This window comes from Pseudomonas sp. KU43P, from assembly GCF_033095865.1.
GTDB lineage: Bacteria > Pseudomonadota > Gammaproteobacteria > Pseudomonadales > Pseudomonadaceae > Aquipseudomonas.
Map to the genome: position 1 here is coordinate 4,809,689 of NZ_AP019365.1, position 56,455 is coordinate 4,866,143.

Consider the following 56,455-nt stretch of genomic DNA (forward strand, 5'->3'; position numbering starts at 1 on the left):
TCATCAAGGCGCTATCGTCACCCAACAGCTGCGGGTTGTCCTTCAGGTGCGCGAGCAGCGCCTTGAGGTCCTTGAGGTCGAGCAGCAACAGCCCATCACGGTCAGCCACCTTGAACGCCGCATACAGCGCCGCCTGCTGGCTGTCGGTCAGCTCGAGCAGGTTGCCAAGCAACAACGGGCCCATTTCACTGAGCGTGGTACGCAGCGGGTGGCCCGATTGCCCGGCAATGTCCCACAAGGTCACCGGGTAGGCTCGCGGCTGATGACCAAGCCAAGGCATCCCGGCGATCCGCTCGGCCACCTTGCCCTGCGGCGCACCCGCTGCACCGAGGCCGCAGAGGTCACCTTTGACATCGGCCGCGAACACCGCCACGCCAGCATCACTGAACACTTCCGCCAGGTGCTGCAAGGTCACGGTCTTGCCGGTACCGGTGGCGCCCGCCACCAACCCATGGCGATTGGCCAGGCGCATGGCTTGCTTGACCGGCTGGCCATCCGTGCCAGCGCCTATGACTATGGTCGAAGAATCCGGCATCTTTTTGATCCTCTTCTCAAGCTTTACCGCGTAGTGGCCGATACCTCGGGGTGATATTCGCCATTGAAGACAGGAACAACCCAAAGGACTTCCGGGATGTTGCACTGTTTTACTGCTGTATCCGTGCGAACGCCCGATAAAAACCTTAGCGGAACCGATTACGCCATGAACAAAAGCCTTCGTTTCAGCCACAAAATTCTTTTGGCGGCATCACTGATCGTGATACTCGCCTTCAGCCTGTTCACCCTCTACAACGATTACCTCCAGCGTAATGCGATCCGTGAAAATCTGGAGAATTATCTGGCTGAAATGGGCGAGTCCACTTCGACCAACATCCGCAACCTGTTCGAAGGCCGCATCAAGCTGGTCGAGAACCTGGCGCAGAACATTGCCCAGCAACCCGAGAATGCCGAAACGCTGATGGGCCAGAATGCCCTGATCTCGAGTTTCCTGACTGTCTATCTGGGCAAGGTGGACGGCGGTTTCAGCGTGCGCCCCGACTCGAAGATGCCTGATGGCTACGACCCGCGCACCCGCCCCTGGTACAAGGACGGCATGAACGCTCAGGGCGTGACGCTTACCGAACCCTACATGGACATGACCACCAACAAGATGGTCATCGGCATCCTCAGCAAAGTGTCCTCCAGTGTCGGCGTGGTGGGTGGTGACCTGGCCCTCGACGGCCTGGTGCAGATCATCAACTCGCTGAACTTCGGCGGCATGGGCTACGCGTTCCTGGTCAACGACCAGGGCAAGATCCTGGTTCACCCGGACCAGCAGATGGTCATGAAGTCGCTGGCAGATCTGTTCCCGCAGCACACGCCGAAATTGTCCGGCGAGCTGACCGAAGTGCAAGCGGACGGACAGACCCGTCTGCTGACCTTCACCCCGATCAAAGGCCTGCCTTCGGCCAACTGGTACATCGGCCTGTCGGTGGACAAGGACAAGGCCTTCGCCATGCTCAGCACCTTCCGCACCTCGGCGGTGATCGCCACGGTGGTGGCGGTGGTGATCATCATCGGCCTGCTGGGCCTGCTGATCCGCGTGCTGATGCAACCGCTGCTGACCATGACCCGCGCCATGGAAGACATCGCCGAAGGCGAAGGCGACCTGACCAAGCGCCTGAGCATCCACAACCACGACGAATTCGGCATTCTCGGCACTGCTTTCAACCGCTTCGTCGAACGTATCCACAGCTCGATCCGTGAAGTGTCTTCGGCCACCGAGCAGGTCAACGAAGTCGCACTGCGGGTGATCAGCGCCTCCAACTCGTCGATGACCAACTCCGACGAGCAGTCCAACCGCACCAACAGTGTTGCCGCCGCCATCAACGAGCTGGGCGCCGCCGCTCAGGAAATCGCCGGCAACGCCGCTCAAGCTTCGCAACACGCCAGCTCGGCGCGCCTGCTGGCCGAAGAAGGCCAACAGGTGGTGGAACGCAACATCGCGGCGATGAACCGCCTGTCCGACCTGATCGTCACCTCCAGCGCGCACATCGAGACGCTGAACGGCAAGACCGTGAACATCGGTCAGATTCTCGAAGTGATCACCAGCATCTCCCAGCAGACCAACCTGCTGGCACTGAATGCCGCGATCGAAGCGGCACGTGCCGGCGAAGCTGGCCGCGGCTTCGCCGTGGTGGCCGATGAAGTGCGCAACCTGGCCCATCGCACTCAGGAATCGGCGCAGCAGGTTCAGAGCATGATCGAAGAGCTGCAGGTCGGCGCCCGCGAGTCGGTCGAGACCATGGGCCAGAGCCAGCGCCACAGCCAGGACAGCGTGCAGATCGCCAACCAGGCTGGTGAACGCCTGGACAGCGTCACCGTACGCATCGGCGAGATCGACGGCATGAACCAGTCGGTGGCCACCGCCACCGAAGAACAGACCGCCGTGGTCGAATCGATCAACATGGATATCAACGAGATCAACATGCTCAACCAGGAAGGGGTCGAAAACCTGCAGGCCACCCTGCGCGCGTGCTCGGACCTTGAGCAGCAGGCCTCCCGCCTGAAGCACCTGGTAGGCAGCTTCCGTATCTGACCTGAAGCACCGCGTCGCCTTCTTCGCCGGCAAGCCCACTCCCACATGACCTGCGGGAGCCGGCTTGCCGGCGATAGCTGCAACCCCGCCGCCGCTCAACCCGATCGAACAAACTATCCTTCAGGAAGGTCAACCTTTAGGCGCGTCATCGCCGGCTCATTACCGCCGGATGACAGACCCGAAGACGATCCCGGAGGGATGCTGATCGTGCACATCGCTGACATCACCATGTTCTATGCCCCGGCCAGCGGCGGCGTACGGACTTATCTTGATGCCAAACATCATCGCCTCGACGCCCTCCAGGGCGTGCGCCACAGCCTGTTGATCCCCGGCGCCAGTGCCCGCCACACCAATGGCGTGTATGAAGTACCGGCTCCCCCCCTGCCCTTCGGCAATGGCTACCGCTTTCCGGTACGCCTGGGCCCCTGGTGCAATGTATTACGCAGCCTCAAGCCCGACCTGATCGAAGTCGGCGACCCCTACTTGACTGCCTGGGCGGCACTCGAAGCACGCCGCCAGCTCGACGTACCAGTGATCGGTTTTTACCACTCCGACTTGCCACTACTGGTCAGCAACCGCATGGGCAACTGGTTCACGCCCAATGTCGAGGCCTATGTCAGCAAGCTCTATGGCAATTTCGACAGGGTGCTTGCGCCCAGCCAGGTGATGGCCGACAAGTTGCGTCGCCTGGGCGTGCGTGACGTACATGTGCAACGCCTCGGCGTCGACCTGGCCACTTTCAACCCCACACGCCGAGACCCACAGTTGCGGGCCCAGCTTGGCATACCCGATACCAGCCGACTGCTGGTGTTCGCCGGCCGCGGCTCGCGGGAAAAGAACCTGCCCGTGCTGCTTGAATGCATGCAGCACCTGGGACGCCCCTATCACTTGTTGCTGGTCGGTTCGAACATGCCGGCCAGCGTGCCGGACAATGTCAGCGTGATCGACCACTTCTGCCCGCTGGAAGAAGTCGCGCGGCTGGTGGCCAGCGCCGACCTGCTGGTACACGCCGGCGACCAGGAAACCTTCGGCCTGGTCATTCTCGAAGCCATGGCCAGCGCTACACCCGTAGTGGCAGTCAGGGCCGGCGCCTTCAGCGAGATCATCAACGAACAGTGCGGCCGTCTGTGCCGTGCCAACGATGGCCAGGCCATGGCCATGGCAGTGCGCGAAGCGTTCGAAGCCGGCGTGCGCAAGCTCGGCGCCCAGGCCCGACAACATGTCGAGCAGCACTACTCGTGGGACAACGTCGTGACCGGCCTGCTCCAGCATTACCAGGCGGTGCTAGGCCATCAGCCGCTGGTGCGCGCCCATGGCTGAGGCCGGAGGCGAGTCGCGCAGCGTGATGCTGGTGCTGCACGACATCGCGCCGGAAACCTGGCCGGACTACCAGCCGTTCGTCCAGGCGGTCGACGAGATAGGCAATGTGCCGATGACCTGGCTGGTGGTGCCTGACTTTCATCACCGAAACCCCCTGGCCCGCTCACCTACCTTCTGCCGCTTGCTAGAAAGGCGCCTGGCGCGAGGTGACGAACTTGCCCTGCACGGTTTCTACCACGCCGACGACGGCCCCTCGCCCCGCAGCCTGGGCGAGTACTTCATGCGCCGCCTGTATACCCACGAGGGTGAGTTCTATGGCCTCGACAAGGCCCAAGCGCTGCAGCGCCTGGAAGATGGGCTGGCCCTGTTCGACCGCCAGGGCTGGCCGGTGGCCGGTTTCGTCGCCCCGGCCTGGCTGATGAGCCAGGGCACGCGCCAGGCCCTGCGCCAACTGCCGCTGCGCTACACCAGCACTCCACAGCACTTGTATCGCCTGCCCGACTTCACGGCCTTCGAAGCGCCCGGCCTGGTCTGGAGCGCACGCAGCGCCTGGCGGCGAGGGGTTTCGCAAGTGGTCTGCAACTGGCAACAGCGGCGCTGGCACGAGGCCCAGACCTTGCGCCTGGGCCTGCACCCGGTGGACATGCGCCACCGCTCGTCACGCAACTATTGGCTGGCCACGCTGGAGAACCTGTTGCTCCAGGGCCGGGAACCGTTGACCAAGTCGGCCTGGCTGGAGCGCCAGGTGCTCGCATGAATCGCCTGGCCTGGCTAGGACTGGCACTGCTCTGCGCCCTACTGGTGCCGGCCCTGCTCGGCGGCACAGAACTGCTGCCCAGGCTCCAGGCGTTCGACCCCGGCCTGATGTTCACATTGTTGGGCATGATTCTACTGTGCTGGATGATCAACGCTATGCGCCTGCGCCTGTTGCTAGGCCAGCAAGGGGCCCGGCTGGGGCACATGCGCAGCCTGGGCGTGGTCATGGCTACCGAATTCGCCATCTGCACCACCCCCGGCGGCAGCGGCGGGCCGTTGACGCTGATGGCCTTGCTCGCGCGCGACCGGATCGGCCCTGCGCGCAGTGGTGCGGTGTTCGCCATGGATCAACTGAACGACTTGCTGTTCTTTTTCTGCGCGATGCTGGCCATCGCCGGCTATGCGCTGTTCCATAGCCTGGGGCGTAGCCAGGAGAGCCTGTTGCTGGGCAGCGCCTTGCTGCTGTGCACGGCCCTGGCGGGTGTTTTGGCGCTGCTGCGATATCGGCGTGCATTGATGCGCTTCAACGGCCGTCTGTTGCAGCGCCTGGGCATGGCACCACGACGCAAACGGCGCTGGGCGCGCAAGCTGTTGCACTTCATTGCAGCCCTGGCCCAGACGTGGCGGCTGCCCAAGCGTACCCTGGCACTGGTATTCACCCTGACCTGTGCGCACTGGAGCCTGCGCTACAGCGTGCTGTACCTGGTATTGAAGGGGCTGGGCGTAGAGCTCTCGTGGGTGCCGAGCTTTCTCGTGCAGATGCTGTCGCTGAGCGCCGGACAATTCAGCCTGATGCCAGGCGGAGCTGGGGCCGCGGAACTGACGTCAGCAAGCCTGCTGGCGCCGATGGTCGGCAGCTCGACAGCCGCGGCGGCAATCCTGATCTGGCGTGCGGTTACTTACTATTTTTATCTGCTGGCGGGCGGGCCGGTGTTCGTTTGCCTGCTGGCACGTCCGCTGCTTGAACGTTGGCGGGGTCAGGCGGGTTGAGCTGGCGCCAGAGTTCGGCGGCTTCGGGGAAGTCGGTGCCGTCTTCGTCGCTCAGTGCCTCGGGGTCGTAGCGGGCGAGGCAGCCTTCACCAAGGGTGGGGGGAGGTGTGGCAGCGGGCCTGTTGCGGGAATTTGCCATGGGAACTCCTTGAGGGCGCCATGCGCCTCAATCGCCGGCAAGCCGGCGATCAGGCTGCGAAGCGGCCCTATGCTCGAATCAGTCGAACACCACGGTCTTGTTGCCGTGCACCAGTACCCGGTCTTCCAGGTGATAACGCAGGCCACGGGCCAGCACCATCTTTTCGACATCGCGGCCGAAGCGGACCATGTCCTCGATGCTGTCGGCGTGGCTCACGCGTACCACGTCCTGTTCGATGATCGGGCCGGCATCCAGCTCTTCGGTCACGTAGTGGCAGGTAGCGCCGATCAGTTTCACACCGCGCAAGGCAGCTTGGTGATACGGCTTGGCACCGACGAAGGACGGCAGGAAGCTGTGGTGGATGTTGATGACCTTCTCGGCGTAATCCTGGCACAGCTGCGGCGGCAGGATCTGCATGTAACGCGCCAGCACCACCACGTCAGCCGCATGCTCCTGGACCAGGCGCGACACTTCGGCGAACGCCGGCGCCTTGTCTTTTGGGTCGACCGGTACATGGAAGAACGGAATGCCATGCCACTCGACCATGCTGCGCAGGTCGTTGTGGTTGGAAATCACGCACGGAATCTCGCAATCCAGTTCGTCGGTGTGCCAACGGTGCAGCAAGTCGGCCAGGCAGTGCGATTCACGGCTAGCCATCAGCACCACGCGCTTCTTTTGCGCCGAATCGGTAATCCGCCAAGTCATGGAGAACTCCTCGGCGATAGGTGCAAAGGCTTCGCGGAAGGCCTCGATACCGAACGGCAACGATTCGGCACGGATTTCATGGCGCATGAAGAACCAACCACTCTGCTCATCGGAGTGGTGACTGGCTTCGTTGATCCAGCCGTTGTACAAGGCCAGGAAATTACTGACTTTCGCCACGATGCCAACACGGTCGGGGCAGGCGATCACCAGACGATAGGTGCGCATGAATAAGACTCCAGAACTTCGCAAAGGCGCTCATTCTAGCGGCCCGGCCCAAAAAACGCAGTAAGCATTGCACCATGAGTAGCCTGGCTCAGGTGATGCTTGCTGCTGTGTCGGGCCCCGTGTGCCTTCGGGACATTCATGCTCAATGCGCCGGGCTTATGTAAAATTTTCTTAATCTTGAGATAATTTGTCACAGGGTAATTAACAGTTCATTGCTGTATTAATATGTTTACTTGAGTGTATCGCCTGTCTATTATTGCCCCACACATTTCTGAACACGCATTAAGGAACACTCCATGTCCCTGATCAACGAGTACCGCGCTACCGAAGAAGCCATCAAGGAACTTCAGGCCCGCCTGGCCAACCTGTCGCAGGATGACAAGCTGAAGAAAGAACTGGAGTTCGAAGGCAAACTGCGTACGCTGATGGGTGAATACTCCAAGTCGCTGCGCGACGTCATCGCCCTGCTCGACCCAGAGTCGAAACTGAGCAAAGCCCCACGTGGTGCAGTCAAGACTACCGGCACCAAGCGTGCGCGCAAGGTCAAGCAATACAAGAACCCGCACAACGGTGAAGTGATCGAAACCAAAGGCGGCAACCACAAGACCCTGAAAGAGTGGAAAGCCAAGTGGGGTGGTGATGTGGTTGAAGGCTGGGCAACCCTGCTGGACTGATTGTCCGCACTCGCCCTGCTTGTTGAAACGAAAAAACGCCGGCGCACTGCCGGCGTTTTTCGTTTTTGCATTCAAAGACTGATAGCGAATTGCTCTGACAACGCTCGGGCATGCACTTGCCAGGCTTCCAATACCCGGCGCCCTGTTTCGTCAGCACCGGCCCAGGCGCTCTGCCGGGCTTGTTCGAAGTCGCCCAGGGTATTCGGTGCACCCCACACTGGATCACTCAGGCGCTGCTGGCAGAACGCATACCAGCGCTGGCGCTCTTCGCTGTTCAACGTCTCGGGGAAGTTGCGCGCCCGATAGCGGAACAACAACTCGGGCATGCGCGGGTCATCGAACATCCAATGGCCGTGCCCCAACTGTGCCGGGTCCAGCGTACGAACTTGCTCGCACAGACGACGATCACGGTCTCCCAGAAAGCCGTCATACAACTGCTGTTCGGGGTCTTCACTCGGGGTGAAATCTTCCTTGCCGTAAATATCCGCCAGCTTGTCTTGCCACACCGGTTGTTGATTGGCCAGCGCTTCCCCACGCGCTTGCAAGAGTGGCAAATCGATACCGAGGCGTTGCTGGTCCATCGGGCGCAATACCGAGAGAGGTGCCACTACCGGGCAACGATTGATCTGCACCAACTTGAGCGGTATCGGTAATTCCCCATCCGCCAATTCGTCATGACGCGTATACAAGCGTTGGCGAAGTACCTCGGCACTTTCCCTTAATAACGGTAGGGTTTCCTGATGCAGGTCGCACACAATCAGTGCATTGCGATTTCGAGGATGCCAGGCCAAGGGCAAGACCACGCCCAGATAATTACGCGCCGCCGAGAAGCGCCCGGAAATATGCACCAGGGGTTGCAACAAACGAATCTGCTCCATCACTTTATGTTTGCTACGCAACTGGAACAGCCATTCGTACAGTTTGGGTTGTTTTTGCCGTATCAGGCGCGCCAGGGCGATGGTTGCCCGCACGTCGGAAAGTGCTTCGTGGGCATGCCCGTGGTCGATGCCATTGGCCTTGCTGAGCAACTCCAGGCGCAGGCTGGTGCGCCCGTCCTGTTGCGGCCACTCGATACCTTCCGGGCGCAGCGCATAGGCGGTGCGCACTACATCGATCAGGTCCCAGCGGCTGTTACCGCCCTGCCATTCGCGGGCATAAGGGTCGAAGAAGTTGCGATAGAGGCTGTAACGGGTCACTTCATCGTCGAAGCGCAGGGTGTTGTAGCCGGCGCTGCAGGTTCCTGGGCGTGCCAGCTGTTCATGGACGCGAGTCATGAATTCGGCTTCACTCAAGCCCTGGTTTGCCAGCTGCTGTGGGGTGATGCCGGTCACCAGACAGGCTGCCGGGTGCGGCAGGATGTCGTCGGAGGGGCGGCAATAAAGATTGATGGGGGCTTCGATCTCGTTGAGCTCGAGATCGGTGCGCACGCCAGCGACCTGCAGCGGCCGGTCGCAGCGCGGGTTGATGCCTGTGGTTTCGTAGTCGTGCCAGAAGATGCTGGAAGTCACGGGATCGTCCTGAATCAAGGTCGACCCGATTCTAGCGGACCTCGACTCAGACGGAAGCGTTGGCTGGGCGGAAACTGAAATAGTCGCGCAGCGAGCGAACGAAATCATCGTACTCGCGCGGTGCCTGCAGCAGCATGAAGCCTGAATCGTAGTGGCCTGGTGTCTGGTCTTCGCGACACCACAGGCAACTGGCCGTCAGGTTGATGAACTGGAAGCCGCCGCCGGCGAGCGGCACGCGCAATTGCAGCTCGTAATCCGGCCCGACCAGAACTGGGAGTTGGCTGATCAGCATCAACCCGTCTTCAGAGGCATTACCCAGCTGCCCGATCGGCTGATCGGTGAAGCGATTGAACACCCTCAGCGCGCAGGGGAGTTGATGGCGTTCTATATGGCGCTTGTTGAAGATGGTCACAAGTGCAGTCCGTACCCAATGCCAGGAATGCAAGGTACTGGCGGTTGTTGTAACAACTAAGTTACAGGTTAACGCAGCTGGCCGTGCAAATCTCGTGAATTTATCGACACCTTGGTGTTAACGCCAAGGAGAGGTATTCACTGGGCTAGCCACTGCCGTCTGTCCGCTGCGGTAATGCCCCAGCTTCTCCAGGGTTTGCAGGCGTGCCCTGGCGCGGTAGGCATACTCGTTGTTCGGATACTGCTGGATCAGGTACTCATAGGTTTGCGCGGCGTCGACATACAGTTGCTGGCGTTCCAGGCATTGGCCGCGCAGCAACGATACTTCCGGATGGATGAACGGCCGTGCACGGCTGGTGCGGTCCACCTGGGACAATTCCAACATGACCTTCTGGCAATCGCCCCGGTCATAGGCGCGGTACGCGTTGTTCAAGTGGTGGTCCATGGACCAGCGGGTGCAGCCGACGGTGCTGGCCGCCGCCAGAGCTAAAACGATCAGGGCTCGCATGGGGGATCTCCTTTATTAGGCAGTGTATCGGCCCTCCGGAACATTTCTTCAGCTTCCAGCTGCAAGGCACAAGCTGCAAGCGATACCGCTACGCGCACACGCTTGCAATTTACCGCGTGTACCTTGCAGCTGACCTATCTGCGCGCCTTGCAGGTAGTGCAACGGAACAATGACTACAGCGCGATTCAGGAGTAGCCTTTCGCTGCGCTTCACTATAGGAGTCTGTGCATGACCATCCGCCGTACCAAAATCGTCGCCACCCTTGGCCCCGCCAGCAACTCGCCGGAAGTGATCGAACAGCTGATCCTCGCCGGCCTGGACGTGGCACGCCTGAACTTTTCCCACGGCACTCCGGACGAGCACAAGGCGCGCGCCCGCCTGATCCGTGACATCGCCGCCAAGAACGGCCGCCATGTCGCGCTGCTGGGTGACCTGCAGGGTCCGAAGATCCGCATCGCCAAATTCAGCAACAAGCGCATCGAACTGAAGATCGGTGACAAGTTCACCTTCTCCACCGCCCATCCGCTGACCGAAGGCAATCAGGACATCGTCGGTATCGACTATCCGGACCTGGTCAAGGACTGCGGCGTCGGTGACGAACTGCTGCTCGACGATGGCCGCGTGGTCATGCGCGTCGAAACCGCCACCGCAGATGCCCTGCACTGCGTGGTGATCGTCGGCGGCCCACTGTCCGACCACAAAGGCATCAACCGCAAAGGTGGCGGCCTGACCGCTCCGGCCCTGACCGAGAAAGACAAGGCTGACATCAAGCTGGCCGCGGAAATGGACCTGGACTACCTGGCCGTCTCCTTCCCGCGTGATGCCAAGGACATGGAATACGCCCGCAAACTGCGCGACGAGTCTGGCGGCAGCGCCTGGCTGGTGGCCAAGATCGAGCGCGCCGAAGCCGTTGCCGACGACGAAACCCTCGACGGCCTGATCGCCGCCTCCGATGCCGTCATGGTTGCCCGTGGCGACCTGGGCGTGGAAATCGGCGACGCCGAGCTGATCGGCATCCAGAAGAAGATCATCCAGCACGCCCGCCGCAACAACAAGGCGGTGATCGTGGCGACCCAGATGATGGAGTCGATGATCCAGAACCCGATGCCGACCCGCGCCGAAGTGTCCGACGTGGCCAACGCCGTGCTCGACAACACCGATGCGGTCATGCTGTCGGCCGAAAGTGCCGCCGGTGCCTACCCGATCGAGGCTGTCCAGGCCATGGCGCGGATCTGCCAGGGAGCCGAGAAGCATCCGACCAACCAGAAATCCAGCCACCGTCTGCATACCACCTTCGAGCGTTGCGACGAAAGCATCGCCCTGGCGGCCATGTACACCGCCAACCACTTCCCCGGCGTCAAGGCGATCATCGCCCTCACCGAAAGTGGCTACACCCCGCTGATCATGTCGCGCCTGCGTTCGCACGTGCCGATCTACGCGCTGACCCCGCACCGCGCCACTCAGGCCCGTACCTCGATGTTCCGCGGTGTCTACCCGATCGCCTTCGACCCGGCCTCGCTGCCGGCCGACAAGGTGAGCCAGGCAGCGGTCGACGAGCTGCTCAAGCGTGGTCTGGTGGAACAGGGTGACTGGGTGATCCTGACCAAAGGCGACAGCTACCACACCATCGGTGGCACCAACGGCATGAAGATTCTGCATGTCGGTGATCCGCTGGTTGGTTGATTCACGAAAAAGGGCCGATTAGCGGCCCTTTTTTTGTCAACCTGACATTTCTGCCAGTTGTGAGATGCACTGGCTGAGCAGAGCCTACACGGGCCCTATTGGCTCAGGAGGCTCGTCATGGCAAACCCTATCGCAAATTCGCTGATCGATCCCGAATACACAGCGAAGATACCGGAAAATATCGGCACAATCGAAACATCCCTGGACACTGACGAGGGCCGCATCTGCGTCGGTAGTGCTTATGTCGACGAAATCCCTCACTACGCCCTCTTCCGCCTCAAGAAAAATGGCGATCTGGATACCTCCTTCGGCACTGGAGGCATCACGACCGGCAGCTTTGGACTCAAGCAATCGCTGGCCTACAGCATCACGCAACTGGATGACGGCGCGCTATTGATCATCGGCCTCACCTCGGATCAATCCTATTTCTTCGATGGTGTTCCAGCGCTGGCTCGCTTCGACAAAAACGGTACCCTGGACACACGCTTCGGCGAGGATGGGCATCGGGTCATCAAGCGTCCTGCAACGCTGAGTCAGGCGCGGCATAGAGCTTTTTCGACGCCCCCTGCCATGCAATGTCATGTGCGTTCAATCGGCAATGACATTTTGGTACTGGGCAACTTCTTCGAACTTGATACCGTGCTGATGAAGTTCGATCGCGACGGCAACCTCGACCCAGGCTTCAATGGCACAGGTTACAAGGAGCTCAAGCGCGGGGATGACAACTGGCTTCATGGTTTGAACCTCCACGCGAGTGATCAGGGCATTTTGGTATGCGCGAGAGCCTACAACGCCAATAGCTTGCCAGTCGGCGGCTGCGTGGTATCGCTTAGTCCAGCAGGCGAATACAACAGTGGCTTTGGAACCGGTGGCTTCGCCGACTTCCCCGACACCCTGAAAACCCTGGAGAATTTTCTGGTGTTACCGGCCGCAAACCGCATCATCGGCTGCGGCATGGGTGATAAGCGAGGGGGCATGATGGTCGCGTTGAATGATCAAGGCGCCATTGATGAATCGTTCCGCGCACCGCTGCTGGAACGCTACTACAGCCTCGCCTGGAATCAGCTCGTCGCGTACTCCCCCGAGCATGCTGACAGCCCGATACTGGCAGCAGGCATATGGACCCGAGGGCCAGACGCACCGATGCTGATTGGCCGTTTCCATGCCAATGGAGAACTCGACGTGTCCTTCGCAGACGAAGGCACCGGGTACATTCTGATAGACGGCACGACCGCTGCCAGGCGCTGCGAGATCCTCGAAAACGGCCTCGAAAAGGGCAAGACCATGGTGCATGTCATGAGTACCAATCCCAACCTTCCCCGTGGCTCCCTGATCCGATGCCTTACGCAGTTGCGATGCGCTGCCGCTCACGCATGAGCACTGAACACATCGGCAAACAACTGGTTCCTCGGCAGCCCGACAATGTACAACCGGCGAGCGAATCGCTCGACCGTGTCGGGGGCCCCACAGACCAGCGCCAACGTTTGCCGGGACTGCAACTGCAACGCCGACAGTGACTGCTCGACGTCTGCGCTGTCGATCATGTCGATGCTGAGCGCTGGAAAGGCCTGCGCCAGTTCAGCAAGGTCGATGGCCAGGTAGTGGTCACGCGCTACGTGCAGGACACGGATCGGCCCGCGATGCTGCTGGCGCAACGCCTCGCGCAAAATGCCCCACAAGGGCGCAAGGCCGGTACCTGCCGCCAGCAGCCAGAGCGGCCGCTCCTGCCAGTCCTGGTCATAATGCAACGCCCCGCCGCGGAGTTCACCCAGGCGCAAAGTGTCGCCCACCTGCAATCCCCTCGCCTTGTCGCAGAAGGCGCCGGGCCGCCGGCAGTCGATGTGGAATTCCAGGAAGTCGTCCTCACCCGGCAGGCTGGCCAGGGAATAAGGCCGCGCGACCGTACCGTTCCACAGCACCAAATGCTGACCGGCCTGGTAACGCAGCGCGCGCTCGGGGCGCAGGCGCAGGCGCAGCACATCGCCGTACCCGTCCAGCCCACACACCTGAGCGGCAATACCGTCCTGCAGCGGGTCGAACACCGCCACGCGCAGGTCACTCACCACCCGGCACTGGCAAGCCAGACGCCAGCCCTGGGCATGCTTTTCCAACGCCAGCGCTTCAGGCAAGGCATCTGCCGGCTGCCCGTCCAGGCAATGCACCAGGCAGGCATGGCAACTGCCGGCACGGCAACTGTAAGGCACGTTAAGCCCGGCCTCGTTCAGGGCATCGAGCAGGTTGCTGCCGGTGGGCACCGTCCAGCGGCGCTCGCCCACGCAAAGTTCGGGCATGGTCGGTGTTTCTCCAGATATCTCCGGCTCACTGTAAGCCAAGCGCTCGACGGCAGCAAAAAGGATGCCCACCGGATGCCGACCATGGTCCAGACCGGCCGCAGGTGTGCCCGGCACGGATGCGCGCTATACTGCCGCGCCTTTTTCCGTCGGCCTGACCTGCCGGCGCCTTGCAAGGCGCTTCGACACGCTGGTCGGCACTGTCGAGCGTCTTTTTGAATGTTCCCGTCTTTAAGAGGAGCGCGCTGCATGACCGTGATCAAGCAAGACGACCTGATTCAGAGCGTCGCCGACGCCCTGCAATTCATCTCGTACTACCACCCCGTCGATTTCATCCAGGCGATGCACGAGGCCTACCTGCGTGAAGAGTCGCCTGCTGCACGCGATTCGATCGCCCAGATCCTGATCAACTCGCGCATGTGCGCCACCGGCCACCGCCCGATCTGCCAGGACACCGGTATCGTCACCGTGTTCATCCGTGTGGGCATGGACGTGCGCTGGGACGGCGCCACCATGAGCGTCGACGACATGATCAACGAGGGTGTGCGTCGCGCCTACAACCTGCCTGAAAACGTCCTGCGCGCTTCGATCCTGGCCGACCCGGCCGGTGCCCGCAAGAACACCAAGGACAACACCCCGGCCGTCATTCATTACTCGATCGTCCCTGGCGACAAGGTCGAGGTCGATGTCGCGGCCAAGGGCGGCGGTTCCGAGAACAAGTCGAAGATGGCCATGCTCAACCCGTCCGACTCGATCGTCGACTGGGTGTTGAAGACCGTGCCGACCATGGGCGCTGGCTGGTGCCCGCCTGGCATGCTCGGCATCGGCATCGGCGGTACCGCCGAGAAAGCCGCGGTCATGGCCAAGGAAGTGTTGATGGAATCCATCGACATTCACGAACTGAAAGCCCGTGGCCCGCAGAACCGCCTCGAAGAGATCCGCCTGGAGCTGTTCGACAAGGTCAACCAGCTGGGCATTGGCGCCCAGGGCCTGGGCGGCCTGACCACCGTGCTCGACGTCAAGATCATGGACTACCCGACCCACGCCGCCTCGCTGCCGGTGTGCATGATCCCGAACTGCGCCGCCACCCGCCACGCACACTTCGTGCTCGATGGTAACGGCCCGGCCGAGCTGGAAGCGCCGTCGCTGGACGCCTACCCGGAAATCGTCTGGGAAGCCGGCCCGAGCGCCCGCCGCGTCAACCTCGACGACATCACCCCGGAAGAAGTCGCCAGCTGGAAGCCGGGCGAGACCATCCTGCTCAACGGTAAGATGCTCACTGGCCGCGACGCTGCGCACAAGCGCATGGTCGAGATGCTCAACCGCGGCGAGGAGCTGCCGGTCGACCTCAAAGGCCGCTTCATCTACTACGTCGGCCCGGTCGACCCAGTCGGTGACGAAGTGGTAGGCCCAGCCGGCCCGACCACCGCCACCCGCATGGACAAGTTCACCCGCCAGATCCTCGAGCAGACCGGCCTGCTGGGCATGATCGGCAAGTCCGAGCGTGGCCCGACCGCCATCGAGGCGATCAAGGACAACAAGGCCGTGTACCTGATGGCCGTCGGCGGCGCTGCCTACCTGGTAGCCCAGGCGATCCGCAAGTCCAAGGTCCTGGCCTTCGCCGAACTGGGCATGGAAGCGATCTACGAGTTCGAAGTGAAGGACATGCCGGTCACCGTCGCGGTCGACAGCAACGGTGAGTCGGTGCACATCACTGGCCCTGCCCTGTGGCAGAGCAAGATTGCCGAGAGCCTGGCAGTCGAAGTGAAGTGATTTGAATGGGGGCCGCTCTGCGGCCCATCGCCGGCAAGCCGGCTCCCACAGGAACAGCATCTGTAGGCGCCGGCTTGCCGGCGATGGGCTGCAACGCAGCCCCCCTTCACACAATCCGCACGAATTGCTCCGGCCAATCGCGCCGCGTAAACACCTGCCCCTCCTCCCTCACCCGCCGTACCTGCGCCAAATCCACTTCACACACCAGCCAACGGCTCCTCGAAGGGCTCAACGCCTCACTTTCGGCCACCACCCCGTCCCCCGGCATCCCATGATCCGGCGGCACGAACAGCCCTGCCCGCCCCACATTCTCATCCAGCGCTGGCGACCAGGCGGCGAGCCCGACCGTGGGACTCTGCAACACCGCAATCTGGTTCTCCAGCGCCCGTGCCTGGGCGCCGATGCGCACCCGATGGTAGCCCGCTTCGGTATCGGTACAGCTCGGCGCCAGGATCAGGTCAGCGCCGCCTTCGGCCAAACAGCGCGCCAGCATCGGAAACTCGTTGTCGTAGCAGATCAGGATGCCCAAGCGCCCTAGGTCCGTGTCGAACACCTGCAGCCCCTGGCCCGCCGTGATGCCCCACTGCTCCCGCTCGAAGCGGGTCATCATCAGTTTGTCCTGGTGCCCCAACTTGCCAGAGGGCCCGAACAGCCAGGCCCGGTTGCGATAATGGCCGTCACTGTCGAGTACCGGCAGGCTGCCCGGTTGCAGGTAGATGCCCCAGCTTCGGGCAATACCCTCGCAAAGCGCCAGCCAAGGTTCGATCAAGGGCTGGATGCCGGCAATCGAAGCCTTCAGGTCGCCACGCTGCTCGGCCGGTAGCTGGCCGCTGAGCACCAGACCCGCGTACTCCGGCAGCAACAGTAGCTGGGCCCCAGCCTCGGCGGCCTCGGCACACAAGCCCTGCAAATGCTTGGCATAGGCCTCCCAGGTTTCATGCAGCTCGATGGCGTACTGGCAGGCGGCAAGGCGAATCAAATCGGCAGCTCCTTGACCCAGAACGACATGATCTTTTCCGAAATCTCCTGCTCATCCAGGTCGCGCCAGGCGTAGTGGGTGCGCAGGGAGGGTTCATGCAGGAAGCCACGGTTGCGCCAGAAACCGTGCAACGGTTTGTAGTCCGCAGGCCGCCTCGGGTGCACTCCGGGGCGCTCCACCGCACAGAATGCGCAGTAGTCGAACTCGGCAAGCTTGTGGGCATAGGACTCGCGCTCGATGAAGAAGCGCACGCCCAGGCCCTGACCGCGGTATTGCGGCAGCACCAGCGACTCGCCGAAGTAGTAGACGCTGGCAGGGTCGCGCCCCAGGGCCAGGAACGGCTGCTGAAATTCAGGCGCCACGTCCACCAGCGGCACGCCCGTGGAAGCGCCGACCACCTGGCCGTCGTCCAGGGCCAAGACCACCAGGCTGCGCCCGGAACGGACATAGCTGGCCAGGTAGTTGGCTTCGTATTCGAGGGTGCCGTCGTAGAGGTATGGGAACTCGCGGAACACGGTCAGGCGCAGGCGAGCGAGGTCATCGATGTAAGGCGCGATAGCGGCGCCGTGCAAAAGGCGTATTTCCATGCTTGGCGGTCGTTTTGTCGATGTGGATGACGCGCTCGGCTAAGCCGGGCTTGAGGGGAAACCCTATCATCCGAGCCAACGCACCGCCTTTTCCCAACACGACAGGTACTGTTCCATGACCGCTACCGAACTGGCAAATGCCTCATGTGGGAGCCGGCTTGCCGGCGATAGGGCCCGTACAGAGCCTCCCATTTGTCTGACCCGGCCTCATCGCCGGCAAGCCGGCTCCTACAGGGGCTGGCTTTGTCCGCGCAGCGGCCCAGTCAGGAAATACGTGTCCCCAGCACTTTCAGAAACGCCGCCAACCACGCCGGATGCGCAGGCCACGCCGGCGCCGTCACCAGGTTGCCATCCACATGCGCCTGGTCCACGGCAATGTCGATGAACTTGCCACCCGCCAGCCGCACTTCCGGCGCACAAGCCGGATAGGCACTGCACTCGCGCCCCTCCAGTACACCGGCCGCCGCCAGCAATTGCGCACCGTGGCACACTGCGGCAATCGGCTTGCCCGCGTGGTCGAAGGCCTTGACCAGGTCCAGTACCTTCTCGTCCAGACGCAGGTACTCCGGGGCACGGCCGCCCGGAATCAGCAGCGCGTCGTAGCTTTCGGCACGCACCCGGACGAAGTCATAGTTCAAGGCAAAGTTGTGTCCGGGCTTTTCGCTGTAGGTCTGCTCACCCTCGAAATCATGGATCGCCGTGCGCACGGTCTGCCCCGCGACCTTCTCCGGGCACACCGCATGCACGGTGTGACCAACCATGGTCAGCGCCTGGAACGGCACCATCGCTTCGTAATCCTCGACGTAGTCGCCCACCAGCATGAGAATCTTCTTCGCGGTCATTGCAGTCACCCTTGGATTACCTGTGAACAGTCACTGCACGATAGTCGCTGTCAGTCACGTCGGTCGAGCAAATTGACCACCAACCGGTCCATCCAACCCCACACCCGCTGCTTGACCCGGCGCCAGAGCGGACGCGCATTCCAGTGGTCGAGGTCGACCACCTCGCTCAAGGCGAAATCGCGCTCGAAACTGGCCTGCACGGCGGCCGTCAGCGGCGGGTCGAGTGCCTCGACGTTGGCTTCAAGGTTGAAGCGCAGGTTCCAGTGGTCGAAGTTGCACGAGCCGATGCTGACCCAGTCATCGATCAGCACCATCTTCAAATGCAGGAAACACGGCTGGTATTCGTAGATGCGTACCCCAGCACGCAGTAGCCGTGGGTAGTAGCGGTGTCCGGCATAGCGCACGGAAGGGTGGTCGGTGCGTGGGCCGGTCAGTAGCAGGCGCACATCGACCCCTTTGCTGGCGGCCCGACGCAGTGAACGGCGCACGCTCCAGGTCGGCAGGAAGTACGGCGTGGCCAGCCACACACGCTGCTTGCCGCTGTTCAGCGCACGCACCAGCGAATGCAGGATGTCCTGATGTTGACGGGCGTCGGCATAGGCCACACGGCCCATGCCCTGCCCTTGCGCCGGCACCTTCGGCAGGCGCGGCAGGCCGAAGCCTTCGGCGGGGCGCCAGGCAGTACGCCGATTGTTGGCATGCCACTGGCGGTCGAACAGCAATTGCCAGTCGGTTACCACCGTGCCTTGCATCTGCACCATCACCTCATGCCACTCGCTGGTCGCCTCGCCGGGGGTCCAGAACTCGTCGGTGACGCCCGTGCCGCCCACCACCGCCCAACGTTCGTCCACCAGCAGCAACTTGCGATGGTCGCGGTAGAGGTTGCGAAATCCACGCTTCCAACGCAGCCGGTTGTACCAGCGCAGGAAAACCCCGGCATCCAGCAGGCGCTGGCGCAGCGCCGTGGTAAAGGCCAGCGAGCCATAGTCGTCGAACAGGCAACGCACCCGCACACCGCGCCGCGCCGCCTGCACCAGCACTTCGACCACCGCCTCGGCGCAGGCCCCGGCCTCGACCAGGTACAGCTCCAGGTCGACCTGCAACTCAGCCCGCGCAATCGCCTGGAGCATGCGCGGAAAGAACTCGGGGCCGTCGATCAACAGCTCGAACTGATTGCCATCGCGCCAGGGGAAGACCGGCCCCGGCATGTCAGCGAGCGTTGAAAATCAGCACCGCATTGACCGGTACCGTAGGGTTGATGGACTTGAGTTTGGCGAACTTGCGCAGGGTTTCCAGCCCGGGCAGCAGGCCGAAGTCGCTGGCATTGAGGATCAGCGGCTCCAGGGTCACCACCTGGAAGCGTCGCTCATCGAGGCGGGTAGCCAGCAGCAGCACGTTGTAGCTGTGGGACTGGCCATGCAGACTGACGGTAAGTGGCAAGCGCAGCTCGATCTGCGCACCGTCTGCCAGGTCGTTGATGGGGCGCAGGTCGATCTGCGCCTTCACCGTGGCTTCAGCGAAGCGTTCGACTTCGAACAGGTCGTCGCGCATGCGCTCATCGCGCAGCGGGATGCCGCTGCTGACCGAGTCCATCTCGATGCGCAGTGCCGCCGCCCCCTTGCGGTCCACCGTGCCATGCAAAACCAGGAAGCGATGCACTTCGGCAGTGTCGCCGTTCTTGCCGCTGATGAACGATAACCGTGAGGATTCACCATCGAGATGCCAGTTGGCATGGGCGGGCAGGCACAAAGCCAGCAACAGGACGGGCAAAAGACGGGGCAGCTTGAACATGACAGATCTCGTGAAACTTGACCGCCAACCTTAACCGCCCACCGTCATGGCAGCAAGCGGCAACCCTCCTGAGCGCCCTGCCAGGCCGCCCGGCTATCCTGGCCCAGCCCGGCGGCGCTGACACTGCGCAGCTGGCTGTTTTCCTCCAGTTCGCTCAAGGGTAGCCACTGTTTCACGTAAGCGCGGCAATACGCCTGCTCGAAACCCATGACGAAGCGGCACGAGCAGTATTCCTTGGCCGAGTAGGCCGACAGGATACCGGGGAAGTCCACCAGCGCCTGGCGCTCCAGCCAGGCCCAGCCGAGCAGCACGACGACCATCAGCAACCCCAGGCGCTTCATGTGCCCTCCCCGGGCAGTGCCGCCAGCACCCGCTTGAGCAACTCGTTATGGCTGTAGCTGCCATCGCGATCATCACCGTAGCGCACGATCACCAGCTTGTGTGTGGGCACTATGTAAAGGGCCTGGCCCCAGTGGCCGAGGGCTGCGTAGGTGTCCGGCGGCACGTCGGGCCAAGGCCGTGCCTGGCCTGCGAGGGGCTGGTTCAGCCACCAGTGACCGCCAGGGTTGGCTTCGCCGGGGAGTGCCTGGGCCGGAGTGAACAAGGTGCGGTTGAATGCTATCCAGCTAGCGGGCAGCAACTGACGCAACTTCCAACGCCCTTCGCGCTGCATCAACAGGCCGATGCGCGCCAGGTCGCGGGCGCTGAGATAAAGATAGGACGAACCGACCAGGCTCCCCGCACCATCGCGCTCCCAGACGGCGCTGTCGATGCCGAGCGGGGCGAACAACGCTTGCCAGGGGTAATCGGCGTAGGCCCCAGCGTCGAGCATGCCGCGCAAGGCGGCAGCCAGCAGGTTGCTGTCGCCGCTCGAGTAGAGGAAACGTTGGCCGGGTTTGTCGACGGCGCTGCGCGCGGCGGCATAGGCCGCCATATCGTTGCGCCCTCGCGTGTAGAGCATGGCCACCACCGAAGACTTCAGCGGCGCGTATTCGTAGTCCTCCTGCCATTGCAGCCCACTGGCCCAGTGCAGCAGGTCGGCCATGCGCACTTCGGGGTGGGCCTGCATGGGGGCGTAGTAGCGCGATACCGGGTCCTGCAACTGAAAGCGGCCCTCGCCCTGGACGACGCCCAATACGGTGGCCAGTACGCTCTTGCTGACCGACCAGGTCAGGTGAGCGGTCTTGGCAGTGGTGGGTGTGCTGTAGCGCTCATGGATGATGCGGCCGTCGCGGATGATCAACAGGGCGTCCGTGCGGATGCCGCTGCGGTCGCCGGGGTTGCGTTGCGCGAAGGCGTAGGAGTCGACGGCTTGCCAGTCGCTGACGGTGGCGTCGATCAGCCAGTCAGGGTCGGGCCAGTCTTGCGCACAGACGGGCAGGATGGTCATGCCAATGATGGCCAAGAGGGTCTTGAGCATGGGGGCCTTTGGAGCCGCTGCGCAGCCCCAGGTATCAAAGGGTGAGGGTGTCAGAAATTTTGTGTTCGGGCATAACATGAGTAAGAGGTGCATGTATGCCAACCAAAAAGAAACCCCTGCGTGACCTGCCCAAAATCCCCAAAGAGCTGCTGGAGCAGTTCGGTGAGGGCCTGATGACCGCAGAAGCTATCGAGGATGCCTCTGCGGCGTTCAAAAAGGCCTTGATCGAGCGTGCTCTGCATGCCGAGCTTGGTCACCACCTGGGTTATCCGCCGGGCGCGCAGCGCCCAGAGGATGAAACCAACCAGCGTAACGGCAAGAGTGGCAAGACGGTTTTGACCGGCGATGGCCCGCTGCGGCTGGAAATTCCTCGTGATCGAGACGGCAGTTTTGCGCCCATTCTGATCCCTAAGCACGAACGGCGGTACACCGGTTTCGATGACAAGATCATCGCCATGTACGCCCGTGGCATGACGGTCAGAGAGATCCGAGCGTTTCTGTCCGAGCAGTATGGAACCGACGTTTCGCCCGATTTCATCAGCTCTGTGACAGACGAGGTCATGGAAGAGATTGGCGCGTGGCAACAGCGGCCATTGGAGCCGATGTACCCGGTCATTTTCTTTGATGCGCTGCGGGTGAAAATTCGCGAAGAAGGCCTGGTGCGCAACAAGGCCATTTACCTGGCTTTGGGCGTTCTACCCGACGGGACGCGCGATATCTTAGGCATCTGGATCGAGAACACCGAGGGTGCGAAGTTCTGGATGAAGGTTTTTAACGATCTCAAGACGCGTGGTGTCGAGGATGTGCTGATTGCCGTGACCGATGGCCTCAAAGGCATGCCAGAGGCTCTCAGCGCCGTGTTTCCAGAAACGACGCTGCAGACGTGCATCGTGCACCTGATCCGCAACAGCCTCGACTACGTGGCTTGGGACAAGCGCCGGGCACTGGCCAAGGCGTTGAAACCGATTTACCAGGCCATCAATGCAGAAGCGGCTGAGCAGGCATTGGATGAGTTTGAAAACGGACCCTGGGGCAAACAGTATCCAACGGTCGTGGCAGCCTGGAGACGCGCCTGGGATCGAGTGATTCCCTTCTTTGTCTTCCCACCTGCCATCCGCAAAGTGATCTACACCACCAACGCTATTGAGAGCATCAACGCCCAGCTACGCAAAATCATTAAAACTCGGGGGCATTTCCCGAACGATGAAGCAGCCACCAAGCTGATCTGGCTGGGGCTGCGGAACATCACGGCAAACTGGGGCTCGGCGGCGCATGATTGGAAAAGTGCGATGAATCAATTCGCGATTCTGTACGGGGATCGGTTCATCAGGCCGACGTGGTGAAAATCGGGCCTGCCTAACGGCAGGCCATTACCGGCCCGAACACAAAAAAACTGACAGTCCCCAAAGGGTCACCCACCCTCTCAGGCTTTCATGACAATCCTGCAGCCGCCCACGCCTTATCCAGGCGTTTTTCCCGCGCCGCAGCGGCCAGTGCCAGCACGCCCTGGTCCCGCTGCCACAGTTGCGACCACTGCGACGGCCCCGCCAACAGCGCCTGTTCAATCGCCCAGCGCAGCTCCTGGAACTGCGCAAACAAGCCACCCAGAAGCAGATGGCAACCGACACTGTCAGCACATTGCCGGCTACCTTCGGCACAGCCTGCCAACAGCCCCAGCAGGCGCAGGCGCAGATCCTGTGGCCAGCCGCACTCCTGGCCGACACCGTAAAGCCAGGCTGTCAAAGCGGCCAGCACGTACAAATCCTCCAGCGAACGAAAAGGTTTGACGTAGGCATCCCACCCATCGCCCGCCAGCAATTCGCAGCCGGCTTGCTGCAAAAGCAGCCGCCCATGGCCTACTTCAGGCATCAGCGGCAGAGTCGGCAGGGCCTCCAGCGTCACCCCCGGCTCGCCGGGGTAGACCACCGCCAGGTTCAGCCGCGGCCCCTCGCCCGGCCCTTCGCTGCGCGCTGCCACCAGCAGCCATTCGGCATCCAGCCCGGCGGTGACGAAATCCTTGTTGCCGGTAAGACGCAAGCCGTCCAGGCGCGTGTTCATGTCCGCCGGGCGCACGCTGCGCCGCTCGGTGGCGCACAGCGCGCCCAGGCTGGCCGGGGCGCTAGGCCACAGCACACGCAGTGCCGCCTGGTAACCGATGAGAAAAGCCAGCCCGGGCGTGCCCATGGCACGGCCACCCAGTACCGCCAGTTCGAACGGCGACACCGGGCCCAGGTGTTCGAGCTGTGCGCTGTAAGTCTCACCCAAGGTACCGGCCAACGGCTGGCGCAGGGGGTCGTTGAGTCGTTGCAACCAGGTCATCACATGCTCCTCGTGGGGCTTCTGGGCTGTCACGCAAGCATCACCAAAGGTTCACAGCCGTGACACCGCGCCTACCTAGTCTGACTTTGCACAACAAAGCCGACCGGCCGCAACCCTTCATGGCTGGCTTATGGAGACTCGCAATGACTCGGATCGCTCGCCCTGGCGACAACAGCACTGAACGCCGTCTGCAAGCCGAACGCCTGGTGGGTGCCACTGCCCTGCAGGAAGCACAGGCGCTGCGCTACAAGGTATTCAGCGCAGAATTCAAGGCCAAGCTCAAAGGTGCCGATCAGGGCCTGGACATGGACGACTACGACGTACATTGCCGCCACATCGGCGTACGCGACCTGAGCACCGGCGAACTGGTGGCCACCACCCGCCTGCTCGACCATCAGGCAGCCAGCAGCCTGGGGCGCTTCTACAGCGAAGAAGAATTCAGCCTGCACGGGCTGTTGCAGTTGCAGGGCCCGATCCTGGAACTGGGGCGCACTTGCGTCGATCCGGACTACCGCAACGGCGGCACCATCGCGGTGCTGTGGGGGGAGCTGGCCGAAGTGCTCAACGAGGGCCGCTACAGCTACCTGATGGGCTGCGCCAGCATCCCGATGCAGGACGGCGGCGTGCAAGCCCAGGCCATCATGCAACGCCTGCGCGACCGCTACCTGTGCACTGAACACCTGCGCGCCGAACCGAAAAAGCCACTGCCCACCCTGGCCTTGCCAAACAACGTCATCGCCGAAATGCCGCCGCTGCTCAAGGCCTACATGCGCCTGGGCGCGAAGATCTGCGGCGAGCCATGCTGGGATGAGGATTTCCAGGTGGCCGATGTGTTCATCCTGCTCAAGCGTGACGACCTCTGCCCGCGCTACGCCCGCCACTTCAAGGCAGCAGTCTGATGCCCAGGCTGCGGGTGATTGCCCGCCTCTCGCGGCTGCTGCTGGTGCTGTGGTTCGGCATGCTGATGGCCAGTGCCATTGCCGTGGGTGAGCGCCTGGGGTTCAAGGCGCCGCTCGAACGCCGCCAGCGCTGGGCCTGCCTGTTCATGAAGCGCCTGGTCGCCGCCCTGCCCTTCGACGTGCGCGTGATTGGCGAGCTGCCGCAACGACCGATGCTGTGGGTCAGCAACCATGTCTCGTGGACTGACATTCCCCTGCTCGGCATGCTGCTGCCTCTGTCGTTCCTGTCCAAGGCTGAGGTTCGCCATTGGCCGCTTGCCGGCTGGCTGGCGGAAAAGGCCGGCACACTGTTCATACGCCGGGGTGGTGGCGACAGCCAGCGCTTGCGCGAACAGATCGGTGAACAGCTGGGCCATGGCCGCCCACTGCTGATTTTCCCGGAAGGCACCACCACCGACGGGCGTCAGCTGCGCACCTTCCACGGCCGCTTGCTGGCGGGTGCGATTGACCGGGGCATGGCCGTGCAACCGGTGGCTATTCAGTATCTGCGTAACGGTGAGACGGACCCGATTGCGCCGTTCATTGGTGACGATGACCTGGTTTCGCACCTGATGCGGCTGTTTGCCGAGCCTCGGGGTGAAGTGTGCATTCACCTGCTTCAGCCAGTCGGCAGTGTCGGGAAGGAGCGTGCGGCGCTGGCGTTTCAGGCGCAGCAGGCCATTCATGTGGCCTTGTACGGGGTTGAGGAAGTCGAGGTGGCGCCGCGCAAGCAGGCACGGGCTGCATGATTGGTCTTGCCTGTACTGGCCTCATCGCCGGCAAGCCGGCTCCCACAGGATCACCACAGCTTTGCAGACAGGTGGCACATCTGTGGGAGCCGGCTTGCCGGCGATGCGGCACAAAGGATCAGCGCTCGGCCATCCGCCCCGCCGCCGCAAATGCCTGCAATTGCGGATAAAACTCGCGGAAATCCGCCAGCAACGGCTCGTACAACCGCTCCAGCTCGCCCATCACCCCCGTCAGGCCCTCCGGCCGCGACAAGCGCCGGGCAATCCCTTTGAACACCTGCTCCAGGGTGTCGAAATCGCCATACGCCCCCAACCAGTCATCCGCCGCCATGAACGGTGCAATCCGTGCCAGCCGCCCAGGCAACTCGGGCTCCGCCAGCAACACCCGGTAGAAATCATCCGTGAACTGCGCCAGCGGCTGTTCGGCGTAATCCCCCCAGTGTCGCGCCAGGCAATGGTCGAAGAACACATCCAGCACGATCCCGGCAAAGCGCCGCCGCTCGCGGGGAAAACGCGCGAGCGCTGCCAATACCAACGGGTGCTGGTCGGTGTAGCTGTCGATATGCCGGTGCAGGCGTATCGCCGCCTCCAACGCAGGCGGAAAACGCCCTTCCAGCGAGCCTTTGACGAAGTCGCCATAGAGGCTGCCAAGTAGCTGTTGCGGCGCAGGGCCGCCCAGGTGCAGGTGTGCGAGGTAGTTCATGCCCGCAGTTTAGCACTGGCATTTGCCATATCGTTATAACGCGATATAGCGATTCGTGCTCAGCTAAGCGCTAATCCATATTTCAATATCGCGATGTATCGATTTATATTTCGTCTCATCGCGATATACCGGTACATCACCCGTGACGACCATGCCCCTTGATCTCGACGAAATCATCAAAGCCCTGGCCCACCCGGTCCGGCGCGAAATACTCCACTGGCTGAAGGACCCGGACGCGCAATTCCCTGACCAGCACCACAGCACTGAACACGGTGTCTGTGCCGGGCAGATCGATCAGCGCTGCGGCCTGTCGCAGTCGACCGTCTCCGCCCACCTGGCCACCTTGCAACGGGCAGGTCTGATCAGCAGCCAGAAGATCGGCCAATGGCACTTCTTCAAACGCAACGAAACCACCATTCAGGCGTTCCTCGAACAACTGCGCCAAGCACTCTGACAAGGCAGGTAACTTTCATGACCACGCTTTTCGATCCGATCACGCTGGGCGACGTGCAATTGCCCAACCGCATCATCATGGCGCCGCTGACCCGCTGCCGCGCCGACGAAGGCCGGGTGCCCAACGCCCTGATGGCCGAGTACTACGTTCAGCGCGCCAGCGCCGGCCTGATCCTCAGCGAAGCCACTTCGGTTTCGCCGATGGGCGTCGGCTACCCGGACACCCCCGGCATCTGGAACGACCAGCAGGTGCGCGGCTGGAACAATGTCACCAAGGCCGTGCACGGTGCTGGCGGGCGCATCTTCCTGCAGTTGTGGCACGTGGGCCGTATCTCCCACCCCAGCTACCTGAATGGCGAGCTCCCGGTTGCGCCCAGTGCGATCCAGCCCAAGGGCCATGTCAGCTTGGTGCGCCCGATCACCGAATACCCCACTCCGCGTGCGCTGGAAACCGAAGAGATCGCCGACATCGTCGAGGCCTACCGCAGCGGCGCCGAAAACGCCAAGGCAGCAGGCTTCGATGGTGTGGAAATCCATGGTGCCAACGGCTACCTGCTCGACCAGTTCTTGCAGAGCAGCACCAACCAGCGCACCGACCGCTACGGTGGCTCGCTGGAGAACCGCGCGCGGCTGCTGCTGGAAGTGACCGACGTGGCCATCGAGGTGTGGGGTGCGGGGCGCGTGGGTGTGCATCTGGCGCCGCGAGCCGACTCGCATGACATGGGTGATGCCGACCGTGCGCAAACCTTCACTTACGTGGCGCAGGAACTGGGCAAGCGTGGCATCGCCTTCATCTGCTCGCGGGAGAAGGAAGCGGATGACAGCATCGGCCCGCTGATCAAGGAAGCGTTCGGCGGCCCGTATATCGTCAACGAGCGGTTCGACAAGGCCAGTGCCAATGCCGCGTTGGCCAATGGTCGGGCGGATGCGGTGGCGTTCGGCGTGCCGTTCATTGCCAACCCTGATCTGCCAGCGCGCTTGGCGGCCGATGCGCCGTTGAACCAGGCGCATCCGGAGACGTTCTATGCAAAGGGGCCGGTGGGGTATATCGATTATCCGCGCCTGTAAGTGAGATAGCTGGGGCCGCCTTGCGGCCCAATCGCCGGCAAGCCGGCTCCCACAGACTGGTGATGTAGCTGTGGGAGACGTTCTATGCAAAGGGGCCGGTGGGGTATATCGATTATCCGCGCCTGTAAATGAGATAGCTGGGGCCGCCTTGCGGCCCAATCGCCGGCAAGCCGGCTCCCACAGACTGGTGATGTACCTGTGGGAGCCGGCTTGCCGGCGATAGCGGCTCAGGGAATATCAAGGCCGAGCATTGATCTGCTGCTGCAAATTCTGAATTTGGCTCTGAAGGGTATTGATGCTGCGGGTTGTCTGCCCACGAAACGCATCGAACTCCTGCACCGAAGCACCACCCGAAGCCGCTGCCGGTCGGTTGTCGGCCTGGCTCTTCAATACCAGCACATCCTGCTCCAGGCTCTCGATCGCTGCCTTCTGGTTACCCTGTTTCTTCAGCGCCGCCACTTCATCGTTCAGGCTCTTGAGCTGACCATCCAGCTTGCCGCCGTCCACCTGCCCCGATTTCAGCGCTGCCAGCTCGCCATTAACCGCCTTCAACTGTGCCTGTAGCTGCGTCTGAAGTTCGGTCACTACCTTTTGTTGTTCACGGGTATCGGCCAGCACCTGCTCCAGGCGCTTGCCCAGGTCGCCCGCCTGCCCGGCCACGCCCTGCTGCTGCTTGCCCTGCTCGGCCAGGCTGGCCTGCAGTTGGCGGATCTGCAGCTTCAACGCCTCACTGCCGGTATTGACCGTGGACTCACTGGCATCGACCTTGCCGCTGATGGCCTGCAAACGCCCGGCAGCTTCTTCACTGATGCGTGCAAAGCTTTCCTGGGTAGCCACCAGTTGTTGCTCCATCAGCGAAATCTGCTGGAAACTCCACCAGCCCAGGCCCGCCAGTGCGATGAACGATGCGCCCAGCAGCGCCCAGAGGGGGCCTGTGCTGACTGGCTTCGCGGCTTTCTGACGGCTGCGCGAAACGTGCGCCGGCAGCAGTTCGTCGTCATCAGGAGTACCGGCCCGCAGAGTGGGCACGTCATCGAAATCGTCGTGGGCATCGTTACGCATAGGTGGGGTCAACCGCAGTAGTAGCAAAGAGGCATTAGTATAAACCGCTCGCGCGGCGCTCAGATGACCATCATCAGTCGGCCAGGTTCACTGGCCAAGCGGCTGGTGCTTCCACCAGGCGCAGAATTCATCCAGCGCCGTCCACAGGCTGACCTTGGGCTGGTAGTCCAGATACTGCCGGGCACGGCTGATGTCCAGGGTGAAATCGCGGCTCATCACCTGCATCCCCAGGCGCGACAAGGTTGGCTGCGGGCGCCCGGGCCAGAGCATGCACGCCCCCTCGTTCAGTGCCGCCAGGCTGTAGGCCAGGCCGTAGGAACGGTAACGGGTAACCTGCGGCAGGTGCATTTGCCGCATGACGTAGTTCACCACATCCCACAACGGCAGAGGGTGACCGTTGCTGATGTTGTAGGCCTGACCCAGGGCACGGTCGTCGGCGAACAGCGCACTGAGCAGCGCTTCGTTGAGGTTGTGCACGCTGGTGAAGTCGACCTTGTTCAGACCATTGCCGATGATCGCCACACGGCCCTTGCGCTGCATCTGCATCAAGCGTGGGAAGAGGCTCGCATCCCCTGCCCCGGTGACGAAGCGCGGGCGCAGCGCCAGCACTTCCAGGCCGAACTCCTGGGCACCGAACACTTTCTGCTCGGCCAGGTGCTTGGTCAGCGCATAGTGGCCATGGAAGCGGCGCGGAACCTGGTCTTCCCGGACATCCAGGCGCGACCGGCCGTTGAAGTAGATCGACGGCGAAGACAAGTGCACCAGGCGGCGCACATGTTCCTTCAGGCACCCCTCGACGATGTTTTCGGTAACTACCACGTTGCCCTGATGGAAGTCCTGATAGCGCCCCCAACTGCCCACCGCGCCTGCGCAATGCACCACCGCCTCGACGCCCTGGCACAGGCGCCGGGCCAGCTCGGCATCGCCCAGGTCGCCGGGGATGAACTGCGCGCCGCGCTTGACCAGGTGCTCCACACCCTCGGCACGCCGGCCGCTGACCCGCACGTCCAGGCCCTGCTCCAGGGCAAAGCGCGCAAAGCGCCCACCGATGAAGCCGCTCGCGCCAGTGACCAGAATTCGCATGTATGACTCCGCCTTGATTTCAGATGCAACAGACGCCAGCCGCGGCTACAAGGGCACCAGCCAGTGCCGTGCCGTATGCCGCAAATGCTCGGTCAGTTGCGCGAGCAATTGCCCGCCATTGCGCCAATGATGCCAGTACAAAGGCACGTCGATGGGAGTATCGGCGCAGATTTCCACCAGTTTCCCGTTGGCCAATTGCTCGCGGGCCTGCAACTCGGGCACCAGGCCCCAGCCCAGGCCGGCCTCGGTCATGCGCAGGAAGCCTTCGGAAGATGGGCACAGGTGGTGCAGGAAGCCGTCCTGAATCCCCAGCGAAGCCAGGTAACGATGCTGCAGGAAATCGTCCGGGCCATAGACGATGGCCGGCGTACGGGCCAGGCGCTGTACCTCGAACCCCCGTGGGAAATACCGCGCCATGAACCCTGGGCTGGCCAGCGCCCGGTAGCGCATGGCCCCCAACGGCAGGCTACGTGCCCCCGCCACCGGTCGCTCGCTGCCGCACAGGCACGCCGCCACGTCACCTGCGCGCATTCGCTTGAGGCCAACCTCCTGGTCTTCCACAACCAAGTCGGTCAACAACTGATGCTCGGCGCAGAATGCGCCCACCGCGCCGGCCCACCAGGTCGCCAGGCTATCGGCGTTGAGGGCGATGCGCAGGCGCTCGGGCATGCCCTCCTCATCCAAGGCCGGGACCTGGCGTTGCAGGTCACGCTCGAGCAGGCGCACCTGCTGCACATGGTTGAGCAACTGGCGGCCCACCTCGGTCGGGCTCGGCGGCGCGGCGCGCACCAGCACCGGCTGGCCGACCCGTGCTTCGAGCAGTTTGATACGTTGGGAGATGGCCGATTGCGACAGCCCCAGCACCTGCGCGGCGCGCTCGAACCCGCCTTGCTCGATCACCGCCGCGAGGGCGGCCAGCAGCTTGTAGTCGAACATCGATTTTCCTAATGACGGATCAGCGTTATTTGTTTTTCTTATACATCCTCAATCCGCACAATGGCCACATCTTCTTTGGAGTACCTGCCATGTGGCAAAGCTATTTGAACGGCATGTTGGTGGCCTTCGGCCTGATCATGGCCATCGGTGCGCAGAACGCCTTCGTTCTCGCCCAGAGCCTTCGGCGTGAACATCACCTGCCGGTGGCGTTATTGTGCATCGTCTGTGACGCCATACTGGTGGCGGCCGGGGTATTCGGCCTGGCCACGGTGCTGGCGCACAACCCGACGCTGCTGGCCATCGCTCGCTGGGGCGGCGCGGTGTTCCTGATCTGGTATGGCGCCAAGGCGTTGCGCAGCGCCTGTTCGAAACAGAGCCTGCAACACCAGGAAGGCCAAGGCATGCGCTCGCGCCGCGCAGTGCTGCTCAGTGCCCTGGCAGTGACGCTGCTCAACCCCCATGTGTACCTGGACACCGTGCTGCTAATTGGCTCGCTGGGCGCCCAGCAGACCGTGCCCGGCGCCTATGTGGCCGGTGCCGCCAGTGCCTCGGCACTGTGGTTCACCACCCTGGCAGTTGGCGCGGCGTGGCTGGCGCCCTGGCTGGCCCGTCCCACTACCTGGCGCATGCTCGACCTGATGGTGGCGGTAATGATGTTCGCCGTGGCGGCCCAGTTGATCTTTACCTGACCTCTAGGCCTCATCGCCGGCAAGTCGGCTCCCACAGACAACGGCGCTGGCTGTACCTGTGGCAGCCGGCTTGCCGGCGATGAGGCTCGCGCAGGCGCCAGCCCGCCACCGCCGGTCGGCGTTCGCCAACCGCTCTGGAACCTCTATTCCCTATCTTTGTTGCGTGGTTATGCGCCGGGGCTGGTGCTATGATCCAGCCCTTGCGTCGCAAAGAGTACAAACTCGCCGACGCACTTAGGGCCGCCCGTGATCGGCCTTGCGCAAACCGCGAACTAGACCTGAATCAGGAGATCCACCATGGCTTTTGAATTGCCGCCGCTGCCATACGCCCACGATGCTCTGCAGCCGCACATCTCCAAGGAAACCCTGGAGTATCACCACGACAAGCACCACAACACCTATGTCGTGAACCTGAACAACCTGGTCCCAGGCACCGAATTCGAAGGCAAGACCCTGGAAGAGATCGTCAAGACCTCTTCGGGCGGCATCTTCAACAACGCCGCTCAAGTCTGGAACCATACCTTCTACTGGAACTGCCTGGCGCCAAACGCCGGTGGCCAACCGACCGGTGCCCTGGCTGAAGCCATCAACGCCGCTTTCGGTTCCTTCGACAAGTTCAAGGAAGAGTTCACCAAGACTTCGGTGGGCACCTTCGGTTCCGGCTGGGGCTGGCTGGTTAAGAAAGCTGACGGTTCCCTGGCCCTGGCCAGCACCATCGGCGCCGGCTGCCCGCTGACCAGCGGCGACACCCCGCTGCTGACCTGCGACGTCTGGGAACACGCCTACTACATCGACTACCGCAACCTGCGTCCGAAGTACGTCGAGGCGTTCTGGAACCTGGTCAACTGGAAGTTCGTTGCCGAGCAGTTCGAAGGCAAGACCTTCACGGCCTGATTCTTTCAGCCTTGATCCAGAAACCCGGCCTTGTGCCGGGTTTTTTTATGGGGATTCAGAGCTTGGCCGAGTGCAACGGACGGCGTTCCGTCTCGAGATCATCGCAACGCTCAAACCATGCCCAAATCTCTTGCTCCCCCCGCATAGCGCGCTAACATCAATCGTCTGGACAATCGCTACAGCGTTCTCAAGTTGCAGGGTGAGGCAACCGATACACTGCTCAGGAGAGCCGCACCGGCCGATAGTGTATTGCCAACGCCGGTGGCAAAATGATGCCACGGACATGGATTAAGGAAACCCCATTGAAGCTGGAATTGCGCAACAGCTTGTCGGTCAAGTTGCTCAGGGTCGTGCTCCTTTCGGCGCTGGCGGTCGGTGTCGTGCTCAGTTGCGCGCAGATCGTCTACGACACCTACAAGACCCGCCAGGCCGTCAACAATGACGCCCAGCGCATCCTCGACATGTTCCGAGATCCCTCGACCCAGGCGGTGTACAGCCTCGATAGGGAAATGGGCATGCAAGTGATGGAAGGCCTGTTCCAGGACGAATCGGTACGCCAGGCCTCCATCGGCCATCCCAACGAAACCATGCTTGCCGAAAAATCACGCCCGCTGCAGGACATGTCCATGCGCTGGCTTACCGACCTGATTCTGGGTCAAGAACGCACCTACACCACCCAGTTGGTCGGCCGCGGCCCTTACAGCGAGTATTACGGCGACTTGAGCATCACCCTCGACACCGCCTCCTACGGTGAAGACTTCCTGGTCAACGCCATCATCATCTTCGTGTCCGGCGTGCTGCGTGCCCTGGCCATGGGCCTGGTGCTTTACCTGGTCTACCACTGGCTGCTGACCAAACCCCTGTCGAAGATCATCGAACACCTCACCCAGATCAACCCCGACCGGCCCAGCCAGCACCAGATCCCGCTGCTCAAGGGGCACGAGAAGAATGAACTGGGCATATGGGTCAACACCGCCAACCAGTTGCTGGCCTCGATCGAACGTAACACCCACTTGCGCCACGAGGCCGAGAACAGCCTGCAGCGCATGGCCCAGTACGACTTCCTCACCGGGCTGCCCAACCGCCAGCAATTACAGGAGCAGCTCGACAAGATCCTCGCCGACGGTGCCCGCTTGCAGCACCGTGTGGCCGTGTTGTGCGTGGGGCTGGACGACTTCAAGGGTATCAACGAGCAGTTCAGCTACCAGGTGGGCGACCAGCTTCTGCTCGCCCTGGCCGACCGCTTGCGCGCTCACAGCGGCCGCCTGGGTGCCCTGGCGCGCCTGGGCGGCGACCAGTTCGCCCTGGTCCAGGCCAACATCGAGCAGCCCTACGAAGCAGCAGAGCTGGCCCAGAGCATCCTTGACGACCTTGAAGCGCCATTCGGCCTCGACCACCAGCAGATACGCCTGCGCGCCACCATCGGCATCACCTTGTTCCCGGAGGATGGTGACAGCACCGAGAAGCTGCTGCAGAAGGCCGAGCAGACCATGACCTTGGCCAAGGCCCGTTCGCGCAACCGCTACCAGTTCTACATTGCCAGTGTCGACAGCGAAATGCGCCGGCGCCGCGAGCTGGAAAAAGACCTGCGCGAAGCCTTGCCGCGCAACCAGTTCTACCTCGTATACCAACCGCAGATCAGCTACCGCGACCACCGCGTGGTCGGTGTCGAAGCCTTGCTGCGCTGGCAGCACCCGGAGCTGGGCATGGTCCCGCCCGACCAGTTCATCCCGCTGGCCGAGCAGAATGGCAGCATCATCAGCATCGGCGAATGGGTGCTCGACCAGGCCTGTCGGCAACTGCGCGAATGGCACGACATGGGCTTCAGCGAGCTGCGCATGGCAGTCAACCTTTCCACCGTGCAGCTTCACCACAACGAACTGCCACGGGTGGTCAACAACCTGCTGCAGGCCTACCGCCTGCCCACCCGCAGCCTGGAGCTGGAGGTGACGGAAACCGGCCTGATGGAAGATATCAGCACCGCCGCCCAGCACCTGCTCAGCCTGCGCCGCTCGGGGGCGATGATTGCCATCGATGACTTCGGCACCGGTTACTCGTCGCTGAGCTACCTGAAATCGCTGCCACTGGACAAGATCAAGATCGACAAAAGCTTCGTCCAGGACCTGCTGGACGACGATGACGACGCCACCATCGTTCGCGCCATCATCCAGCTGGGCAAGAGCCTGGGCATGCAGGTGATCGCCGAGGGTGTGGAAACTGCCGAGCAGGAAAGCTACATCATTGCTCAGGGCTGCCACGAAGGTCAGGGCTACCACTACAGCAAGCCGTTGTCAGCGCGCGAGCTGACCCATTTCCTCAAGCAGGCGCAGCGCAATCAGGTGTCGGTGCTGTAACCCTGCCCCATTCGTTAAAGGCTTGGACGCTCTTTTACATGAATTGCGCGCCGGCCCCTTTACAGCAAATGCAAATCTTTCGCATGATGTTGCCGTTTCGCGTGCCACGGCGCACGGCACAACCCTTGGTCCAACCACACGACGCAGGAAAACCAATAATGATTCGAATGCCTCTGGCCTCCGCCAGTCTGCTGGCCATCGCCATCGCCCTCGCCGGTTGCGGCGAAGGCAAGGATGACAAGGCTGCCGCCCCGCAAGCTCAGGCACCTGCTGCCGCCAGCACCACCGCTGCGGCGCCTGGGGCTGTCGATGAAGCGGCCGGCAAGGCCGTGGTCAAGCATTACACCGACATGGTCTATACCGTGTACAGCGACTCGCTGAGCACCGCCAAGACCCTGCAAAGCGCCGTCGACGCGTTCCTCGCCAAGCCCAACGACGACACCTTGAAAGCCGCCAAGGCTGCCTGGGCCGCCGCACGCGTCCCTTACCTGCAGAGTGAGGCGTTCCGCTTCGGCAACACCATCATCGACGACTGGGAAGGCCAGGTGAACGCCTGGCCCCTGGACGAAGGCCTGATCGACTACGTCGACAAGAGCTACGAGCACGCCCTGGGCAACCCCGCGGCCAGCGCCAACATCATCGCCAACACCGAGATCCAGGTCGGCGAAGAGAAGGTCGACGTCAAGGACATCACGCCCGAGAAGCTGGCCAGCCTGAACGAACTGGGCGGCTCCGAAGCCAACGTCGCCACCGGCTACCACGCCATCGAATTCCTGCTGTGGGGCCAGGACCTCAACGGCACCGGCCCTGGCGCGGGTGCTCGCCCGGCTTCGGACTACCTCGAAGGCAAAGGCGCCACCGGCGGCCACAACGAGCGTCGCCGCGCCTATCTGAAGGCCGTGACCGACCTGCTGGTGAAAGACCTCGAAGAGATGGTCGGTAACTGGGCACCGAACGTCGCCGACAACTACCGCGCCACCCTGGAAGCCGAACCCGTGGCCGACGGCCTGCGCAAGATGCTGTTCGGCATGGGCAGCCTGTCGCTGGGCGAACTGGCCGGCGAGCGCATGAAAGTCTCGCTGGAAGCCAACTCGCCGGAAGACGAGCAGGACTGCTTCAGCGACAACACCCACTACTCGCACTTCTACGACGCCAAGGGTATCCGCAACGTCTACCTGGGCGAGTACACCCGTGTCGACGGCACCAAGCTGACCGGCCCGAGCCTGTCGTCGCTGGTGGCCAAGGCCGACCCGGCAGCCGACGCAGCCCTGAAGGCCGACCTGGAAAACACCGAAGCGAAGATCCAGGTGATCGTCGACCACGCCCTCAAGGGTGAGCACTACGACCAGCTGATCGCCGCCGACAACGCTGCCGGCAACCAGATCGTGCGTGATGCCATCGCTTCGCTGGTCAAGCAGACCGGTGCCATCGAGCAGGCTGCTGGCAAGCTGGGTATTGCCAACCTGAACCCGGATACCGCCGATCACGAATTCTGATTCGGACAGTTGTGGTTCGGAAAGAGGCGGCCTTCGGGTCGCCTTTTTCATGTTCCGGCCCTATCGCCGGCATGCCGGCCTCCGCAGGGGGAGCACAAGGCTTGAGGCCTGTGGTGTTCCCTGTGGGAGCCAACTTGCCGGCGATAGGGCCAGACCTGCCAGCAATTTCATCTGGCAATTGCAAATTGCTCTTATTCAAACATCCCTGTCCTGCTAAGCTTGCACGCCGGTTTTTAGTCCACGCCCAGGATTGTGCATGTCCTCGTCGCTGTCCCGACTCTCTCCCCTGCTGCTGGCCCTCGCCCTCGCTGCCTGTGACGACGCCCCGCGTTTCACTCAGGCCGAGCCGGGCGAAGCGTTGTCGGCTGGCCAGGCAACCGTACAGCGCAGCGACCGTAATGCCTTTTCCCTGCCCTCGGCCAACCTGACGCCAGAGCGTCGCCTGGACTTCGCCGTGGGCAACAGCTTCTTCCGTAACCCTTGGGTGATCGCCCCGTCCACCACCACTGCACGTGACGGCCTAGGCCCGCTGTTCAACACCAACGCCTGCCAGAACTGCCACGTGCGCGACGGCCGCGGCCATCCGCCCGAGCCTGGCGACAGCAACGCGGTATCGATGTTGGTGCGTCTGTCCATTCCCGACCAGCCGTACCTGGCCAAACAGATCGAGCGCCTGGGCGTGGTCCCCGAGCCGGTCTATGGCACCCAGCTGCAAGACATGGCCATCCCCGGTGTAGAACCCGAGGGCAAGGTGCGCGTGAGCTACACCACCCAAACCGTCAACTTCAAGGACGGTCACCCAGTCGAATTGCGCCGCCCTGCCCTGCAGATCACCCAGCTCGGCTACGGGCCGATGCACCCCGATACCCGCTTCTCGGCCCGCGTGGCGCCACCGATGATCGGCTTGGGCTTGCTCGAAGCCATTCCCGAGGCCGACATCCTGGCCAACGAAGACCCCGACGATCGCAACCGCGACGGCATTCGCGGCCGCGCCAACCGGGTGTGGGACGACGCCCAGGGCAAGACCGTGGTCGGCCGCTTCGGCTGGAAGGCCGGGCAGCCCAACGTCAAGCAACAGAACGTGCATGCCTTTGCCGGCGACATGGGCCTGACCAGCACCCTGCAACCCAAGGACGACTGCACCCAGGCGCAAACCGCCTGCCTGGCAGCGCCCAATGGCGATGGTGCCGGCGACGAGAAGGAAGTCAGCGACAACATCCTGCGCCTGGTGACTTTCTACACCCGCAACCTCGGCGTGCCTGCCCGCCGTGACGTGGGTGCGCCGCAAGTGCTGGCCGGCAAGAACCTGTTCTTCCAGGCCGGCTGCCAGGGCTGCCACACCCCGCAGTTCACCACCGCCCGAGACGCCGCCGAACCGGAACTGGCCGGGCAGGTGATCCGCCCCTACAGCGACCTGCTGCTGCACGACATGGGCCCCGGTCTTGCCGACGAGCGTACCGAATTCGCCGCCAACGGCCAGGACTGGCGCACACCGCCGTTGTGGGGTATCGGCCTTACCGAGGCGGTCAGTGGCCACACCCAGTATCTGCATGACGGCCGCGCCCGCAACCTGCTCGAAGCCGTGCTCTGGCACGGCGGTGAAGCCCAGGCGGCGCGCGACCATGTATTGACCTTCAATGCCGAACAGCGCGCCGCGCTGCTGGCGTTCCTGAACTCACTTTAAAACGCGCAAGGAGCCGGGCATGTTCCGACCCAAACTGTTGTTCACCAGCCTCGCCGCACTCGCTCTTGGGGCCTGCTCGCCGCAGGATCCACAGGCCGTGACCTCCGCTGCCATCGCCAAGCAGGTGATCCTGCCGACCTACAGCCGCTGGGTCGAAGCCGACCGCCAGCTGGCCAGCAGCGCCCTGGCTTACTGCGAAGGCAAGGCAAGCCTGGAAACCGCGCGCGCCGACTTCCTCAACGCACAAAAAGCCTGGGCCGAACTGCAGCCATTGCTGGTTGGCCCTCTGGCCGAAGGCAACCGTGCCTGGCAGGTGCAGTTCTGGCCTGACAAGAAGAACCTGGTCGGTCGCCAGGTCGAGCAACTGGTGAACGGTGACAAGCCGGTCGATGCCGCCGCCCTGGGCAAGGCCAGCGTCGTCGTGCGCGGCCTGTCGGCCTACGAGTACATCCTGTTCGACAGCAAGCCAGACATCGCCACCGCCGAGCAGAAAGCCCGCTACTGCCCGCTGCTGGTTGCCATTGGTGATCACCAGAAGGCGCTCGCCGAAGAGATCCTGAAGAGCTGGAACAGCACCGACGGCATGCTGTCGCAGATGACCAAGTTCCCCAACCAGCGCTACGCCGATTCCCACGAAGCGATCGCCGACCTGCTGCGCGCCCAGGTGACTGCCCTGGATACGCTGAAGAAGAAGCTGGGCGCACCAATGGGTCGCCAGAGCAAGGGCATCCCGCAGCCGCTGCAGGCCGAAGCCTGGCGCAGCCACTCGTCGCTCAAGAGCCTGGAAGCTAGCCTCAAGGCCGCCCAGGCAGTCTGGGTGGGTGTCGACAACCAAGGCCTGCGCGGCCTGCTGGGCAGCGATCAGAAAGCCCTGGCGCAAAAAATCGACGACGCCTACGCTAGCGCCCTCAAGCTGCTGGCCGACAACCACAAGACCCTGGGCGAGCTGCTGGCCGACGACGCCGGCCAACAAAGCCTGAACCAGATCTACGACGCGCTCAACGTCGTGCATCGCCTGCACGAAGGCGACCTGGCCAAGGCGTTGAACATTCAACTGGGCTTCAATGCCAACGACGGTGACTGATCATGCTGCGACGCCAGGCAATCAAACTCGGTAGCGTACTGCTCAGCGCCCTGACACTGGGCGGCTGGAGCCTGTTCCGCAACAAAGGCAGCGAACCCTTGCTGCTGTCGGCGCGTGACGATGGCGACGGCAAGCATTACGCGGTCGGGTTTCGCCTGGACGGCACCCAGGTGTTCAGCACCCAGGTGGGCCAGCGTTGCCATGCCATCATCAACCACCCGAGCTTACCGATCGCCCTGTTCGTCGCGCGCCGCCCTGGCACCGAGAGTTACCTGGTCGACCTGCGCGACGGGCGCCTGCTGCAAACCATCACCTCGCAGCCTGGCCGCCATTTCTACGGCCACGCGGTGATCCACCACGGCGGTGAATGGCTGTACGCCACCGAAAACGACACTACCGACCCGGGCCGTGGCGTATTGGGTGTCTACCGATTCGAAGGTGAACGCCTGGTGCACACCGGCGAGATTCCGACCCACGGCATCGGCCCCCACGAAGTGGCCTGGCTCCCCGACGGCGAAACCCTGGTGGTGGCCAACGGTGGTATCCGCACCGAGGCCGAAAGCCGGGTCGAGATGAACCTCGATGCCATGCAGCCAAGCCTTGTGCTGATGCAGCGCGACGGAACCCTACTGAGCAAGGAAACCCTGGCCCAGCAAATGAACAGCGTGCGCCACCTGGCGGTGGGCAGCGACGGTACCGTGGTCGCCTGCCAGCAGTTCATGGGCGATGCCGATGAAACTGCAGAGCTGCTGGCGATCAAGCGCCCGGGCGAGCCGTTCAAGGCTTTCCCGGTGCCTGAGCGGCAATTGCAGTCGATGGCCCAGTACACCGCCAGCGTGGCTATCCACAGCGACCTGCGCCTGGTGGCACTGACCGCGCCGCGGGCCAACCGCCTGTTCATCTGGGACCTGGACAGCGGCGCGGTGAAGCTCGATGCGCCGATGCCGGACTGTGCCGGTGTCGGGGCGGTGCAGGATGGCTTCGTGGTGACTTCCGGGCAGGGACGTTGCCGATTCTATGATTGCCGCAAGGCTGAACTGATCGGGCAACCGATGAACTTGCCTTCCGGTTTCTGGGACAACCATCTGCACCTGGCCTGAACCGACCCTATCGCCGGCAAGCCGGCTCCCACACTGGAAGCATGTTGCGTACCTGTGGGAGCCGGCTTGCCGGCGATAGGGCCGGTTCAGACAATCCATTTCCCCCACCGCCAAAAACAGTCAATACTTCCCCCATCCACACGTGGGCAGGATCGCCCGTTGTCGTGCCAGAACGAATAACAACCACGTATCCAAGGAACCGGACTTATGCTGCGCCGCCGCATGCTCATCATGTTGGCCGTCGTTGTGCTGATCGTGCTGGCCCTGGGGGGCTACAAGGCATTCTCGATCTACCAGCAGATCCAGATGTTCAGCGCCCCGAGGCCGCCCATCACCGTGGCCGCGGCCCTGGCTGAAGAACGCCAGTGGCAGGAGCGCCTGCCCGCCGTCGGCAGCCTCAAGGCTCTGCAAGGGGTCGAACTGAGCCTGGAAGTGGAAGGAATCGTCAAGTCCCTGCACTTCGACTCGGGCCAGAAGGTCAAAGCCGGGCAGCTGTTGCTGCAACTCAACGATGATCAGGAAACCGCCCTGCTCGGCACTGCCCAGGCCGATCTAGGCCTGGCCAAAGTCGACTTCGGTCGCGGTAGCCAACTGGTGGGCGATTCGGCAATCTCTCGCGGCGAGTACGATCGCCTTACCGCCCAGTACCGGCGCAACCAGGCCGTGGTCGACCAGCTCAAGGCGTCCAAGACCAAGAAGAGCATCAGCGCTCCGTTCAGCGGCACCATTGGCATCCGCCAGGTGGATGTCGGCGACTACCTGGCCGCCGGCGCGGTGATTGCCACCTTGCAGGACCTGTCCAGCCTGTATGTCGACTTCAACGTGCCTGAGCAGGCCTTGCCCCATCTGAGCCTGGGCCAGCAGGTTCAGGTGCAAGTGGCCGCGTATCCAGGCCAGACCTTCCCTGCCAGCCTCAGTGCGATCAACCCCAAGGTCGAGGAAAGCACCCGCAACCTGCTGGTACGCGCGACCATGGCCAACCCAGACGGCAAACTGCTGCCGGGCATGTTCGCCAACCTGCTGGTGCTGTTGCCAAACCCCCGCCCGCAGGTGGTGGTGCCGGAAAGCGCCATCACCTACACCCTGTATGGCAACTCGGTATACGTCGCCGTGCCCAAGCAGGACAAGGACGGCAAGCCGCAGCAGGATGACCAGGGCCATCCGCAACTCACCGCGGAACAACGCACGGTACAGACCGGCGAGCGGCGCGATGGCGTGGTCGTGGTCACCAAGGGGCTCAAGGCCGGCGAGCAGGTGGTGACCGCCGGGCAGCTCAAACTCACCCCCGGCGCGGCCATCCGCATCGGCCAGGACACCGCGCTCAAGCCCGAACAGGGCACCCCGCGCGCGGACTGACCAGGAGGCAGGCATGGCGTTCACCGACCCCTTCATCCGTCGCCCGGTCCTGGCCAGCGTGGTCAGCCTGCTGATCCTGCTGTTGGGTTTCCAGGCCTGGAGCAAGCTGCAGATCCGCCAGTACCCGCAAATGGAAAACGCCCTGATCACGGTGACCACCGCCTACCCCGGGGCCAACGCCGAAACCATCCAGGGCTACATCACCCAGCCGCTGCAACAGAGCCTGGCCAGCGCCGAGGGCATCGACTACATGACCTCGGTAAGCCGGCAGAACTTCTCGGTCATCTCCATCTATGCGCGGATCGGCGCCGACAGCGACCGGCTGTTCACCGAGCTGCTGGCCAAGGCCAACGAAGTGCGCAACCAGCTCCCGCAAGATTCCGAAGACCCCGTACTGAGCAAGGAAGCGGCCGATGCCTCGGCGCTGATGTACATCAGCTTCTACAGCAAGGAAATGAGCAACCCGCAGATCACCGATTACCTGTCGCGGGTGATCCAGCCGAAGCTGGCCACCTTGCCCGGCATGGCCGAGGCGGAAATCCTCGGCAACCAGGTGTTCGCCATGCGCATCTGGATCGACCCAGTGAAACTGGCCGGCTTTGGCCTCTCGGCCACGGATGTGACCAACGCCGTGCGCCGCTACAACTTCCTGTCTGCGGCGGGCGAGGTAAAAGGCGAATACGTGGTCACCAGCATCAACGCCAGTACCGAGTTGAAGTCGGCCGAGGCTTTTGCCGCACTCCCCGTCAAGACGGCGGGCGACAGCCGCGTGCTGCTGGGCGATGTGGCGCGGGTCGAGATGGGCGCGGAAAACTACGACACGGTCAGCTCGTTCGACGGTACCCCGTCGGTGTACATCGGCATAAAGGCTACCCCCGCTGCCAACCCCCTGGAGGTGATCAAGGAAGTGCGGCGGATCATGCCGGAGCTGGAGAGCCAGCTACCATCGGCGCTCAAGGCATCAATCGCCTACGACGCCACGCTGTTCATCCAGGCCTCCATCGACGAAGTGATCAAGACCCTCGGCGAAGCAGTGTTGATCGTCATCGTGGTGGTGTTCCTGTTCCTCGGCGCCCTGCGCTCGGTGCTGATACCGGTGGTGACCATTCCGCTGTCGATGATCGGCGTGCTGTTCTTCATGCAGATGATGGGCTATTCGCTCAACCTGCTGACGCTCCTGGCGATGGTGCTGGCCATCGGCCTGGTGGTGGACGATGCCATCGTCGTGGTGGAGAACATCCATCGGCACATGGAAGAAGGCAAGTCGCCGTTCGACGCAGCCCTTGAGGGCGCACGGGAAATTGCCATGCCGGTGGTGTCGATGACCATCACCCTGGCGGCGGTGTACGCGCCCATTGGCTTCCTGACCGGGCTCACGGGCGCCTTGTTCAAGGAGTTCGCCTTGACCCTCGCAGGCGCGGTGATCATCTCGGGTATCGTCGCCCTGACCCTGTCACCCATGATGTGCGCCCTGCTGCTGCGCCAAGAACAGAGCCCCAGCGGCTTGGCCCACCGCCTGGACCAACTGTTCGAGCGCCTGAAAGTGCGCTACCAGCGCATCCTGCACACCACCCTGGACAGCCGCCCGGTGGTGCTGGTATTCGCCGTGATCATCCTGTGCCTGATCCCGGTGCTGCTCAAGTTCACCCAGAACGAACTGGCACCGAACGAAGACCAGGGTGTGATCTTCATGATGAGCAGCTCGCCGCAGCCGGCCAACCTCGACTACCTCAATGCCTACACCGACCAGTTCACGCCCCTGTTCAAGACCTTCCCCGAGTACTACTCATCGTTCCAGATCAACGGTTTCAATGGGGTGCAAAGCGGTATCGGCGGCTTTCTGCTCAAGCCCTGGAACGAGCGCGAGCGCACGCAGATGGAACTGCTGCCGCTGGTACAAGCCAAGCTCGAAGAAATCGGCGGCCTGCAGATCTTCGGTTTCAACCTGCCGTCGCTACCTGGCACCGGTGAGGGCCTGCCGTTCCAGTTCGTGATCAATACCGCCGGTGACTACCCGGCCCTGCTGGAAGTGGCCCAGCGGGTCAAGGAACGTGCCCAGGCCTCCGGCAAGTTTGCCTTCCTCGACATCGACCTGGCCTTCGACAAACCCGAAGTGGTGGTCGATATCGACCGGGCCAAGGCCGCCCAGATGGGCGTGTCCATGGACACTCTGGGCGGCACCCTGGCAACCTTGCTGGGTGAAGCCGAGATCAACCGCTTTACCCTGGAAGGCCGCAGCTACAAGGTGATCGCCCAGGTCGAGCGGCCCTACCGTGACAACCCTGGCTGGCTCAACAGCTATTACGTGAAGAACGACCAGGGCCAGTTGCTGCCGCTGTCGACCCTCATCACCCTCAGTGACCGCGCCCGGCCGCGCCAGCTCAACCAGTTCCAGCAGCTCAACTCGGCGATCATCCAGGGCGTGCCGATGGTCAGCATTGGCGAAGCGCTGCAGACCGTCAGCGATATTGCCCGTGAAGAAGCCCCGGAGGGGTTCTCGTTCGATTACGCCGGTGCCGCGCGGCAGTATGTGCAGGAAGGCAGTGCGCTTTGGGTGACCTTCGGCCTGGCGCTGGCGATCATTTTCTTGGTGCTGGCGGCCCAATTCGAGAGCTTCCGCGACCCGCTGGTGATTCTGGTGACGGTGCCACTGTCGATCTGCGGGGCGCTGCTGCCACTGTTCCTGGGCATTTCCAGCATGAACATCTATACCCAGGTCGGGCTGGTGACGCTGATCGGCCTGATCAGCAAGCACGGCATCCTCATTGTCGAGTTCGCCAACCAGTTGCGCGAGGAGAAGGGCCTGGGTGTGCGTGAGGCCATCGAGGAAGCGGCGGCCATACGTCTGCGGCCTGTACTGATGACCACGGCGGCGATGGTGTTCGGCATGGTGCCCCTGATTCTGGCAACGGGCGCCGGAGCGGTGAGCCGGTTCGATATCGGCACGGTGATTGCGACCGGGATGTCGATCGGGACGTTGTTTACCTTGTTTGTGTTGCCTTGCATCTACACCTTGCTGGCGCACAAGACGCAGGCCAGGGAGGCTGTTGCCGCCTGATCTCGCTGGCGATTGGAGGCAGCATTGAAAAAGCAGAGGCCCCGCAATTGCGGGGCCTCAGTTTGCTCGAGCCAGGCTCAGCCGAACGGTCGCAACCCTTGCTGCATACCGAACAGGAACAGCAACAGATCCTCGTCTGCCCGGGTCTGTGCTTGAGGTTGCTTGATGGCCCGCGGCAACGCGCACTGGTCAGCCATTTCGGACTTGCTGAATACCATGGGCCGCGGCTCCTCCCAGGCAGCTACCGCCACCGTGGTCACAGCCAACCCAGCCACCAGGAACAAAGCTCGAGCGATTTCTAGTTTCATTGCCCTAACCCTTTGACAGCGCTGCCAAACGCCATCTGGTAAAAATAGAGCAGCGATTGCCATTCCGCGTCATTGAGCGACGAATGGCGGCGCAGCTGGCGAAGGTCATTACCCGCCGCGCGCTGACAACTGATGCGCCGGCGGCATTTCTCAAGATCGAGCAAAGCCACTTCGACACGGGCCTGTTCGCCCTCGCCGATCACCTTGATGAACACGTGCTTGCCATACAGGCAACCATGCTGCCAATGCCCCAGATGCATACGCGCCAGGTTGTCGGCCAAATCCTTGAGCATGCGCTCGTGCACTACTTGCGGGTAACGCTCGCGCGCCCCTTCGGCGTGCCAGGTATCGAGCTCGACGAAGCCATCCAGCGCCTCGCTGACCAGCAGCGCACGCCATTGCCTGTCGGCATCGCGCTCGGCGCCACAAAAGACGATGCGCGGCACGCGTACACCCAGCTGTTCGAAGCTGTTCAACGCGTCAAGCTCACGCAATACGGTTGGCCGGCCGAACGGATGCAGCAGGCTGCGATAGATATGCCCGACCTGGCGCTTGGCATACAGCAGCTTGCCGTTGCCATCGTCCAGCCGTTGCACACCACTCTCTCCACCGCGCCGCTGGTTGGGCTCCTCGACCCATTCGCCCTGCTGACGCCAGTAATAATCGAACCGTGACTCCTCACGCTGGGCTACAGCCATCAAACACTACCCCTTACGCAATACATAAACCCGCCACATGGCATAGAACGGCAGGAAGTCGAGGCGTTCCTGGATTCTGAAGCCGGCGGCCTTGAATTCTTCTTCAACTGTCTCTGCCGGTAACACAAAACGGTTCTGGTAGCTGTCGGGCTCGGCCTTGGCACTGCGCCGCTGCTCAAGCTTCCTGCGTCTCCAGGCCTTGAAGTTACCGTCCACCCACAATGACAGGATTACGCTGTCACGGCTAACCCTTTGGAATTCCGACAAAATTGTCTTGCGGTGAGCCGCCTCGCCAATGTGGTGAAAGAGCCGCATGCAGAAAATGCTGTCGACCGAATTGTCCGGCAGGTCGATGGCGAATGCTGAGGTCTGCAAAGGACGTACCCGCGCTACCACCTCCGGCGGTTGTGCGGCACAGGCTGTCTGGATCATCGCCTCGGAGTTGTCGGCACCGATGATCACCCGGTTCGGTTTTTCCGCCAGCAGCGGCCAGAATCGACCGGCGCCGCAAGGCAGGTCGAGTACCAATCCCGGTTCTCCGGCCAGCGCCAGGGCACGGCGTGCCAGCTGCTCGTCGCGTTTGTGGGACATGCGACGGGCCAGGCCATCCTGGTGCTTGAGGAAGTACTCCTGAGCATGTTGCTGGTCGTACTTCTCGGAAAATTCGAGTTTGATCGGGCTACGCATTGGGCATCTCCTGGCTCCATTGCGCTCACCTTAAGTAGCGAAGCGTGGGCAACAGGTTATGCCAATGTGAAAAAAATGTTATCCGCCGGGCGACATGTTTCAGCGCATTTCTAAAGATCCGTGGGGTCGATTTTCTCCGCACTCTGGCTCAAGTCGACCTGGAAGCGGCAACCATGAGGAGCCGTCGACGTCAGCGTGACGCGCCACCCCTGGTCATCACAAATGCGCTGCACCAGCGAAAGGCCCAGGCCCAAGCCCTCGCCGCGGCGCTCTTCACCCCGCACGAACGGCTGGAACATGGCTTCGCGCTGCTCTTCGGGAATGCCCACGCCACTGTCTTCCACGGTGAAGCCGGTGGGTTGCAGGCTCAGGCGTATGTAGCCGCTGTCCGTGTAGTGCGCAGCATTGCGCAGCAGGTTGCCCATCACCGATTGCAGGAAGGTGGCGTTGTACAGCAGTGGGCCGGCACTGACCCGGCCGTCGTAATACAGCGTCAGGCCCTTCTGTTCGATGGTATCGCGCCATACGCCGATCAGGTCGTCGGCGACCTCGCGCAGGTTGGCCTGGGACGCTACGGCACCCTGATCGCGCTGGGCACGGGCGAGCATCAGGAAGGTCTTGACCAGCTCGCGCATTTCTTCGGTGGCACGGGCAATCCGCTCCACCTGGCTGCGCGCACGGGTATCCAGGTTGGGGTTTTCCATGAGTAGCTCGCACGAAGTGGCCAACACCATCAGGGGCGTGCGCAATTCATGGCTGACATCGCTGGTGAACAGCCGCTCACGGGTCAGGGCATCGCGCAAGCGGCCCAGGGTATCGTCGAACGCCACCGCCAGCTGGCCCACCTCGTCCGCAGCGTAATCCGGGGCCAGCGGCGGGGCCAGGCCAAGCAGTTGGTCGCGATGGCGAACCTGGCGGGCCAGGCGGATCACCGGCGCCATCACCCGGCGGGCCAACAGCCAACCCAATACCACTGCCAGCACCAGGCTGAGCACGAAGCCGACCACGACCACAGCGAACAGCACCCGCTCGCGCTCTTCGAAATCGCTCTGGTCCTGCAGCAGCACGTAACGCCGGCCATCCACGATCTCGACCATGGCGTGGTAGGAGAGCTGGTCGCGGAACACTTCATGGAAGCCGACGTCGAGGTGGCGCAGGTCCTTGGGCAGCTCGAAATCATCACGCCCGCCGCTGAAGTAGAACAGCTGGTCGGGGCGTGGCCGGTGGCTCCAGTCGCTGACGCTGTCCATGCGCAACAGCCGTTGCAGGTCGCCCCCAAGCACCGAGGAGATCAAGCGCTCCTCGACCAGGTGCACAGTGGCGACGATGCCGAAGGCGAAGGCCCCTGCCACCAGTGCGCTCATCAGCGCAAAAGCGATGATGATGCGTTGGGCAAGGCTCTGCTTAAACTCCATCGCGACCCTCGGCGAGGCGATAGCCGACGCCATGGACGGTATGCAGCAGCGGTTTCTCGAACGGTTTGTCGATCACTTGGCGAAGCTGGTGCACGTGGCTGCGCAGGCTGTCGCTGTCGGGGCAGTCGTCGCCCCAAAGGGCTTCTTCCAGCACTTCGCGGCGCAGCACGTGCGGGCTCTTCTGCATGAGCACAGCGAGCAGCTTGAGGCCGACCGGGTTGAGCTTGAGCAGGCGGCCCTGGCGAGTGACTTCCAGGGTATCGAGGTCGTAGCTCAGGTCGGCGACCTGCAGGGTACGCCGACCGCCACCCTGGGCCCGGCGCAATACCGCTTCGATGCGCGCGGCCAGCTCGGAGAGGGCGAACGGTTTGAGCAGGTAGTCGTCGGCGCCGGAGCGGAAGCCTTGCAGGCGGTCATCGAGCTGGTCACGGGCAGTGAGCATGATAACCGGGGTATCGCGGCGGGCGTCCTCACGCAGGCGCTTGCACAGGGTGTAACCATCGATGCCTGGCAGCATGATGTCGAGCACGATCAGGTCATAGTGTTCGGTGGCGGCCAGGTGCAGCCCGGATAGGCCGTCCTGGGCGCAGTCGACGGTGTAGCCTTTCATGCCTAGGTAATCGGCCAGGTTGGCGAGAATATCGCGGTTGTCTTCAACCAAAAGAATGCGCATCGGGTTCTCCTGTGCGGCGCTTCGCGGGGGTGCGCGGCAGGCGCAGCTTAAGGCCATCGCCCGGACTGTGCCAGCCCCTCTGCAAATTCAGCGAAGTTGACAGTTTTTTCACTGATCCTTCACGGACACAGGATAGCGGGCGCTCGACAATGCCCCGTCTTTTTCGCGTGCTGGAGTCGTCATGCAACCTCCCCTTCGTCCTCGTCCGATCAACTACTGGCTGTACCTGGGCATACCTTTGGCCGCCGCAGTGGCCTTGATTCTGCTCGAACTGACGTCGGTCGACATGGACGTGGCCAACCTGTTCTTCGATCAAACAGCCGGCCAATTCGTCGGCCGCCACAGCTACCTGCTGGAAAACATCCTGCACGACCGCGTCAAGCAGGTGGTGATTCTGCTCGGCCTGCTGTCGGTGGTGGCGTTTGCCTCGAGTTTTTTCTGCAAGCGCCTGTTCGGCTGGCGCCGCGAGCTGGGTTGCCTGGTGCTTGCGCTGGGCCTGTCCACGGCTTTTGTCACACCACTCAAGAAAGTGACCCAGGTGCAATGCCCCTGGAGCCTGACCCAGTTCGGCGGCAAGGAAACCTACAGCAAACTGCTAGAGCCGCGCCCGGCCACCGACAAGCCTGGCATGTGCTGGCCAGGTGGGCATGCAGCCACCGGCTTCTGCCTGTTCGGCTTGTTCTTCATGCTGCGTGACCGTCGCCCGCGGCTGGCGCGGGTGGCGTTTGTGGTGGCTCTGCTGGCCGGCTCGGTGCTGTCGGTTGGCCGGATGATGCAAGGGGCGCATTTCCTCTCGCACAACGTCTGGACGGCCGTCTTCTGCTGGTTGATCGGTTTGGGCTCGTATTACCTGGTGCTGTATCGCAAGGGGGTAGCTCAGGCGCCAGCCGCCGAGCGCAGCCTCGCCTGACCTGAGGCCGCCTTGCGGCTTCAGTGCCCTCCACAGAAAAACGAAAAAGCCCCGCACTAGGCGGGGCTTTTTCTTGGTGCAGGGGTAAGGCTGGCTTACATCATGCCGCCCATGCCACCCATGCCACCCATGTCTGGCATGCCGCCAGCTGGCTTGTCTTCCGGCAGGTCGGCAACCATGGCTTCGGTGGTGATCATCAGACCGCCGATCGAAGCAGCTGCTTGCAGAGCCGAACGGGTGACCTTGGCTGGGTCCAGGATACCCATTTCGATCATGTCGCCGTATTCGCCGGTAGCAGCGTTGTAGCCGTAGTTGCCCGAACCTTGCTTGACCTTGTCAGCTACGACGCTTGGCTCGTCGCCGGCGTTGGCAGTGATCTGGCGCAGCGGGGCTTCAACAGCGCGACGCAGCAGGGCGATACCGACGTTCTGGTCTTCGTTGTCGCCTTTGAGGTCGACAATGGCTGCCAGGGAACGAACCAGGGCAACACCACCGCCAGGCACCACGCCTTCTTCGACAGCTGCACGGGTAGCGTGCAGGGCGTCTTCGACGCGGGCTTTCTTCTCTTTCATTTCAACTTCGGTGCCAGCACCGACCTTGATCACGGCAACACCGCCAGCCAGCTTGGCCAGACGCTCTTGCAGCTTCTCACGGTCGTAGTCCGACGAAGTTTCTTCGATCTGGGCACGGATCTGCTTGACGCGTGCCTCGATGTCACCGTCAACGCCAGCACCGTCGATGATGGTGGTGTTTTCCTTGGAGAGGATCACGCGCTTGGCGTTGCCCAGGTGCTCCAGGGTGGTGGTTTCCAGGGTCAGGCCGATTTCTTCGGAAATGACCTGGCCGCCGGTCAGAACGGCGATGTCCTGCAGCATGGCCTTGCGGCGATCGCCGAAGCCAGGTGCCTTGACCGCTGCAACCTTGACGATGCCGCGCATGTTGTTGACGACCAGAGTAGCCAGGGCTTCGCCTTCGACGTCTTCGGCAACGATCAGCAGCGGACGGCCGGCTTTGGCAACGGCTTCCAGAACTGGCAGCAGCTCACGGATGTTGGAGATCTTCTTGTCGACCAGCAGCAGCAGCGGGCCTTCCAGCTCGGCAACCATGGTGTCCGGCTTGTTGACGAAGTATGGCGACAGGTAGCCACGGTCGAACTGCATGCCTTCTACGACGGACAGTTCGTTTTCCAGGCCCGAGCCTTCTTCAACGGTGATCACGCCTTCTTTACCGACTTTTTCCATGGCTTCGGCGATGATTTCACCGATGGAGTTGTCGGAGTTGGCAGAGATGGTACCTACCTGAGCGATGGCCTTGGAATCGGCGCATGGCTTGGACAGGTTCTTCAGCTCGGCGACAACGGCAGCGGTGGCCTTGTCGATGCCGCGCTTCAGGTCCATCGGGTTCATGCCGGCAGCGACGGCTTTCAGGCCTTCGTTGACGATGGCCTGAGCCAGAACGGTAGCGGTGGTGGTGCCGTCACCGGCAGCGTCGTTGGCCTTGGAAGCGACTTCCTTGACCAGCTGGGCGCCCATGTTCTCGAAGGCGTCTTTGAGCTCGATTTCCTTGGCGACGGAAACGCCGTCCTTGGTGATGGTCGGCGCGCCGAAGCTCTTGGCCAGCACCACGTTACGGCCTTTCGGGCCCAGGGTCGCTTTTACCGCGTCAGCCAGAACGTTGACACCAACCAGCATTTTCTTACGGGCGGAATCGCCGAATTTTACGTCTTTAGCAGCCATGATCGTTTAATCCTTGAATTACTTTGGAGTAACGGGAAATCGGAGAAATCAGCCTTCGATAACGGCGAGGATTTCGTTCTCGGCCATGACCAGCAGGTCTTCGCCATCGACTTTCACGGTGTTGCTGCCCGAGTAAGGGCCGAAAACCACTTTGTCACCCACTTTCACGGCCAGCGCACGTACTTCGCCGTTTTCCAGGATGCGACCGGTGCCGACGGCAACGACTTCGCCGCGGTTTGGTTTTTCAGCGGCCGAACCCGGCAGGACGATACCGCCAGCGGTTTTCGATTCTTCTTCGCTGCGACGGATGACTACGCGGTCATGCAGAGGACGAAGCTTCATTGTCGATCTCTCCCAAATTGTGGTTTTCATCGGCCGGTATCGACACCGGCGGGTTGATGCGGTCCGGCGTTGCCGGGGGTGGTTCGCAACGGGCGAATCACCTGTGTCATGTCTGGTGTAACCACCAGAAACCTTGCGGTGACCACATACATGAGGCCGCCATATTCAATTACAAGGCTTGCCCTGAAAAATTTTCCACAGGCAGAAAAACACCGGGGCCGCTTAGTGGCCCCGGGTTGGTTACTTGTCGCGGCGCTCGTACTCGCCTTCGATCACGTTGGGCCGGTGGCCCGTGTCGCGTGGCTGCGCCTGGAACGGGTCATCCTGAAAAGCCCGCTGGCGCATGGCCTGGGCCTCGGCACGCTCGCGCAACTTGCGCGCGGCCAGGTGGCGGGTGAACGGCAGCAGGCAGAGCACGCCCAGCACGTCACTGATGAAGCCCGGCAGCAGCAGCAGGCCACCACCAACCGCCAGCATCAGCCCCTGGAACATGTCCTCGGCGGGCAGTTCACCACGCTGCAGGCTTTCACGGGCACGCAGAGCGGTGGCAAGGCCTGCCACACGCATCACCAGCACACCCAGGGCAGAACCCGCGATGATCAGCAGCAGCGCCGGGAAGAAACCGATGGCCGCGCTGACCTTGACGAAAACGAACAGCTCCAGCACAGGGAACAGGAGAAACAGCAATAGAAAAGCACGCATTGAAGCATTCCTCGATGGAAGACAACCTTCCTGTAAGACCATCACATGGATGCGTGCATTCGCATTTTCAAGCTTCGACTTCAGTCGCAGCCGGCCATTGGTCGGCGCGGGCCAGCAAAACCAGGGCTTCGCGAACTTGTGTCGGCGTATTGCAAATGGCGGGGAACGGCAACCAGTAGATGCCCTGGCCGATGCGCAGATGCATGCCTTCGCTGTCGATGCCGACCATCTGCGCCGGCGTGCCGCGCGGCAAGTCGCTCAGCTCGACGTAATGGGCGATGGCGTTGGCGTGGTCGCTGTTCATGTGTTCGATCATGCTGGCCTCGGCCTGGCCCGCGAAGGGGTTGGCCAGGGTCACCTGGTCGAGCCAATGGATCGCGCCGAAGCCGCCGATGTAACGATGGCGAACCGGCTGCAGCACCCAGAAGTCGAAGTCGTGGGCCTTGTGGTAATTGGCGGCATCGGGGAAGTAACGGTAGTAACGCTCGGCGGCCGCCTCGATGGCGGCTTCATCGACCAGCTTGTGCGCCTCGGCCATTACGGTCAGGCGGCCCACGGCCTGCACATCCTCGGCCTCGCGCTCACCCACCAGCAGCGAGCACTTGGCGTCCTTCTGCAGGTTGTGGGTGTGCTGGGCGATGCGGCTGATGAGGATCAGCGGATTGCCATGGGCATCCAGGCAGTACGGCACGACGGAACCGAACGGGAACCCAGGCATGGACTTGGAATGGGTCGAGAGCACGCCGCGGTATTCCTTGAGCAGCAGTTCCCGGGCGGGGCGAATGGCATTGGTACTCACAGAAGGCGCTCCTGACGGCGGACTGGATGGGTGACAAGATAAGCATTATCACCCGCCACTGCCAGCGCAGCGCCAAGGCATCCTTCACCAGGTCACGCCGAAGCCTGCGGTGTATCGGGTCTTGTCCAGGTCGCTTTCCCGAGTGCCGCTGATGATGTCCTTTTCCGCCTTGAGGTTGAGCGAAGCCCATTCGGTGACCTTGTAGCGCAGCCCCACCTCGGCATCCAGCGAGTAGTTGGCCACGCCCCCGAGTGGCTTGGCGAGCTCGCCATTGGTGAACAGCTGCACGTTCTTGCCGATCAGGTAACGGGTGTAGTCCCATTTGACCGCCGCAGAATAGAAGTTGTCCTTGGCGCCATCCTGGTATTCGAAATCGGTGCGGTTGACCAGCGAACCCAGCGAGAAGGCGCCCAGCTCGTCGTCCCAGAACTGATAGCCAGGGCCGGTACCCACGGTGCGCTGGCGGGACAGGTCCTCGATGTGGTCGCGCTTGTACTCCAGGCGCCCCTGCCAGAACCACTTCTCGGTGAGGAAGCGGTCGAGCGCGTATTCGGCGCTCCAGTTGTTGGTGGTGGTGACGTCGTCCTTGGACTCGCGGTTGTACTCGCCCTCGGCATTGTGCCGCCAGCGGCCGTGGCGGGCTGTGGTCTTGAAGTCGATGTCGTAGTCGTCGCTGTCGCTCTCGGCGCGCTTGTAGTCCATGGCCACGTCGACGTTGCCCTTCCACAGGAAGTCCTCGACCAATGGCTTGGGCTTCATGATTTGCTGGATGCTCGCCAGCTCCACGGTCTTGGGCGCCTCACCATTGGCCAGGGTCACCTTGCCCGCCTCGGCCGCCTTCAGCGACTTGGCCTTCTCGCCGTTGTAGGCATCCTGCTTGACCAGCAGTTCCTGATCGCTCTCCAGGGTCTGCACCTGCTTCCAGTCCAAGGCGATCGAGCCACCGTAGGGGGTCTCCAGCAGCAGCTTGCCACCGTCGAACAGGCGGATCTTGCCGCTCAGGCGGTCGCCGTTCTTCATCCACACGGTATCGGCGAAAGCCGGAGCGGCACACAGGGAGGCGGTCAACAAGCACAACAACGATCTAGAATACATAAGCGGGCTACGGGTTCGATTCGACGAAAAAAGCCGGGCATTATCCAGATACCAACGACCAGAGCAAGGACAGACCGAGCACATGCCATTGAGTTCAACTCTCATTTGCCGTGACCATTCGTCCGGTTTCATTCCAGGCCAGGGCTGCCCTGATGTCTGAGCCTTATGACCATGCCCTGGACGCGCCCGAGGCCCGACGAACGGCCCTGTATTCGGTGCTCGGCCAGGTACCGGCGGGCAAGGTGGTCAGCTACGGTCAACTTGCCGAACTGGCAGGGCTGGGCCGAGCGGCGCGATGGGTCGGCCGTACCCTCGGCCAGTTGCCCGGTGATACCCGCCTTCCCTGGCACCGGGTTCTGGGTGCAGGTGGTCGCCTGAGCCTGGCGCTGGGTACGCCAGCGGGAGATGAACAACGCGCACGGTTGCGTGCGGAGGGCGTCAATGTAACCAATAATCGTGTGGATATGACGCGCCATGGCTGGCGCCCGATGGAGCACAGCGGTTAGAGTGCGCGCTTTGTTTTCGCAAATTTGAGGCAGATGTTGGCCCATGCCCCGTAAAACCTGGCGCGCTGCGCTTGCCGCCTATGCCAGCCCGTCTACCCTGGTGCTTTTGCTGCTGGGCTTCGCCGCCGGCCTGCCCTACATGCTGGTGTTTTCGACCCTTTCAGTGTGGTTGCGCGAAGCGGGCGTGGCCCGCGAAACCATTGGCTACGCCAGCCTGATCGGCCTGGCCTATGCCTTCAAATGGGTCTGGTCGCCGCTGCTCGACCAATGGCGCCTGCCACTGCTGGGCGGTCTGGGACGACGCCGTTCGTGGCTGCTGCTTTCCCAGGCCCTGGTGGTAGTCGGCCTGGTCGGCATGAGCCTGTGCGACCCGCAACAACACCTTTCCTGGCTGATCGCCCTGGCGGTACTGGTGGCTTTCGCCTCCGCCACCCAGGACATCGCGGTCGATGCCTACCGCCTGGAGATCGCCGACGATCAACGCCAGGCTGCGCTAGCTGCCAGCTACATGGCCGGTTACCGTGTCGCAGCCCTGCTCGCCACGGCCGGCGCGCTGTTTTTCGCCGAATGGTTCGGTTCCACCGGTTTCAGCTACCTGCACAAAGCCTGGGCCGGCACTTATGTGCTGTTCGGCGTGCTGATGGTGCCCGCGCTGTTCACCACCTTGGTCATGCGTGAACCACCCGTGCCGATGCGTACCCAGCTTTCGGCTGCACGCTATGGCCTGATGCACCAGATGGCGTCGGTGTTCGTGCTGATCATCCTGCTGGTGTCGGTGCCTGCCAGTTTCACGCAGATGTTCAACACCGGCTGGTCGAGTGTCATCTCCGGCGATGCCACCCCGCTCGACCTGCTGCTCGAAGACCGTGCCTTCCTGCGCCTGATCCTGTACGTGCTGCTGACCTGGGCGTGCCTGTCGAGCCTGGGCCGCCGCGGCCTGGCACCGGTGCTCACGCCGGTCAACGATTTCATCGCCCGCTACCGCTGGCAGGCCCTGCTGCTGCTCGGGCTGATCGCTACCTATCGCATGTCGGACACGGTGATGGGGGTGATGGCCAACGTGTTCTACATCGACATGGGCTTCACCAAGGACCAGATCGCCAGCGTCAGCAAGATCTTCGGCCTGATCATGACCTTGGTCGGCGCAGGCGTCGGTGGCCTGCTGATCGTGCGCTTCGGCATCCTGCCGATCCTGTTCATCGGTGGTGTGGCGTCAGCGGCCACCAACATTCTGTTCCTCATGCTTGCCGACATGGGCCCGAACCTGGAAATGCTGGTGGTGACCATCTCGCTGGACAACTTCAGCTCAGGCCTGGCCACGTCTGCGTTCGTCGCCTACCTGTCGAGCCTTACCAACCTGAAATTCTCGGCCACGCAATATGCGCTGCTCAGTTCGATCATGCTGCTGTTGCCACGTCTGATCGGTGGCTATTCGGGGGTGATGGTAGAGAAGTTCGGTTACCACGACTTCTTCCTGATTACCGCGCTGCTGGGAGTGCCGACGCTGATCCTGATCGCCTTGCACTGGCGGCAGGAGGTTGGGCGAGGCAAGCAGGTACCGGTTGAGAATTCAGCGGCCGAGCGGCCCTGAATCCCCCTCTGGGCCCATCGCCGGCAAGCCGGCTCCCACAGGGGTATCACAGGCCTTGAGAACTGTGGTCTAACCTGTGGGAGCCGGCTTGCCGGCGATAGGCCGGTACAGCCCCTACCGAACCACTGCCCCTTCCCCCGGCCGGCCGCCCACCACGAACCACAACGGCCACAGCGCAAGCGCCCCTGCAACCCCCGCAGCCACGGCAAAGTGCAACAGGCTGGCCCCCGCCCCGATCATCGCCATCACTGCCCCACCAAGCCCCAGCAAGGCGATGGTGATCATCCCTAGCATCGCCGATACCAACCCCTTGCTCTGCTCACTGGAGAACAACGTCATGCGGTACAGCACCGCATTGGCCACGCCCAGCCCCAACGCATACAGCGACATACCCGCCACCACGCTAGTCACCGACGGCCAGTACCAGGTCGCCACCACCAGCAAGCACAAGCCGGTGAGATAGGGCCACAATGCACCACGCACCAACGCCGCCAGTGGATAACGGTCGGCGATACGGTTGATGATCAGGTTGCCCAGAATCAACCCGCCAAACACCGGCAGTTGCCACAGCGCATACGCCATCGTGCTCAGCCCTTCATCGTGAATCAGCAGCACCGGCGACAGGCCGATCCAGCCGATCAGCGGCAGGCCGACCAGGCCAAGCGCAGCGCTGCCTGCGACGAACTTGCGGTTGGCCAGCAATTGGCCGTAACCGGCCAGCAGCGGCAGCAGGTGAATCGGTGTGAAGGCCAGGCGTGAGCCGTCGCGGCGCTCAACCCCGAGGGTTTCC

The 56,455-nt window shown here is 62.6% G+C and carries 54 protein-coding genes and 2 pseudogenes (2 of these 56 cut by a window edge); 26 read left to right on the forward strand and 30 right to left on the reverse strand.

Annotation, left to right across the window (positions count from 1 at the left end):
- A protein-coding gene (locus KU43P_RS21975) for a helicase HerA-like domain-containing protein (RefSeq protein WP_317659586.1) crosses the window boundary here: on the reverse strand, nt 1-535 show its 5' portion. Its footprint begins 941 nt before the window's first position; 535 of the gene's 1,476 nt are visible here — the first part of the coding sequence; its start codon is at nt 533-535; the stop codon falls past the left edge of the window.
- A gap of 309 nt (nt 536-844) precedes the next feature.
- On the opposite strand from KU43P_RS21975, the pseudogene KU43P_RS27130 reads away from it, so the two are divergent.
- The 5 genes and pseudogenes from KU43P_RS27130 to KU43P_RS21995 form a co-directional block, all read left to right on the forward strand.
- A pseudogene (locus tag KU43P_RS27130) lies at nt 845-1,717 on the forward strand (cache domain-containing protein); the annotation flags it as partial.
- A gap of 261 nt (nt 1,718-1,978) precedes the next feature.
- Nucleotides 1,979-2,575: pseudogene (locus KU43P_RS27135) on the forward strand (methyl-accepting chemotaxis protein); the annotation flags it as partial.
- Nucleotides 2,576-2,773: 198 nt separating this feature from the next.
- Nucleotides 2,774-3,895 (forward strand): glycosyltransferase family 4 protein, encoded by a 1,122-nt coding sequence (locus KU43P_RS21985; protein ID WP_317659588.1) that lies wholly within the window; start codon nt 2,774-2,776, stop codon nt 3,893-3,895.
- The gene (locus KU43P_RS21990; protein WP_317659589.1) at nt 3,888-4,652 is read left to right on the forward strand and encodes a DUF2334 domain-containing protein; all 765 of its coding nucleotides are present in this window, start codon (nt 3,888-3,890) and stop codon (nt 4,650-4,652) included. The genes KU43P_RS21985 and KU43P_RS21990 overlap by 8 nt, the downstream gene beginning before the upstream one ends.
- Nucleotides 4,649-5,641: a lysylphosphatidylglycerol synthase transmembrane domain-containing protein gene (locus KU43P_RS21995; RefSeq protein WP_317659590.1), complete on the forward strand. Its 993-nt coding sequence runs from the start codon at nt 4,649-4,651 to the stop codon at nt 5,639-5,641. Before KU43P_RS21990 ends, KU43P_RS21995 begins: the two co-directional genes overlap by 4 nt.
- On the opposite strand, the gene KU43P_RS27140 is transcribed toward KU43P_RS21995, so the two are convergent.
- On the reverse strand, nt 5,547-5,780 hold the full coding sequence (locus KU43P_RS27140) for a hypothetical protein (protein WP_411567226.1): 234 nt from the start codon (nt 5,778-5,780) through the stop codon (nt 5,547-5,549). The two genes, KU43P_RS21995 and KU43P_RS27140, sit on opposite strands and share 95 nt — an antisense overlap.
- 78 nt (nt 5,781-5,858) lie before the next feature.
- Nucleotides 5,859-6,710: a formyltetrahydrofolate deformylase gene (gene purU / locus KU43P_RS22000; RefSeq protein WP_023378897.1), complete on the reverse strand. Its 852-nt coding sequence runs from the start codon at nt 6,708-6,710 to the stop codon at nt 5,859-5,861.
- Nucleotides 6,711-7,006: 296 nt separating this feature from the next.
- On the opposite strand from purU, the gene mvaT reads away from it, so the two are divergent.
- Nucleotides 7,007-7,384, forward strand: a complete 378-nt coding sequence (mvaT, locus tag KU43P_RS22005) for a histone-like nucleoid-structuring protein MvaT (protein ID WP_176511882.1) — start codon at nt 7,007-7,009, stop codon at nt 7,382-7,384.
- Between the two features lie 71 nt (nt 7,385-7,455).
- Here mvaT and sbcB read toward each other — a convergent pair whose 3' ends face one another.
- From sbcB to KU43P_RS22020, 3 genes are all read right to left on the reverse strand, one after another.
- Nucleotides 7,456-8,892, reverse strand: a complete 1,437-nt coding sequence (sbcB, locus tag KU43P_RS22010) for an exodeoxyribonuclease I (protein WP_317659592.1) — start codon at nt 8,890-8,892, stop codon at nt 7,456-7,458.
- A 46-nt stretch (nt 8,893-8,938) separates the two neighbouring features.
- Complete coding sequence (locus tag KU43P_RS22015; RefSeq protein WP_317663892.1) at nt 8,939-9,298, reverse strand: PilZ domain-containing protein; 360 nt, start codon at nt 9,296-9,298, stop codon at nt 8,939-8,941.
- Between the two features lie 123 nt (nt 9,299-9,421).
- Entirely contained in the window at nt 9,422-9,811 is a 390-nt protein-coding gene (locus KU43P_RS22020; protein ID WP_317659593.1) for a tetratricopeptide repeat protein, read from the reverse strand.
- 228 nt (nt 9,812-10,039) lie between these two features.
- Here KU43P_RS22020 and pyk point away from each other — a divergent pair, with 228 nt between their 5' ends.
- Nucleotides 10,040-11,494 (forward strand): pyruvate kinase, encoded by a 1,455-nt coding sequence (gene pyk / locus KU43P_RS22025; RefSeq protein WP_008097666.1) that lies wholly within the window; start codon nt 10,040-10,042, stop codon nt 11,492-11,494.
- Between the two features lie 117 nt (nt 11,495-11,611).
- Nucleotides 11,612-12,871 carry a hypothetical protein gene (locus KU43P_RS22030; protein ID WP_317659594.1) on the forward strand — a complete coding sequence of 420 codons (1,260 nt, stop codon included), beginning with the start codon at nt 11,612-11,614 and terminating at the stop codon, nt 12,869-12,871.
- On the opposite strand, the gene KU43P_RS22035 is transcribed toward KU43P_RS22030, so the two are convergent.
- Nucleotides 12,862-13,785: an iron-sulfur-binding ferredoxin reductase gene (locus KU43P_RS22035; protein ID WP_317659595.1), complete on the reverse strand. Its 924-nt coding sequence runs from the start codon at nt 13,783-13,785 to the stop codon at nt 12,862-12,864. The two genes, KU43P_RS22030 and KU43P_RS22035, sit on opposite strands and share 10 nt — an antisense overlap.
- A 249-nt stretch (nt 13,786-14,034) precedes the next feature.
- Between KU43P_RS22035 and KU43P_RS22040 the strand changes: the two genes are divergently transcribed.
- On the forward strand, nt 14,035-15,558 hold the full coding sequence (locus KU43P_RS22040) for a fumarate hydratase (protein WP_027917942.1): 1,524 nt from the start codon (nt 14,035-14,037) through the stop codon (nt 15,556-15,558).
- A gap of 106 nt (nt 15,559-15,664) precedes the next feature.
- Here KU43P_RS22040 and KU43P_RS22045 read toward each other — a convergent pair whose 3' ends face one another.
- The 7 genes from KU43P_RS22045 to KU43P_RS22075 form a co-directional block, all read right to left on the reverse strand.
- Complete coding sequence (locus KU43P_RS22045) at nt 15,665-16,537, reverse strand: carbon-nitrogen hydrolase family protein (RefSeq protein ID WP_317659596.1); 873 nt, start codon at nt 16,535-16,537, stop codon at nt 15,665-15,667.
- On the reverse strand, nt 16,534-17,124 hold the full coding sequence (locus KU43P_RS22050) for a GNAT family N-acetyltransferase (protein WP_317659597.1): 591 nt from the start codon (nt 17,122-17,124) through the stop codon (nt 16,534-16,536). Before KU43P_RS22050 ends, KU43P_RS22045 begins: the two co-directional genes overlap by 4 nt.
- Nucleotides 17,125-17,387: 263 nt before the next feature.
- Nucleotides 17,388-17,966, reverse strand: a complete 579-nt coding sequence (locus tag KU43P_RS22055) for a DJ-1/PfpI family protein (RefSeq protein ID WP_317659598.1) — start codon at nt 17,964-17,966, stop codon at nt 17,388-17,390.
- 50 nt (nt 17,967-18,016) lie between these two features.
- Nucleotides 18,017-19,174 carry a phospholipase D-like domain-containing protein gene (locus tag KU43P_RS22060; RefSeq protein ID WP_317659599.1) on the reverse strand — a complete coding sequence of 386 codons (1,158 nt, stop codon included), beginning with the start codon at nt 19,172-19,174 and terminating at the stop codon, nt 18,017-18,019.
- 1 nt (nt 19,175) lies between these two features.
- Nucleotides 19,176-19,757 (reverse strand): YceI family protein, encoded by a 582-nt coding sequence (locus tag KU43P_RS22065; protein WP_317659600.1) that lies wholly within the window; start codon nt 19,755-19,757, stop codon nt 19,176-19,178.
- 44 nt (nt 19,758-19,801) lie between these two features.
- A complete protein-coding gene (locus KU43P_RS22070; RefSeq protein WP_317659601.1) occupies nt 19,802-20,098 on the reverse strand; it encodes an amidase in 297 nt (98 codons plus the stop codon).
- Nucleotides 20,095-21,177 (reverse strand): serine hydrolase domain-containing protein, encoded by a 1,083-nt coding sequence (locus KU43P_RS22075; protein ID WP_317659602.1) that lies wholly within the window; start codon nt 21,175-21,177, stop codon nt 20,095-20,097. The genes KU43P_RS22070 and KU43P_RS22075 overlap by 4 nt, the downstream gene beginning before the upstream one ends.
- A 95-nt stretch (nt 21,178-21,272) precedes the next feature.
- On the opposite strand from KU43P_RS22075, the gene KU43P_RS22080 reads away from it, so the two are divergent.
- A complete protein-coding gene (locus KU43P_RS22080) occupies nt 21,273-22,520 on the forward strand; it encodes an IS256 family transposase (protein ID WP_317658073.1) in 1,248 nt (415 codons plus the stop codon).
- Nucleotides 22,521-22,608: 88 nt separating this feature from the next.
- Here KU43P_RS22080 and KU43P_RS22085 read toward each other — a convergent pair whose 3' ends face one another.
- Complete coding sequence (locus KU43P_RS22085; protein WP_317659604.1) at nt 22,609-23,496, reverse strand: acyl-CoA dehydrogenase; 888 nt, start codon at nt 23,494-23,496, stop codon at nt 22,609-22,611.
- Nucleotides 23,497-23,639: 143 nt separating this feature from the next.
- Between KU43P_RS22085 and olsB the strand changes: the two genes are divergently transcribed.
- Both olsB and KU43P_RS22095 read left to right on the forward strand, forming a co-directional pair.
- Nucleotides 23,640-24,395, forward strand: coding sequence for an L-ornithine N(alpha)-acyltransferase (olsB, locus tag KU43P_RS22090; RefSeq protein WP_317659605.1), 756 nt, complete (start codon nt 23,640-23,642; stop codon nt 24,393-24,395).
- Nucleotides 24,395-25,183 carry a lysophospholipid acyltransferase family protein gene (locus KU43P_RS22095; protein WP_317659607.1) on the forward strand — a complete coding sequence of 263 codons (789 nt, stop codon included), beginning with the start codon at nt 24,395-24,397 and terminating at the stop codon, nt 25,181-25,183. Before olsB ends, KU43P_RS22095 begins: the two co-directional genes overlap by 1 nt.
- Before the next feature lie 118 nt (nt 25,184-25,301).
- Here KU43P_RS22095 and KU43P_RS22100 read toward each other — a convergent pair whose 3' ends face one another.
- Complete coding sequence (locus KU43P_RS22100; RefSeq protein WP_317659609.1) at nt 25,302-25,886, reverse strand: ACP phosphodiesterase; 585 nt, start codon at nt 25,884-25,886, stop codon at nt 25,302-25,304.
- Between the two features lie 151 nt (nt 25,887-26,037).
- Here KU43P_RS22100 and KU43P_RS22105 point away from each other — a divergent pair, with 151 nt between their 5' ends.
- Nucleotides 26,038-26,340, forward strand: a complete 303-nt coding sequence (locus KU43P_RS22105; protein ID WP_317659610.1) for an ArsR/SmtB family transcription factor — start codon at nt 26,038-26,040, stop codon at nt 26,338-26,340.
- A gap of 17 nt (nt 26,341-26,357) precedes the next feature.
- Nucleotides 26,358-27,407: an alkene reductase gene (locus KU43P_RS22110; RefSeq protein WP_317659612.1), complete on the forward strand. Its 1,050-nt coding sequence runs from the start codon at nt 26,358-26,360 to the stop codon at nt 27,405-27,407.
- Nucleotides 27,408-27,644: 237 nt separating this feature from the next.
- Here the strand turns inward: KU43P_RS22110 and KU43P_RS22115 are convergent, their stop codons facing one another.
- The 3 genes from KU43P_RS22115 to KU43P_RS22125 all read right to left on the reverse strand — a co-directional run bounded on the left by KU43P_RS22115 (nt 27,645) and on the right by KU43P_RS22125 (nt 30,488).
- Nucleotides 27,645-28,469, reverse strand: a complete 825-nt coding sequence (locus KU43P_RS22115) for an ATPase (protein WP_317659613.1) — start codon at nt 28,467-28,469, stop codon at nt 27,645-27,647.
- An 87-nt stretch (nt 28,470-28,556) separates the two neighbouring features.
- Nucleotides 28,557-29,552: an NAD-dependent epimerase/dehydratase family protein gene (locus KU43P_RS22120; protein ID WP_317659614.1), complete on the reverse strand. Its 996-nt coding sequence runs from the start codon at nt 29,550-29,552 to the stop codon at nt 28,557-28,559.
- A 45-nt stretch (nt 29,553-29,597) separates the two neighbouring features.
- Entirely contained in the window at nt 29,598-30,488 is an 891-nt protein-coding gene (locus KU43P_RS22125) for a LysR family transcriptional regulator ArgP (RefSeq protein WP_317659615.1), read from the reverse strand.
- Between the two features lie 89 nt (nt 30,489-30,577).
- Between KU43P_RS22125 and KU43P_RS22130 the strand changes: the two genes are divergently transcribed.
- The 9 genes from KU43P_RS22130 to KU43P_RS22170 all read left to right on the forward strand — a co-directional run bounded on the left by KU43P_RS22130 (nt 30,578) and on the right by KU43P_RS22170 (nt 44,203).
- Nucleotides 30,578-31,177 (forward strand): LysE/ArgO family amino acid transporter, encoded by a 600-nt coding sequence (locus KU43P_RS22130; protein ID WP_317659616.1) that lies wholly within the window; start codon nt 30,578-30,580, stop codon nt 31,175-31,177.
- Nucleotides 31,178-31,474: 297 nt separating this feature from the next.
- Nucleotides 31,475-32,071 carry a superoxide dismutase gene (locus KU43P_RS22135; protein WP_274115081.1) on the forward strand — a complete coding sequence of 199 codons (597 nt, stop codon included), beginning with the start codon at nt 31,475-31,477 and terminating at the stop codon, nt 32,069-32,071.
- A gap of 302 nt (nt 32,072-32,373) precedes the next feature.
- Nucleotides 32,374-34,425 (forward strand): putative bifunctional diguanylate cyclase/phosphodiesterase, encoded by a 2,052-nt coding sequence (locus tag KU43P_RS22140; RefSeq protein ID WP_317659617.1) that lies wholly within the window; start codon nt 32,374-32,376, stop codon nt 34,423-34,425.
- 158 nt (nt 34,426-34,583) lie between these two features.
- Nucleotides 34,584-35,921, forward strand: a complete 1,338-nt coding sequence (locus KU43P_RS22145; protein ID WP_317659619.1) for an imelysin family protein — start codon at nt 34,584-34,586, stop codon at nt 35,919-35,921.
- Between the two features lie 256 nt (nt 35,922-36,177).
- A complete protein-coding gene (locus KU43P_RS22150; RefSeq protein ID WP_317659621.1) occupies nt 36,178-37,605 on the forward strand; it encodes a di-heme oxidoredictase family protein in 1,428 nt (475 codons plus the stop codon).
- A gap of 19 nt (nt 37,606-37,624) precedes the next feature.
- Nucleotides 37,625-38,689 carry an imelysin family protein gene (locus KU43P_RS22155; RefSeq protein ID WP_317659622.1) on the forward strand — a complete coding sequence of 355 codons (1,065 nt, stop codon included), beginning with the start codon at nt 37,625-37,627 and terminating at the stop codon, nt 38,687-38,689.
- Nucleotides 38,690-38,691: 2 nt separating this feature from the next.
- The gene (locus tag KU43P_RS22160) at nt 38,692-39,789 is read left to right on the forward strand and encodes a DUF1513 domain-containing protein (RefSeq protein ID WP_317659623.1); all 1,098 of its coding nucleotides are present in this window, start codon (nt 38,692-38,694) and stop codon (nt 39,787-39,789) included.
- Between the two features lie 207 nt (nt 39,790-39,996).
- Complete coding sequence (locus KU43P_RS22165) at nt 39,997-41,145, forward strand: efflux RND transporter periplasmic adaptor subunit (protein ID WP_317659624.1); 1,149 nt, start codon at nt 39,997-39,999, stop codon at nt 41,143-41,145.
- A 13-nt stretch (nt 41,146-41,158) separates the two neighbouring features.
- Nucleotides 41,159-44,203, forward strand: coding sequence for a multidrug efflux RND transporter permease subunit (locus KU43P_RS22170; protein WP_317659625.1), 3,045 nt, complete (start codon nt 41,159-41,161; stop codon nt 44,201-44,203).
- Between the two features lie 77 nt (nt 44,204-44,280).
- Here the strand turns inward: KU43P_RS22170 and KU43P_RS22175 are convergent, their stop codons facing one another.
- The 5 genes from KU43P_RS22175 to colR all read right to left on the reverse strand — a co-directional run bounded on the left by KU43P_RS22175 (nt 44,281) and on the right by colR (nt 47,984).
- The gene (locus tag KU43P_RS22175; protein ID WP_317659626.1) at nt 44,281-44,511 is read right to left on the reverse strand and encodes a hypothetical protein; all 231 of its coding nucleotides are present in this window, start codon (nt 44,509-44,511) and stop codon (nt 44,281-44,283) included.
- Nucleotides 44,508-45,209, reverse strand: a complete 702-nt coding sequence (locus KU43P_RS22180) for a lipopolysaccharide kinase InaA family protein (protein ID WP_317659627.1) — start codon at nt 45,207-45,209, stop codon at nt 44,508-44,510. The genes KU43P_RS22175 and KU43P_RS22180 overlap by 4 nt, the downstream gene beginning before the upstream one ends.
- Nucleotides 45,210-45,215: 6 nt before the next feature.
- Complete coding sequence (locus KU43P_RS22185; protein WP_317659628.1) at nt 45,216-45,896, reverse strand: class I SAM-dependent methyltransferase; 681 nt, start codon at nt 45,894-45,896, stop codon at nt 45,216-45,218.
- Nucleotides 45,897-46,006: 110 nt separating this feature from the next.
- Nucleotides 46,007-47,311 (reverse strand): sensor histidine kinase, encoded by a 1,305-nt coding sequence (locus tag KU43P_RS22190; protein ID WP_317659629.1) that lies wholly within the window; start codon nt 47,309-47,311, stop codon nt 46,007-46,009.
- Complete coding sequence (gene colR / locus KU43P_RS22195) at nt 47,301-47,984, reverse strand: two-component system response regulator ColR (RefSeq protein ID WP_003255215.1); 684 nt, start codon at nt 47,982-47,984, stop codon at nt 47,301-47,303. Before colR ends, KU43P_RS22190 begins: the two co-directional genes overlap by 11 nt.
- Before the next feature lie 181 nt (nt 47,985-48,165).
- On the opposite strand from colR, the gene KU43P_RS22200 reads away from it, so the two are divergent.
- A complete protein-coding gene (locus tag KU43P_RS22200) occupies nt 48,166-48,894 on the forward strand; it encodes a phosphatase PAP2 family protein (RefSeq protein WP_317659631.1) in 729 nt (242 codons plus the stop codon).
- A gap of 95 nt (nt 48,895-48,989) precedes the next feature.
- Here the strand turns inward: KU43P_RS22200 and groL are convergent, their stop codons facing one another.
- The 5 genes from groL to KU43P_RS22225 all read right to left on the reverse strand — a co-directional run bounded on the left by groL (nt 48,990) and on the right by KU43P_RS22225 (nt 53,568).
- On the reverse strand, nt 48,990-50,630 hold the full coding sequence (gene groL / locus KU43P_RS22205) for a chaperonin GroEL (protein ID WP_317659632.1): 1,641 nt from the start codon (nt 50,628-50,630) through the stop codon (nt 48,990-48,992).
- Nucleotides 50,631-50,678: 48 nt separating this feature from the next.
- Nucleotides 50,679-50,972, reverse strand: a complete 294-nt coding sequence (locus tag KU43P_RS22210) for a co-chaperone GroES (RefSeq protein WP_012274036.1) — start codon at nt 50,970-50,972, stop codon at nt 50,679-50,681.
- Between the two features lie 240 nt (nt 50,973-51,212).
- Nucleotides 51,213-51,674, reverse strand: coding sequence for an FxsA family protein (locus KU43P_RS22215; protein WP_317659633.1), 462 nt, complete (start codon nt 51,672-51,674; stop codon nt 51,213-51,215).
- A gap of 67 nt (nt 51,675-51,741) precedes the next feature.
- Complete coding sequence (locus KU43P_RS22220; protein WP_317659634.1) at nt 51,742-52,473, reverse strand: HugZ family protein; 732 nt, start codon at nt 52,471-52,473, stop codon at nt 51,742-51,744.
- 84 nt (nt 52,474-52,557) lie between these two features.
- Nucleotides 52,558-53,568, reverse strand: a complete 1,011-nt coding sequence (locus KU43P_RS22225; RefSeq protein ID WP_317659635.1) for a DUF481 domain-containing protein — start codon at nt 53,566-53,568, stop codon at nt 52,558-52,560.
- A gap of 152 nt (nt 53,569-53,720) precedes the next feature.
- On the opposite strand from KU43P_RS22225, the gene KU43P_RS22230 reads away from it, so the two are divergent.
- Both KU43P_RS22230 and KU43P_RS22235 read left to right on the forward strand, forming a co-directional pair.
- On the forward strand, nt 53,721-54,074 hold the full coding sequence (locus KU43P_RS22230) for an MGMT family protein (RefSeq protein WP_317659636.1): 354 nt from the start codon (nt 53,721-53,723) through the stop codon (nt 54,072-54,074).
- Between the two features lie 43 nt (nt 54,075-54,117).
- On the forward strand, nt 54,118-55,665 hold the full coding sequence (locus KU43P_RS22235) for an AmpG family muropeptide MFS transporter (protein ID WP_317659637.1): 1,548 nt from the start codon (nt 54,118-54,120) through the stop codon (nt 55,663-55,665).
- A 114-nt stretch (nt 55,666-55,779) separates the two neighbouring features.
- On the opposite strand, the gene KU43P_RS22240 is transcribed toward KU43P_RS22235, so the two are convergent.
- On the reverse strand, nt 55,780-56,455 hold the 3' portion of the coding sequence (locus KU43P_RS22240) for an MFS transporter (RefSeq protein ID WP_317659639.1). It continues 569 nt past the right edge of the window; only the last 676 of its 1,245 coding nucleotides appear in the window; the start codon falls outside the window, past its right edge; its stop codon occupies nt 55,780-55,782.

Coding starts and splice junctions, on each gene's coding strand:
- mvaT (WP_176511882.1), top strand. CDS start 7,007: ATGTCCCTGATCAACGAGTACCGCGCTACCGAAGAAGCCATCAAGGAA.
- KU43P_RS21990 (WP_317659589.1), top strand. CDS start 3,888: ATGGCTGAGGCCGGAGGCGAGTCGCGCAGCGTGATGCTGGTGCTGCAC.
- KU43P_RS22135 (WP_274115081.1), top strand. CDS start 31,475: ATGGCTTTTGAATTGCCGCCGCTGCCATACGCCCACGATGCTCTGCAG.
- KU43P_RS22185 (WP_317659628.1), bottom strand. CDS start 45,896: ATGCGTAGCCCGATCAAACTCGAATTTTCCGAGAAGTACGACCAGCAA.
- KU43P_RS22230 (WP_317659636.1), top strand. CDS start 53,721: ATGTCTGAGCCTTATGACCATGCCCTGGACGCGCCCGAGGCCCGACGA.
- KU43P_RS22175 (WP_317659626.1), bottom strand. CDS start 44,511: ATGAAACTAGAAATCGCTCGAGCTTTGTTCCTGGTGGCTGGGTTGGCT.
- KU43P_RS22055 (WP_317659598.1), bottom strand. CDS start 17,966: ATGACCGCGAAGAAGATTCTCATGCTGGTGGGCGACTACGTCGAGGAT.
- KU43P_RS22030 (WP_317659594.1), top strand. CDS start 11,612: ATGGCAAACCCTATCGCAAATTCGCTGATCGATCCCGAATACACAGCG.
- KU43P_RS22065 (WP_317659600.1), bottom strand. CDS start 19,757: ATGTTCAAGCTGCCCCGTCTTTTGCCCGTCCTGTTGCTGGCTTTGTGC.
- KU43P_RS22075 (WP_317659602.1), bottom strand. CDS start 21,177: ATGCTCAAGACCCTCTTGGCCATCATTGGCATGACCATCCTGCCCGTC.
- KU43P_RS22070 (WP_317659601.1), bottom strand. CDS start 20,098: ATGAAGCGCCTGGGGTTGCTGATGGTCGTCGTGCTGCTCGGCTGGGCC.
- KU43P_RS22170 (WP_317659625.1), top strand. CDS start 41,159: ATGGCGTTCACCGACCCCTTCATCCGTCGCCCGGTCCTGGCCAGCGTG.
- KU43P_RS22150 (WP_317659621.1), top strand. CDS start 36,178: ATGTCCTCGTCGCTGTCCCGACTCTCTCCCCTGCTGCTGGCCCTCGCC.
- KU43P_RS22145 (WP_317659619.1), top strand. CDS start 34,584: ATGATTCGAATGCCTCTGGCCTCCGCCAGTCTGCTGGCCATCGCCATC.
- KU43P_RS22155 (WP_317659622.1), top strand. CDS start 37,625: ATGTTCCGACCCAAACTGTTGTTCACCAGCCTCGCCGCACTCGCTCTT.
- KU43P_RS22115 (WP_317659613.1), bottom strand. CDS start 28,469: ATGCGTAACGATGCCCACGACGATTTCGATGACGTGCCCACTCTGCGG.
- KU43P_RS22210 (WP_012274036.1), bottom strand. CDS start 50,972: ATGAAGCTTCGTCCTCTGCATGACCGCGTAGTCATCCGTCGCAGCGAA.
- KU43P_RS22040 (WP_027917942.1), top strand. CDS start 14,035: ATGACCGTGATCAAGCAAGACGACCTGATTCAGAGCGTCGCCGACGCC.
- KU43P_RS22060 (WP_317659599.1), bottom strand. CDS start 19,174: ATGCCGGGGCCGGTCTTCCCCTGGCGCGATGGCAATCAGTTCGAGCTG.
- pyk (WP_008097666.1), top strand. CDS start 10,040: ATGACCATCCGCCGTACCAAAATCGTCGCCACCCTTGGCCCCGCCAGC.
- KU43P_RS22080 (WP_317658073.1), top strand. CDS start 21,273: ATGCCAACCAAAAAGAAACCCCTGCGTGACCTGCCCAAAATCCCCAAA.
- KU43P_RS21985 (WP_317659588.1), top strand. CDS start 2,774: ATGCTGATCGTGCACATCGCTGACATCACCATGTTCTATGCCCCGGCC.
- KU43P_RS22085 (WP_317659604.1), bottom strand. CDS start 23,496: ATGACCTGGTTGCAACGACTCAACGACCCCCTGCGCCAGCCGTTGGCC.
- KU43P_RS22110 (WP_317659612.1), top strand. CDS start 26,358: ATGACCACGCTTTTCGATCCGATCACGCTGGGCGACGTGCAATTGCCC.
- KU43P_RS22020 (WP_317659593.1), bottom strand. CDS start 9,811: ATGCGAGCCCTGATCGTTTTAGCTCTGGCGGCGGCCAGCACCGTCGGC.
- colR (WP_003255215.1), bottom strand. CDS start 47,984: ATGCGCATTCTTTTGGTTGAAGACAACCGCGATATTCTCGCCAACCTG.
- KU43P_RS22105 (WP_317659610.1), top strand. CDS start 26,038: ATGCCCCTTGATCTCGACGAAATCATCAAAGCCCTGGCCCACCCGGTC.
- KU43P_RS22120 (WP_317659614.1), bottom strand. CDS start 29,552: ATGCGAATTCTGGTCACTGGCGCGAGCGGCTTCATCGGTGGGCGCTTT.
- KU43P_RS22160 (WP_317659623.1), top strand. CDS start 38,692: ATGCTGCGACGCCAGGCAATCAAACTCGGTAGCGTACTGCTCAGCGCC.
- KU43P_RS22035 (WP_317659595.1), bottom strand. CDS start 13,785: ATGCCCGAACTTTGCGTGGGCGAGCGCCGCTGGACGGTGCCCACCGGC.
- KU43P_RS22125 (WP_317659615.1), bottom strand. CDS start 30,488: ATGTTCGACTACAAGCTGCTGGCCGCCCTCGCGGCGGTGATCGAGCAA.
- KU43P_RS22130 (WP_317659616.1), top strand. CDS start 30,578: ATGTGGCAAAGCTATTTGAACGGCATGTTGGTGGCCTTCGGCCTGATC.
- KU43P_RS22200 (WP_317659631.1), top strand. CDS start 48,166: ATGCAACCTCCCCTTCGTCCTCGTCCGATCAACTACTGGCTGTACCTG.
- KU43P_RS22225 (WP_317659635.1), bottom strand. CDS start 53,568: ATGTATTCTAGATCGTTGTTGTGCTTGTTGACCGCCTCCCTGTGTGCC.
- KU43P_RS21995 (WP_317659590.1), top strand. CDS start 4,649: ATGAATCGCCTGGCCTGGCTAGGACTGGCACTGCTCTGCGCCCTACTG.
- KU43P_RS22215 (WP_317659633.1), bottom strand. CDS start 51,674: ATGCGTGCTTTTCTATTGCTGTTTCTCCTGTTCCCTGTGCTGGAGCTG.
- KU43P_RS22180 (WP_317659627.1), bottom strand. CDS start 45,209: ATGGCTGTAGCCCAGCGTGAGGAGTCACGGTTCGATTATTACTGGCGT.
- KU43P_RS22190 (WP_317659629.1), bottom strand. CDS start 47,311: ATGGAGTTTAAGCAGAGCCTTGCCCAACGCATCATCATCGCTTTTGCG.
- KU43P_RS22050 (WP_317659597.1), bottom strand. CDS start 17,124: ATGGAAATACGCCTTTTGCACGGCGCCGCTATCGCGCCTTACATCGAT.
- olsB (WP_317659605.1), top strand. CDS start 23,640: ATGACTCGGATCGCTCGCCCTGGCGACAACAGCACTGAACGCCGTCTG.
- purU (WP_023378897.1), bottom strand. CDS start 6,710: ATGCGCACCTATCGTCTGGTGATCGCCTGCCCCGACCGTGTTGGCATC.
- KU43P_RS22095 (WP_317659607.1), top strand. CDS start 24,395: ATGCCCAGGCTGCGGGTGATTGCCCGCCTCTCGCGGCTGCTGCTGGTG.
- groL (WP_317659632.1), bottom strand. CDS start 50,630: ATGGCTGCTAAAGACGTAAAATTCGGCGATTCCGCCCGTAAGAAAATG.
- KU43P_RS22165 (WP_317659624.1), top strand. CDS start 39,997: ATGCTGCGCCGCCGCATGCTCATCATGTTGGCCGTCGTTGTGCTGATC.
- KU43P_RS22235 (WP_317659637.1), top strand. CDS start 54,118: ATGCCCCGTAAAACCTGGCGCGCTGCGCTTGCCGCCTATGCCAGCCCG.
- KU43P_RS27140 (WP_411567226.1), bottom strand. CDS start 5,780: ATGGCAAATTCCCGCAACAGGCCCGCTGCCACACCTCCCCCCACCCTT.
- KU43P_RS22100 (WP_317659609.1), bottom strand. CDS start 25,886: ATGAACTACCTCGCACACCTGCACCTGGGCGGCCCTGCGCCGCAACAG.